This window comes from Paenibacillus gyeongsangnamensis (genome assembly GCF_027533625.1).
Classification (GTDB): Bacteria; Bacillota; Bacilli; order Paenibacillales; family NBRC-103111; genus Paenibacillus_G; species Paenibacillus_G gyeongsangnamensis.
In genome coordinates, this window is record NZ_JAQAGZ010000001.1 from 574,554 (window position 1) to 632,224 (window position 57,671).

The 57,671-nt window shown below is 54.7% G+C and carries 50 protein-coding genes (2 of these 50 cut by a window edge); 38 read left to right on the forward strand and 12 right to left on the reverse strand.

Going from position 1 to position 57,671, the window contains the following annotated elements; all coding sequences use genetic code 11:
- From O9H85_RS02640 to O9H85_RS02665, 6 genes are all read left to right on the forward strand, one after another.
- Nucleotides 1-1,464: the 3' portion of an extracellular solute-binding protein gene (locus tag O9H85_RS02640; RefSeq protein WP_269879708.1), read on the forward strand. 111 nt of this gene lie to the left of the window's left edge; 1,464 of the gene's 1,575 nt are visible here — the last part of the coding sequence; its start codon lies beyond the left edge, outside the window; it ends in the stop codon at nucleotides 1,462-1,464.
- A gap of 458 nt (nucleotides 1,465-1,922) precedes the next feature.
- Complete coding sequence (locus O9H85_RS02645; RefSeq protein ID WP_269879709.1) at nucleotides 1,923-2,960, forward strand: response regulator transcription factor; 1,038 nt, start codon at nucleotides 1,923-1,925, stop codon at nucleotides 2,958-2,960.
- Complete coding sequence (locus O9H85_RS02650; RefSeq protein WP_269879710.1) at nucleotides 2,960-4,843, forward strand: cache domain-containing sensor histidine kinase; 1,884 nt, start codon at nucleotides 2,960-2,962, stop codon at nucleotides 4,841-4,843. Before O9H85_RS02645 ends, O9H85_RS02650 begins: the two co-directional genes overlap by 1 nt.
- 45 nt (nucleotides 4,844-4,888) lie before the next feature.
- Nucleotides 4,889-5,656: an SDR family NAD(P)-dependent oxidoreductase gene (locus O9H85_RS02655; RefSeq protein ID WP_269879711.1), complete on the forward strand. Its 768-nt coding sequence runs from the start codon at nucleotides 4,889-4,891 to the stop codon at nucleotides 5,654-5,656.
- Complete coding sequence (locus O9H85_RS02660) at nucleotides 5,653-7,695, forward strand: heparinase II/III domain-containing protein (protein ID WP_269879712.1); 2,043 nt, start codon at nucleotides 5,653-5,655, stop codon at nucleotides 7,693-7,695. The genes O9H85_RS02655 and O9H85_RS02660 overlap by 4 nt, the downstream gene beginning before the upstream one ends.
- Complete coding sequence (locus tag O9H85_RS02665) at nucleotides 7,688-9,991, forward strand: DUF4962 domain-containing protein (protein ID WP_269879713.1); 2,304 nt, start codon at nucleotides 7,688-7,690, stop codon at nucleotides 9,989-9,991. Before O9H85_RS02660 ends, O9H85_RS02665 begins: the two co-directional genes overlap by 8 nt.
- Nucleotides 9,992-10,058: 67 nt before the next feature.
- Here the strand turns inward: O9H85_RS02665 and O9H85_RS02670 are convergent, their stop codons facing one another.
- The 3 genes from O9H85_RS02670 to O9H85_RS02680 all read right to left on the reverse strand — a co-directional run bounded on the left by O9H85_RS02670 (nucleotide 10,059) and on the right by O9H85_RS02680 (nucleotide 12,834).
- Nucleotides 10,059-11,114, reverse strand: a complete 1,056-nt coding sequence (locus tag O9H85_RS02670; RefSeq protein WP_269879714.1) for an ABC transporter substrate-binding protein — start codon at nucleotides 11,112-11,114, stop codon at nucleotides 10,059-10,061.
- Between the two features lie 183 nt (nucleotides 11,115-11,297).
- On the reverse strand, nucleotides 11,298-12,062 hold the full coding sequence (locus O9H85_RS02675) for an ABC transporter permease (RefSeq protein WP_269879715.1): 765 nt from the start codon (nucleotides 12,060-12,062) through the stop codon (nucleotides 11,298-11,300).
- Nucleotides 11,995-12,834, reverse strand: coding sequence for an ABC transporter ATP-binding protein (locus O9H85_RS02680; RefSeq protein ID WP_269879716.1), 840 nt, complete (start codon nucleotides 12,832-12,834; stop codon nucleotides 11,995-11,997). Before O9H85_RS02680 ends, O9H85_RS02675 begins: the two co-directional genes overlap by 68 nt.
- A 169-nt stretch (nucleotides 12,835-13,003) precedes the next feature.
- Between O9H85_RS02680 and O9H85_RS02685 the strand changes: the two genes are divergently transcribed.
- From O9H85_RS02685 to gndA, 7 genes are all read left to right on the forward strand, one after another.
- Nucleotides 13,004-13,909: a stalk domain-containing protein gene (locus O9H85_RS02685; RefSeq protein WP_269879717.1), complete on the forward strand. Its 906-nt coding sequence runs from the start codon at nucleotides 13,004-13,006 to the stop codon at nucleotides 13,907-13,909.
- A gap of 521 nt (nucleotides 13,910-14,430) precedes the next feature.
- Complete coding sequence (locus tag O9H85_RS02690) at nucleotides 14,431-15,027, forward strand: hypothetical protein (RefSeq protein WP_269879718.1); 597 nt, start codon at nucleotides 14,431-14,433, stop codon at nucleotides 15,025-15,027.
- A gap of 263 nt (nucleotides 15,028-15,290) precedes the next feature.
- Nucleotides 15,291-16,301, forward strand: a complete 1,011-nt coding sequence (locus O9H85_RS02695) for a LacI family DNA-binding transcriptional regulator (RefSeq protein ID WP_269879719.1) — start codon at nucleotides 15,291-15,293, stop codon at nucleotides 16,299-16,301.
- A gap of 3 nt (nucleotides 16,302-16,304) precedes the next feature.
- On the forward strand, nucleotides 16,305-17,573 hold the full coding sequence (locus O9H85_RS02700; RefSeq protein ID WP_269879720.1) for a nickel pincer cofactor-dependent isomerase, group 22: 1,269 nt from the start codon (nucleotides 16,305-16,307) through the stop codon (nucleotides 17,571-17,573).
- A gap of 1 nt (nucleotide 17,574) precedes the next feature.
- Nucleotides 17,575-19,125 (forward strand): gluconokinase, encoded by a 1,551-nt coding sequence (gene gntK, locus O9H85_RS02705; protein ID WP_269879721.1) that lies wholly within the window; start codon nucleotides 17,575-17,577, stop codon nucleotides 19,123-19,125.
- A 24-nt stretch (nucleotides 19,126-19,149) separates the two neighbouring features.
- Nucleotides 19,150-19,917, forward strand: a complete 768-nt coding sequence (locus tag O9H85_RS02710) for an SDR family oxidoreductase (RefSeq protein WP_269879827.1) — start codon at nucleotides 19,150-19,152, stop codon at nucleotides 19,915-19,917.
- 237 nt (nucleotides 19,918-20,154) lie between these two features.
- A complete protein-coding gene (gene gndA / locus O9H85_RS02715; protein ID WP_269879722.1) occupies nucleotides 20,155-21,567 on the forward strand; it encodes an NADP-dependent phosphogluconate dehydrogenase in 1,413 nt (470 codons plus the stop codon).
- Here gndA and O9H85_RS02720 read toward each other — a convergent pair.
- A complete protein-coding gene (locus O9H85_RS02720; protein WP_269879723.1) occupies nucleotides 21,564-21,902 on the reverse strand; it encodes a hypothetical protein in 339 nt (112 codons plus the stop codon). The two genes, gndA and O9H85_RS02720, sit on opposite strands and share 4 nt — an antisense overlap.
- Nucleotides 21,903-22,071: 169 nt before the next feature.
- Here O9H85_RS02720 and O9H85_RS02725 point away from each other — a divergent pair, with 169 nt between their 5' ends.
- Complete coding sequence (locus O9H85_RS02725; protein WP_269879724.1) at nucleotides 22,072-22,581, forward strand: shikimate kinase; 510 nt, start codon at nucleotides 22,072-22,074, stop codon at nucleotides 22,579-22,581.
- On the opposite strand, the gene O9H85_RS02730 is transcribed toward O9H85_RS02725, so the two are convergent.
- Entirely contained in the window at nucleotides 22,578-22,871 is a 294-nt protein-coding gene (locus tag O9H85_RS02730; RefSeq protein ID WP_269879725.1) for a rhodanese-like domain-containing protein, read from the reverse strand. The genes O9H85_RS02725 and O9H85_RS02730 overlap by 4 nt on opposite strands.
- Before the next feature lie 514 nt (nucleotides 22,872-23,385).
- Here O9H85_RS02730 and aroA point away from each other — a divergent pair.
- The 12 genes from aroA (at nucleotide 23,386) to O9H85_RS02790 (ending at nucleotide 36,377) form a co-directional block, all read left to right on the forward strand.
- Nucleotides 23,386-24,696, forward strand: coding sequence for a 3-phosphoshikimate 1-carboxyvinyltransferase (aroA, locus tag O9H85_RS02735; protein ID WP_269879726.1), 1,311 nt, complete (start codon nucleotides 23,386-23,388; stop codon nucleotides 24,694-24,696).
- A gap of 43 nt (nucleotides 24,697-24,739) precedes the next feature.
- The gene (locus O9H85_RS02740; protein WP_269879828.1) at nucleotides 24,740-25,591 is read left to right on the forward strand and encodes a C39 family peptidase; all 852 of its coding nucleotides are present in this window, start codon (nucleotides 24,740-24,742) and stop codon (nucleotides 25,589-25,591) included.
- A 32-nt stretch (nucleotides 25,592-25,623) separates the two neighbouring features.
- On the forward strand, nucleotides 25,624-26,052 hold the full coding sequence (locus O9H85_RS02745) for a CoA-binding protein (protein ID WP_269879727.1): 429 nt from the start codon (nucleotides 25,624-25,626) through the stop codon (nucleotides 26,050-26,052).
- Nucleotides 26,053-26,054: 2 nt separating this feature from the next.
- Nucleotides 26,055-26,705, forward strand: a complete 651-nt coding sequence (thiE, locus tag O9H85_RS02750) for a thiamine phosphate synthase (protein ID WP_269879728.1) — start codon at nucleotides 26,055-26,057, stop codon at nucleotides 26,703-26,705.
- Nucleotides 26,706-26,864: 159 nt separating this feature from the next.
- Complete coding sequence (locus tag O9H85_RS02755) at nucleotides 26,865-27,707, forward strand: hypothetical protein (RefSeq protein ID WP_269879729.1); 843 nt, start codon at nucleotides 26,865-26,867, stop codon at nucleotides 27,705-27,707.
- A gap of 306 nt (nucleotides 27,708-28,013) precedes the next feature.
- The gene (locus O9H85_RS02760; protein ID WP_269879730.1) at nucleotides 28,014-29,903 is read left to right on the forward strand and encodes a glucose PTS transporter subunit IIA; all 1,890 of its coding nucleotides are present in this window, start codon (nucleotides 28,014-28,016) and stop codon (nucleotides 29,901-29,903) included.
- The gene (gene ptsP, locus O9H85_RS02765; protein WP_269879731.1) at nucleotides 29,896-31,677 is read left to right on the forward strand and encodes a phosphoenolpyruvate--protein phosphotransferase; all 1,782 of its coding nucleotides are present in this window, start codon (nucleotides 29,896-29,898) and stop codon (nucleotides 31,675-31,677) included. Before O9H85_RS02760 ends, ptsP begins: the two co-directional genes overlap by 8 nt.
- Nucleotides 31,678-31,698: 21 nt before the next feature.
- Nucleotides 31,699-32,238, forward strand: a complete 540-nt coding sequence (locus tag O9H85_RS02770; protein WP_269879732.1) for a type 1 glutamine amidotransferase domain-containing protein — start codon at nucleotides 31,699-31,701, stop codon at nucleotides 32,236-32,238.
- 329 nt (nucleotides 32,239-32,567) lie between these two features.
- Entirely contained in the window at nucleotides 32,568-32,984 is a 417-nt protein-coding gene (locus tag O9H85_RS02775) for a hypothetical protein (RefSeq protein ID WP_269879733.1), read from the forward strand.
- 153 nt (nucleotides 32,985-33,137) lie between these two features.
- A complete protein-coding gene (gene ccpA, locus O9H85_RS02780) occupies nucleotides 33,138-34,157 on the forward strand; it encodes a catabolite control protein A (RefSeq protein WP_269879734.1) in 1,020 nt (339 codons plus the stop codon).
- A 97-nt stretch (nucleotides 34,158-34,254) separates the two neighbouring features.
- Complete coding sequence (locus O9H85_RS02785) at nucleotides 34,255-34,959, forward strand: 5'-methylthioadenosine/adenosylhomocysteine nucleosidase (RefSeq protein WP_269879829.1); 705 nt, start codon at nucleotides 34,255-34,257, stop codon at nucleotides 34,957-34,959.
- A 32-nt stretch (nucleotides 34,960-34,991) separates the two neighbouring features.
- On the forward strand, nucleotides 34,992-36,377 hold the full coding sequence (locus O9H85_RS02790) for a glycine--tRNA ligase (protein ID WP_269879735.1): 1,386 nt from the start codon (nucleotides 34,992-34,994) through the stop codon (nucleotides 36,375-36,377).
- Between the two features lie 185 nt (nucleotides 36,378-36,562).
- On the opposite strand, the gene O9H85_RS02795 is transcribed toward O9H85_RS02790, so the two are convergent.
- On the reverse strand, nucleotides 36,563-37,741 hold the full coding sequence (locus tag O9H85_RS02795; protein ID WP_269879736.1) for an acetoin utilization protein AcuC: 1,179 nt from the start codon (nucleotides 37,739-37,741) through the stop codon (nucleotides 36,563-36,565).
- 15 nt (nucleotides 37,742-37,756) lie between these two features.
- The gene (locus O9H85_RS02800; RefSeq protein ID WP_269879737.1) at nucleotides 37,757-38,389 is read right to left on the reverse strand and encodes a GNAT family N-acetyltransferase; all 633 of its coding nucleotides are present in this window, start codon (nucleotides 38,387-38,389) and stop codon (nucleotides 37,757-37,759) included.
- 165 nt (nucleotides 38,390-38,554) lie between these two features.
- Between O9H85_RS02800 and acsA the strand changes: the two genes are divergently transcribed.
- A complete protein-coding gene (gene acsA, locus O9H85_RS02805) occupies nucleotides 38,555-40,282 on the forward strand; it encodes an acetate--CoA ligase (RefSeq protein WP_269879738.1) in 1,728 nt (575 codons plus the stop codon).
- Between the two features lie 81 nt (nucleotides 40,283-40,363).
- Here the strand turns inward: acsA and O9H85_RS02810 are convergent, their stop codons facing one another.
- Nucleotides 40,364-43,525, reverse strand: coding sequence for a transglycosylase domain-containing protein (locus O9H85_RS02810; protein WP_269879739.1), 3,162 nt, complete (start codon nucleotides 43,523-43,525; stop codon nucleotides 40,364-40,366).
- Nucleotides 43,526-44,215: 690 nt separating this feature from the next.
- Between O9H85_RS02810 and tyrS the strand changes: the two genes are divergently transcribed.
- Nucleotides 44,216-45,475: a tyrosine--tRNA ligase gene (tyrS, locus tag O9H85_RS02815; RefSeq protein ID WP_269879740.1), complete on the forward strand. Its 1,260-nt coding sequence runs from the start codon at nucleotides 44,216-44,218 to the stop codon at nucleotides 45,473-45,475.
- Nucleotides 45,476-45,583: 108 nt separating this feature from the next.
- Here the strand turns inward: tyrS and rpsD are convergent, their stop codons facing one another.
- Nucleotides 45,584-46,183 (reverse strand): 30S ribosomal protein S4, encoded by a 600-nt coding sequence (rpsD, locus tag O9H85_RS02820; protein ID WP_269879741.1) that lies wholly within the window; start codon nucleotides 46,181-46,183, stop codon nucleotides 45,584-45,586.
- A 357-nt stretch (nucleotides 46,184-46,540) separates the two neighbouring features.
- Here rpsD and O9H85_RS02825 point away from each other — a divergent pair, with 357 nt between their 5' ends.
- The 4 genes from O9H85_RS02825 to O9H85_RS02840 all read left to right on the forward strand — a co-directional run bounded on the left by O9H85_RS02825 (nucleotide 46,541) and on the right by O9H85_RS02840 (nucleotide 49,176).
- Nucleotides 46,541-47,137 carry a TVP38/TMEM64 family protein gene (locus O9H85_RS02825; protein ID WP_269879742.1) on the forward strand — a complete coding sequence of 199 codons (597 nt, stop codon included), beginning with the start codon at nucleotides 46,541-46,543 and terminating at the stop codon, nucleotides 47,135-47,137.
- A gap of 40 nt (nucleotides 47,138-47,177) precedes the next feature.
- Nucleotides 47,178-48,293 (forward strand): aminopeptidase, encoded by a 1,116-nt coding sequence (locus O9H85_RS02830; RefSeq protein WP_269879743.1) that lies wholly within the window; start codon nucleotides 47,178-47,180, stop codon nucleotides 48,291-48,293.
- Between the two features lie 119 nt (nucleotides 48,294-48,412).
- Nucleotides 48,413-48,661: an HPr family phosphocarrier protein gene (locus tag O9H85_RS02835; protein ID WP_269879744.1), complete on the forward strand. Its 249-nt coding sequence runs from the start codon at nucleotides 48,413-48,415 to the stop codon at nucleotides 48,659-48,661.
- A 224-nt stretch (nucleotides 48,662-48,885) separates the two neighbouring features.
- Nucleotides 48,886-49,176, forward strand: coding sequence for a YlaN family protein (locus tag O9H85_RS02840; protein ID WP_269879745.1), 291 nt, complete (start codon nucleotides 48,886-48,888; stop codon nucleotides 49,174-49,176).
- Between the two features lie 111 nt (nucleotides 49,177-49,287).
- Here O9H85_RS02840 and cax read toward each other — a convergent pair whose 3' ends face one another.
- On the reverse strand, nucleotides 49,288-50,340 hold the full coding sequence (gene cax, locus O9H85_RS02845; protein WP_269879830.1) for a calcium/proton exchanger: 1,053 nt from the start codon (nucleotides 50,338-50,340) through the stop codon (nucleotides 49,288-49,290).
- A gap of 654 nt (nucleotides 50,341-50,994) precedes the next feature.
- Here cax and O9H85_RS02850 point away from each other — a divergent pair.
- From O9H85_RS02850 to O9H85_RS02860, 3 genes are all read left to right on the forward strand, one after another.
- Entirely contained in the window at nucleotides 50,995-52,212 is a 1,218-nt protein-coding gene (locus O9H85_RS02850; protein ID WP_269879746.1) for a phosphodiester glycosidase family protein, read from the forward strand.
- 27 nt (nucleotides 52,213-52,239) lie between these two features.
- Nucleotides 52,240-53,025, forward strand: a complete 786-nt coding sequence (locus O9H85_RS02855) for an SDR family oxidoreductase (protein ID WP_269879747.1) — start codon at nucleotides 52,240-52,242, stop codon at nucleotides 53,023-53,025.
- Nucleotides 53,026-53,123: 98 nt separating this feature from the next.
- Nucleotides 53,124-53,516: an Asp23/Gls24 family envelope stress response protein gene (locus O9H85_RS02860; RefSeq protein WP_269879748.1), complete on the forward strand. Its 393-nt coding sequence runs from the start codon at nucleotides 53,124-53,126 to the stop codon at nucleotides 53,514-53,516.
- A 24-nt stretch (nucleotides 53,517-53,540) separates the two neighbouring features.
- On the opposite strand, the gene ftsW is transcribed toward O9H85_RS02860, so the two are convergent.
- A complete protein-coding gene (gene ftsW / locus O9H85_RS02865; protein WP_269879749.1) occupies nucleotides 53,541-54,683 on the reverse strand; it encodes a putative lipid II flippase FtsW in 1,143 nt (380 codons plus the stop codon).
- 11 nt (nucleotides 54,684-54,694) lie between these two features.
- Entirely contained in the window at nucleotides 54,695-55,042 is a 348-nt protein-coding gene (locus O9H85_RS02870; protein ID WP_269879750.1) for a YugN family protein, read from the reverse strand.
- A 299-nt stretch (nucleotides 55,043-55,341) separates the two neighbouring features.
- Between O9H85_RS02870 and O9H85_RS02875 the strand changes: the two genes are divergently transcribed.
- From O9H85_RS02875 to O9H85_RS02885, 3 genes are all read left to right on the forward strand, one after another.
- Nucleotides 55,342-56,532, forward strand: coding sequence for an amidohydrolase (locus O9H85_RS02875; protein ID WP_269879751.1), 1,191 nt, complete (start codon nucleotides 55,342-55,344; stop codon nucleotides 56,530-56,532).
- 116 nt (nucleotides 56,533-56,648) lie between these two features.
- Nucleotides 56,649-57,071: a CBS domain-containing protein gene (locus O9H85_RS02880; protein WP_269879831.1), complete on the forward strand. Its 423-nt coding sequence runs from the start codon at nucleotides 56,649-56,651 to the stop codon at nucleotides 57,069-57,071.
- Between the two features lie 176 nt (nucleotides 57,072-57,247).
- Nucleotides 57,248-57,671, forward strand: the start of a protein-coding gene (locus O9H85_RS02885) for a Gfo/Idh/MocA family protein (RefSeq protein WP_269879752.1). Its footprint extends 743 nt past the window's final position; 424 of the gene's 1,167 nt are visible here — the first part of the coding sequence; the start codon lies at nucleotides 57,248-57,250; its stop codon lies beyond the right edge, outside the window.

A 57,671-nucleotide genomic window follows, 5' to 3' on the forward strand; every position in this document is an offset into this window, starting at 1 on the left:
AAGCCGGCAGAGAAAGCCAAATTCTCGATTTCCATGCGGACGCTCGCATTCAATTATGTCGAGAAATCGCCTAATATCAACGACGATAAATGGGTCAAGAAGCTCGAAGAGCTGACCAATACCGATTTGGACATCGTCCTCGTGCCGCACAAGGAATATGAGCAGAAGATGATCCAAATGTTCGCAACTAACGACATCCCGGATGTCGTACAGGGCAGCGGCGGGGTCGCGGGCAAAGAAATGGCGGGCTCCGTGCAGGCGGGCGTGTTCATGCCGCTGGACGACCTGCTTCAGAAATACGGCCAGAACCTGCTGAAGAAGGTGCCGAAGGAAGCTTGGCAGAAGGAAACGTACAACGGCAAAATTTATGCCATTCCGGAGTTCCTCTCCAATCCTTCCCGCCGTGCAACGGTCATTCGTAGAGACCTGCTGGACAAGGCCGGCCTGCCGGTGCCGAAGACGGTGGACGATTATTTGAACGTGCTTCGCAAATTTAAAGAAATGGGCGTAGAGCAGCCGTACCAAGGCCGCGAGAACTTCAAGTACGCCGATACATTCTTTGGAGCTTACGACGCTTTCCCATATTTGTCCATGTTCACGAAGCAGGGCGACCAGATCGTGCCGAAGTTCTTCAACACCGAGAACATGACTAAAGCGCTGCAAACATACAAAACGATGTTCGACGAAGGCCTCATTTCGAAAGAATTCGCGACGATCAACCCGACGACCTACAAGAACAACATCCTTGCGGGCAAAGCCGGCATCTGGTCCATGAATGCGAACGAAGTGCTGCAGTGGGAACAGCAGATGAAGGCGAATGTGCCTACGGCGAAGCTGGAAGTAATCCCGTCCCCGACGGGCCCGGACGGCAAAGGCGGATACTACCTGTATAACTCCGTCACCCGCGCTTGGTTCATCAACAAGAAAGTCAAGAATCCGGAAGCCATCATCAAGTTCTTCGACTGGATGCTGTCCGACGAAGCGGAGAAATTCTTCACCTTCGGCATCAAAGGCCAAACGTACACAATGAAAGACGGCAAAATCGACTACAAAGCGCCTACCGATCCGCAAGGCGTCGACGAAGAGCGCTATCGCCAAGCCTTCCTGTGGATGGTTCAGGATACGACTTACAACAAAGGCACGCTTAGCTTGACCGATGACGGCAAGAAGCTGATGGGCATCTACGACACGCTTCTGGCCAAAGAAGGCCGCGATGGCATCCAGTTCGAGCCTCGTCTCGACGCCCTGATCAAGAACCCGGACATTTCGCCGGAATCCGACACAGCTTCTCCTCTGCTGCTTCAGCATATGGTGAAGATGGTGTACGGCAAAGAGCCGATCTCCGACTGGCCGAAGGTCATCGAAGAGTACAAAGCCAAGGGCGGCAACGACGTGATCAAAGAGGCGACGGACAAATTCAACAAAAAAGATCCTGGCGTGACGATCTCGATGCCTCGCCGCTAATCATATTCCTTCTCGACTCTCCTCACACCCCGACAGGGTGTGAGGAGAACTTTATTATATTCCACTTTTGGCTGTGATAAGATGGGGTTAGCTCTTGTTCATCGTGAGAATGAAGGTTGTGAGGTGTTTGTATCTCACTACCGCAGATTGACGAGAAACCCTAATATGCTGAAAAATGCCAAAGGTGTAGGTGGGGTATCCCCTGTAGGAGCGATAGCGTCCGCCTTTGTTATCGGAAAATTACTGCTGAATAGCGAATAAATTGAACATTTTCCGATAACAACAGCGGCCGGAAGGGGATACCCCACCGGGTACCAAGGCGGATTTCTCTATTTCATGGGTTTCTCTACAGCCTGAGGTAGTGAGGTTTTTGCACCTCACTACCAGTAACCTTCTCATGAGTAAGAGCTTTCCCGCTTTTCACACACAAAAAACTTTCACCTCAGGGGGCGTTCTCCATGTACCGAATCTTAATAGCAGACGATGAACCGATGATCCGCAAAGGACTGCAGAAGCTTGTCGAGCAGTCCGGCCAGTCGATGACCAGCATCCGGACCGCCGAGAACGGGTTTCATGCGCTGCAGCAGATTCAGGAAGAGCGTCCCGACTTTGTGTTTACGGATATTCGCATGCCCAAGATGGACGGGCTGGAGCTATGCCGGCAGCTCGCCGAGCTGGATTCGGATATTCAGATTGTCGTCATCTCCGGTTACGGGGATTTTGAATATGCGCAGAAATGCCTTTCGTATGGCGTGAAGGAATATCTTCTGAAGCCGGTCAGCAAGAAGGCGGTACACGATGTACTGGATAAATTGGTCCGCGTATCCGCACGGCAGCGTACGGATACGTTCGTCCCCGTTTCGAGGCTCGAGCAGTGGATTGCGGAAATGGACGACCTCGTTTGGTCGCTGAGGGAGCCGGAGCTCGAATTGCTTCTCGAGAAATTGCGTAAAGAGCTGCATCATTACTCGCTGAAGCTGGCGCGGTTCTGCGATGTGCTGGAGGAGCTTAATTTGCTTTTGGCCAAACGTCTAAGCACAAGGGACGTTTTTTCGCTGCAGACCCATCTGGATCTTGGTGGCGCCAGGGACGTGGAAGAAGCGTGGAGCCGGTTCGCTGAAGGCATTTGGAGCATCGTTCGCGATTTGAAGGCGAGGCGCAAGGGCCGTGCGAAGGATCCGGTTGAGGAAGCCAAGCATTATATCGAAGAGCATTTGGCCGAGGAAGTATCCCTCGAAGAGGTGGCCGAATATATCGGCTTGAACGCATCGTATTTCAGCCAGCTGTTCAAGCAATCGACGCAGGAGACGTTCGTACAATACCGTACGCGCAGACGGATGGAGAAGGCGAAGAAGCTTTTGCAGCAGCCGCATTACCGCATTACGGATATATCCGGAGAGGTGGGGTATGCGGACCATCCGCATTTTACGAAGACGTTTAAGAAATATACCGGCTTCCTGCCTTCGGAATACCGCCAGAACCTGGGGATCGAGTAATGAAAAAGAGAACGCTTTCCGGTCAGCTGTACCGTTATTTTCTGATCGTCATTATCATTTCGCTAGCTACGGTAGGGGTATTCACTTATATTCAATCGTCCCATGCGCTCGACAAGCAGGTAGAGCAGTATTTGGACCAAATGATCGACAGCGCCGCCTATCAAACGGACATTTATTTACAGTCGTACGAGCTGCTGAGCAACTCCATCTCTTTCAATTCCGACGTGCGCTCGTTTCTGGAAATTCGTCCGGAGGACACTTACGGCTACTACTATTATTCGGATTCCATCAAGAAGCTGGCCCATTATTCGGTAACTTCCATGCTGAACATTTATAAGCAGCTTAACCTGATCTACGTGATCGGGCCGCAGGGCCGGTCGGTCGTCTATGACTACCATAACATCACCGCTCTCGATCCGAGTTTGGTGAATAAGCATTTCAATTATTTGATGGGAGCGACGCCTCAGGAAACGGAATTGAAGCCTGTTATTCTGGATCTGAGCATCCAGCAGGAAAACCAGGGCCAGGTGCTGACCATGGCGCGGAAGGTGAAAGGCATTTCGTACGGGGATACGGTAGGAATCGTCGCCATCGAATTCAGGCTGCAGGAGCTGGCCAAGATTTGGGATCGGGTCAATTTGGGCAAGGGCGGTTTCTTCTTCATTATCGATGATGAAGGTAATCAAATTTATCTACCCCAGGGTCTGCCCACGGATGATACGGCTGAGAAGCAACTGACCGAGCGGGTGCTCAGCAACGACCCGAAAGCCTTTACACTGAAGTACAACGGCGAGGACCGGATGTTCGTGTCGCGCAAATCGGATTATTCCAAGTGGCATCTGGTGGCGTCCATGCCGCTAAGCGAGTTGCGCCAGCCGGTTTCGACGATCCGTACGACGACGATTATGGTAGGCTTGATTACGCTCCTGGCCGCCCTGTGGCTCGCTTCTCGCTTCGGCCGATCGATTCTGGCGCCGATCCGGGAACTGAAAGACAGCATGCGGGAGACGGAGAAAGGAAATTGGCAGCATATCGACGAGATCGGCCGCACGGATGAAATCGGCGGACTGATTCACAGCTATAATCTGATGGTCACGCGGCTGTCGCAAATGATTGAGAAGGTGTATGAAGCGGAGCTGCAGCAGCAGAGGAACGCCCTGGAGCTGGGACGCTCGGAGCTGGAGCGGCAGCAGGCGGAATTTCAATCGCTTCAGTTGCAGATCAATCCGCATTTCTTATATAACACGCTGGAAACGATCAATTGTTACGCGATCGTACAGGACTCGCATGAGATTACGGAGATGGTGGAAGCGATGGCATTTATGCTCCGCTATTCGATCCAAACGAATCTTGAAGAGATTACCGTAGCCAATGAACTGAACCATGTGCGCAATTACATGATCATCCTGCAGCACAGGATCGAAAGGGTATTCGAGATCGACGTCGTCATCCCGCCTTCGTTGCTGCTCGAGAAGATGGTTCGGCTGACGCTTCAGCCGATCATCGAGAACATCTTTCAGCATGCGTTCCCGGAAGGGATTGAAGCGCATCATTACATCCGGATCGACGCGAATAAGGGGAATGGCTTATTTCAGGTGACGGTGGAAGATAACGGCGCAGGCATCAAGCCCGAGCGGCTTATGGAGCTGCGGCGCAGGCTGGAGCTTAACCGTCTCGCGGACGACAGCGGAAGCGGCGGGCAACACCGGGGAGGCATCGGGCTCATGAACGTGCATCGCAGGATCCAGATGGTGTTCGGCGAACAGTACGGCTTGTCGCTGGAGAGCGAATGGGGTCAAGGGTGCCGTATTACGATGACGATGCCGGAGACGCAGCGGCCGCCTTTGAGGAAGCCGTCCAATGCTTTAGCTTTAGCGCAGTAATCATTCATTCATATATATATCGACGGAACATGGGAGGAATCGTGCATGAACATCAACTTAACGGGGAAAATCGCGCTAGTTACAGGCTCTAACGCAGGAATCGGCAGAGCGGCCGCCATGGCTTTGGCCGCTAATGGCGCCAAGGTCGGCGTGAACTGCCTTCGCAATGTAGAACAGGTGGAAGAAACCGTTGCCGCCATTCGTAAGGCCGGCGGAGAAGCCGTTCTTGTGCAGGCGGACGTAACGGAGCTCACCCAGATTGACCGTCTCGTTACCGAGGTCGAGCAGGCGCTCGGAGGGACCGTCGATATTCTCGTGAACAATGCGGGACATTTGGTGCAGCGGCTTGCGAACGCCGAGATGACCGAAGAGCTGTATAGCCGGATTATGGATGTGAACCTGAAGAGTACGGTGTTTATGTGCAAAAGGGTGCTCGCAGGGATGAAGGCGAAGGGCGGCGGCCGCATCATCAACATGACGTCAGTTGCCGCGCATAACGGCGGCGGACCGGGCTCGAGCATTTATGCGGCGAGCAAAGCGGCCGTGCTGACCTACTCCAAGGGTCTGGCCAAGGAAGTGGCCGGAGACGGGATCACCGTCAATCTGGTATCCCCCGGCTTTATCGGCAACACAATGTTCCACGCCACTTTTACGACGGATGAAGCCCGAAAAGCAACGGTAAACGGCATTCCGCTGAAGCGTGAAGGGACTCCGGAAGACGTCGCCGGCGCCGTACTGTATTTGGCCTCCGATCTGGCCTCCTATTTAACTGGAGAAACGATCGAAATCAATGGAGGTATGTTGATGAGATGAGTACAGAGCTGAAGAACAAACTTCAATCGACCGATTGGGCAGTTCCCGTATTGCAGCAGCTGAAGAAGGAGCTGGACGATGCATCAGCCGCCGGCAGTCTGCAAATACCTGTCGAGCCCGGAGGCTGGTGGCATCAATACGTGTGCCCTCATCATCATACGGAGCTGCTGTTCGATCCGCTGGAGAAGGACAGAGACGTATTTCAATGCCCTCACGGGTGTTCCATCGAAGGCGAGGCTTACCGCGGAGCGTGGCTGGTGTTCAAGCACCAGTCGCTGGCACGCTATGCGCTTCAGGCGGCTGTCGTGTACGCTTGCACGAAGGAAAAAGTATATGCCGGTTTGGCGAAAAGATTGCTGATCGATTACGCGCGTCAATTCCCGCTATATCCCGTTCATCCGGAAGCTCAGCCATGGATGCTGAAGGGGCGGGCTTTCCATCAAGCCCTAACGGAGGCCATCTGGTCTACGACGCTTTTGCGCGCTTATTTGCTGCTGAAGGATGAAGGATGTGCTCTAAGCGAGGAGGAAGAACAGGACTTTAAACGGTTCCTGACCCTTCTGGAGCAAAGCATGACGGAGTATCGGCATATCCTCATCCGTGAGCGCAACAATCCGGAAAACAATTATACCGCTTGGCTGAACGCATCGCTCTCTTGTATGTATGCGGTAAGGAATGACATGGAAGGTCTTGAGGCCTTGATTGAAGGCGAGGGAGGCTGGAAGCATCATTTAAGCATTGGCGTTAAGCCGGATCAGCTCGAATTCGAGGGCAGCGTCTATTACCATATTTTCGTCTTGCGCGCTTATTTGATATCGGCTGAGATGGCCGAGCGCTTCGGACTTGATCTGTATGAAAAAATCGCTCCGGACGGGCAGTGTCTGCGGGGCATGTTCGAGGTGCTGGGTCTGCTGGCGGACGAGCAAGGCGAGCTGCCGGCCCTCCATGACGGTCCGATGCAGCGGCTGCCGTATGCAAGGGAAATCGCAGAGACTTTGGAGGTCGGATTAAGCCGATACCGGATGGCGGAGCTGAGCCCTGTACTCCAGGCGGCCTACCGCAGTATGGGTTCAGCCGACGGCAGCCGATTCGGTCTGGAAGCGCTGCTGTACGGACAAGGGACTGCGGCTCCGGCAACATCCAAGGAAAGACAATCCTTGCTGCTGGAGCACTCGGGTTTTGTGGTGGTACGACGGAAGGGCAGCGCGCTGTCGTTCCTCTCGGACTTCGGTCCTCATGGCGGTTCCCACGGCCATTACGACAAGCTCCACGTATCGATTATGCATAAGCACGGAGCTTTTACTCCGGAATTCGGCATGGTGCCCTACGGCTCCGCCATGAGAAAGGCTTGGTTCGCGGAGACGGCAAGCCACAATACCGTATCCGTAGGCGGCGCATCGCAGGCTCCCCATCGCGGGAGCTGCGTTCGCTTTCATGACGGGCCGGAGGCTGCGGAGGTTTGGCTTCAATCGGAAGAAGCTTATCCAGGCTGCCGAATGGACAGACATCTGCTGCTGACGGACGAGTGGCTGCTGGATATCTTTGAGGTGACGCTGCAGGAGAGCGGGGAAATGAACTGGTGGATGCATCCGGTCATGCAGGGTGAGCTGATCCAGGGGCGCAGACAAAACGGCATCCCGACAGGCAAGCTTCGTCCTCCGGGCTCGCCGTTTATTCATCAGCAAGCGGCGCTGCTCGCGGAAGCGGATCATTCGGGCAGCTCTTCGCTGAAGTTCAAATACACCGGAACGAACGGTGCCGTCGTATACCATACCGCGCTGCTGATGGATGGCGACGAAGCGGTGGAAATCGTTACGCCGGGTACGAGCATCGATCCCAGCGCCAAGCTGCACGGATTTCTCCACCGCCAGCAAGGACGCAAGGGCAGGTTTATTCATGCCTATAGTGCGGAACGGCCTGTGAAGCTTCTTCTGCTGGCTGAAGACCGGCTTGAAATTTCGGACGCAAGGGGCAGCACGGAATTACAAATCACAGATGGGCAGGGCCTACACATGACCGGGAGGAATACCTATGTCTAATTCAGCGCCGTTATATCAACCCCAGAGCGGGGTGTTGACCGTACAATACCAGCCTGACGAACAGACGGTATTCGTAGAAAATCCGCCTCGCTTTACGTGGATTCCGGCACAGCTGGAGGACGACCGCTACGTGCTTCAAATCTCCAGGAGCGAGACGTTCGAGCCTGACGGGACGATAACCGTTCAGCCGATTCCTTATAACTTGTATACGCCAGGGGCCCCGCTTCCTCCCGGGGAGCATTACTGGCGCTATGCTCATCTTACGGATGACGGTCAGACGGAATGGAGCCGCACTCGGCATTTTCATATGCCGGAGGGTCTGCCCGAAACGCCGCTTCCGGCAGGAGAACGGCGCTATGCCCAAGCTTCGGACGCCCATCCGAGATTATGGCTGCAAGCGTCCGAGCTGCCGGAGTTCCGGCGCCGGGTGAAGGAGGATCCTGCCTTCTGCGGGTGGGATGCATTCTTCGAGCGATCGGTGAAGCCGTGGATCGACCGGCCGCTCATTGCTGAGCCTCAGCCTTATCCGAATAATAAAAAGGTAGCCGGCTTGTGGCGTCAAATGTATATCGATTGCCAGGAAGCGCTTTATGCGGTCCGGCATTCGGCGGTTGCCGGCGTCGTGCTGGAGGACGCGAGGCTGATTGCCAAAGCCAAGGCGTGGCTGCTGCATCTGTGCACGTGGGACGATGCAGGAACCACCTCGCGGGATTATAACGATGAGGCCGCATTTCGGATTGCCGGTGCGCTGGCCTGGGGCTACGACTGGCTGTACAATGAGTTAACGGGCGCGGAGAGGGATGAGGTCCGCAAGCACTTGCTCGCGAGAACGGGGCAGGTGGCGTTCCATGTCATCGAGCGCTCCAAAATTCATCATGTACCGTTCGACAGTCACGCTGTGCGCTCGCTCTCAAGCGTGCTTGTTCCTTGCTGCATCGCCATGCTCGGGCAAGAGGACAAGGCGCGCGAGTGGCTCGACTATACGCTCGATTATTATGCCGGACTATATACGCCTTGGGGCGGCGCGGACGGGGGCTGGGCCGAGGGGCCGATGTATTGGACGACCGGCATGGCGTTCGTCACGGAAGCGATCAATCTGCTTAAAAAATATACGGGCATCGATTTCTACCGCCGGCCGTTCTTCGCGAAGACCGGAGATTTCCCGCTCTATTGCTTCAGTCCGGATACGCTGCGCGCCAGCTTCGGAGACCAATCGACCTTGGGTGATCCGGTCAGCTTGAAAACCGGCTTCAACGTGCGGCATTTCGCGGGAGTACAACGTAACGGGCTGTACCAGTGGTATTTCGAGGAAGTGCGGAAGACGGATACCGACTCCGAAATGAAATTTTACAATTACGGCTGGTGGGACTTCCGCTTCGATGATATGGTGTACCGGCACGATTATCCGGCCGTCGAAGCTGATCTGCCTACGGCGGATGCGATCGAGCCGGTAAAATGGTTCCGCGACGTCGGCTGGGTAGCATTCCATGCCAACATGGCGGATCCCGAACGCCATATCATGCTGCTCACCAAGAGCAGTCCCTACGGGTCGATCAGCCACAGCCACGGGGATCAGAACGGCTTCGTTCTGCATGCTTACGGCGAGCCGCTTGCGATCGAGAGCGGGCACTACGTCGCCTTCGGCAGCACGATGCATTTGAATTGGCGCAAGCAGACGCGGTCCACGAACAACATTCTGATCGACGGACTCGGGCAGTATGCAGGGATGAATAAAGTACTCAACATGGCCGCATCCGGCAGGGTGGAGGCCGTAGAACGCCGCGGACGCTGCAGCTACTCCCGAAGCGACGCAACGGCGGCTTACAAGGAAAACGTGCCTTACCTTAAGAGATACGTGCGGGAGCTGTACTTCTTCAATGATTCCTATATCGTCGTTGTAGACCATGTGGACCTGGACCAGCCGGCCCGGATCGATTGGCTGTTTCAAACCCAATACGAAATGCAGCTTGGCGCACAGTCCTTTAAAGTGCAAGGGAAAAAGGCGGATATGGACGGCCGGTTCGTGTATAGCTCTTCCGGTGAGCTGATGCTGTCGCAGCATCACGAATTCACGGACGTCGATCCGGCGGAAATCGAAGGTCTGCCGGTGCACTGGCACCTGAAGGCGGCGAGCAAGCCGGCGCGCGGCCACCGGATCGCTACACTGCTCGTGCCGATCAAGAAAGGCGAGCCCCAATATGTCTCATTCTTCATGGATGATCAGGGACACGGGATCGATCTTTATTTTACGGAAGACGGCGATACCCAGAAGGTAGAAGTGCCTAAAGCTTATTAATGAGGAAAGCGGAAAGCCCCGCAGAGAAGCGCTAAGCTCATCTGCGGGGCTTTCGGTGTATTTAAGGTTATTTCCCTTGCTTCACTTCGTTCAAGAGCGAGAGGTCCAGGAATTTGCTGAGATCCAGATCTTCCTTCTTCACGTCCTTGATGTAGCCGGCGTCAATGGATACTTTGGCCATTTCCTCAATGGCCGCTTTGTCCACATCGGTAGTCAAATTCAAGTGGGAAAGTGCGGCTTTGATCAGGCTCGTATCCATGCCTTTGCCGCTTAACGCTTTCAGCTGGTTGTTGACTTGCTCATAGGCTTTCTCCGGATTTTTCTTGATGAAATCGATCGCGTCGGCATTCGCCTTGATGGCGCCCTTCGCCAGCTCCCGGTTATCCTTCAGGAACTTGTCGCTGGCTACGAGAATCGTAAGCGGGTAGTTCCCGTTGTTCGGCGGGATTTGGTCCCATGGCGTAATAATTTTGCCGATGCCTTCCTGTTCCATTTGGGTACCCCAAGGCTCAGGAATCAGCGTAGCGTCGATTTCCTTCTGGCGCATGGCGATAAGCGTATCGGCCGGCGCGCGAGCAATGATTTGAACGCCCGTTTTGTCCGTCGTCACCTTCAAGTTGTTCTGCTGCAGTAGCAGTCGGAGTGAGATTTCGTTCGTGCTGCCCTTGGTTGGAATGGCGACGGTCTTGCCCGCCAGTTCCTTGACACTGTTAATACCGGAATCTTTGCCTGCTACAAGTACGGCACCGCCGTTGTTGGAGCCGGAGATGATGCGGAAGTTTTTGCTTTTCAGAAACTGGTTCGTGGAAGGTCCCGGGCCGACGAAGCCAAGATCGATCTGATCCGTGGCCAAAGCCGTAGAGAAGTCGGAGCCGTTATCGAAAGCCGTGACGTCCACTTTCACGTTCTCGCCCCAATATTTCTTGAACAAGCCTTGCTCGAGAGCGACATAGCCGGGGGCATGGGTGACGTTCTTGAATATGCCGAGGCGTACGGTTTTGGCCGCCGCCTTACTGCCGCTGTTATTTCCGGCGCCCGCTGCCGGTTCTTTTTTGCCGCCGCACGCCGCCAGCACTAGAGTAAGCACTAGCAGGACGGACAGCATAACAGACCATTTTTTCATGATGGACCTCTCCCTTTTGTTGTGTTATCAAAAAGTTTACCGCTGCATAGAAGGCATTTGCCTCCGGTCGCTTTAGAAATCGTGAAGCTGAATGATTTATTATGTAATTTCACGATTTCAAATGCGAACGCTCCTGCGACAAATCCCTTCTCTTCCGCTTTCCCTTTTCGATAACACATGTTTCTATTTATAATTGCCCGCCAAACCGTAGCGTACAAGGAGCTTGTCCTCCAGACGCTTGAAGCAGAAATGGTCGGACAAGGTGCCCAGTACGGCGATGATGATGACGATGCTCAGCATGAGCGCGGTATCCGCAAGATTGCGGCCGTCCTGAAGGAGCTGGCCGAGGCCGACGCCTTTGGCGATCAGCTCGCCCGCTACGAGCGCCCGCCAGGCGAAAGCCCAAGCTACGCGCACGCCCGTCATCATATGAGGGAAAGCGGCAGGCACCATGACCTGCACGAACATCCGCATCCCGTCCCCCGTGCCCATGGTTTGAGCGGCTTTAATATAGAGGGGAGGGATATTTTTAATCCCGGTCCGGCTTGACATGGCCATCGTCCAGGTGGCTCCGAGCGTCGTGATGAAGATGACGGAAAAGTCGTTCATCCCGAACCAGATAATGGCGAACGGCAGCCAGGCAATGCTCGGTATCGTCTGCAGGGCGACGACGAGAAATCCGATCGTATCGTCCAGCAGGCGGTAGCGGGCGAACAGGAAGCCAAGGGTCGTCCCGATGACGATGGACAGAAGGAACGAAAGCAGCAGACGGCGCAGGCTTTCCAGCGTCGCTTCCAGCAGCTGGCCGTGCACGAAGCCGTCGTAGAACGCTTGAAGCGTCTGCGTGAACGAAGGGAACTTCCAGCCCCAATCGAAGATTCTAAATCCCGCCTCCCACGCTATTAGCAGCAGGATCAGAAAGAGGCCCCTTCTTAATGCTGTATTCATCGCCCATCTCCTCCTTTACGACTTTCTCCAGTTCGTCGGCGAGCGCATCCATAATGCTGTGCTCTACATGATGAAGCACCGAATCCGCATAATCCCTCGGCCGCGCCGCTTGGACGACGAATTCCTTCTTGATCGTACCCGGCCTGGTTGACATCACCAGCACGCGGTCGGACAAAATGACGGCTTCCCTGATGTTGTGCGTGATGAAGAGAATCGTCTTGCGGGCGCGCATCCAGATTTCTTCCAGTTCCTTGTGCAAAATAAGTCTCGTTTGCTCGTCCAGCGCTGCGAACGGTTCGTCCATCAGCAGAATTTCCGGGTCCATGGCGAGCGCTCTTGCGATAGCGGCCCGCTGCTTCATGCCGCCGGACAGCTCGTGCGGATACCGGTCCGCGAACTTGCTCAGATGAACGGCCTTGATCTGCTCCATCGCCATCGCTTCGCGTTCCTTCTTGGGCACGCCTTTCTGTTTCAGGCCGAAGGCGACGTTCTCCAGGACGGTGAGCCAGGGAAAAAGCGCATGCTCCTGGAACACGACGACCCGGTCCGGGCCCGGCTTCGAGCAGCTCTTGCCGTTCACCGTAATCTCGCCCTGCTCCGCCTGCTCCAGTCCGGCGACCAGATTCAGCAGCGTAGATTTGCCGCAGCCGGAAGGACCGAGCAAGGAGACGAATTCCCCTTGCTTAATCGTCAAGGAGACATTGTCGATCGCGGTAAACGTACCGCCTGTACGCTGACGGAACGTTTTGCTGACATGTTTGATTTCAATCATGGGAGTCTCTCCTCCATTGCCAAAGCGGGGTGGAAAATTCTATTACCAACTTATTTTATAGGAATTGTTATAATTGTCAACTGCAAATTTTGCAGGATTTTGGGATCGGATGTCGAATGAAATTAAGCATCGCCACTTTTTTCCTATTATGACGAAAGGTATGTGTTCCATGAAACGTACGAAACGCGTCCTGATCTTGACGGCGGCTATCAGCGGGGCTTTCGCCGCAGGGGTTTACGCCCAAGATGTGCTCGAACGGGTAGACGCTTATTTGCGTCCGGATTTCAATCTTGTGCTGGACGGGAAGCCCGTACAGCTGAGCGGACCGACGCTCGTCTATAATGACAAGAGCTATCTTCCGCTAAAGGAGCTCGGCAACCTGCTCGGGGCGAGCATCCTCTGGAGGAACGATACGAAGACGATTTACATTAACAGCCGGATCAATCCGGAGCAAGCCGCGGACAACCCGGAGCAAACGTATGACACGATTGAGCTCAGCAATCCTTATTCCATCAAGGTCAGCTACTTGGGGGCCGAGTATCCGCTTCTTCTTACATATGACAGCAAGGGCAAATCCAGCTCTGATCTGTATTACCGGTTGTCCGACGTCAAGCGGATGGGCATTGATACCGACGGGCTCAAGAAAGCCAAGGAGCGCCTGACCGGCCAGCTGTTCGTTAATGAGAAGGAGCTGCGCAAGCGCTGGAAACAAACGCCGACCCCGACGTCTTCCGGCTCGTACGACAGCTACGTGATCGCCGGCGAGATCAATCCGAAGAAGCTGGAGGCTCTGAAGGGGCATGTCAAGACGCTTGCGAGCTTCAAGGTAGGCGAGCAGCAGTTCTCCGATAAACCGATCATCATTGACAAGACGGATGAAGAAGATACCTACGAGCTTCTAATGTACGAAACGGTCCGGTTTACTTCGGGACCTGTATCGATGACGAACCGCTACCATTTGGTTAAGCTGCAGCTCTACAAGAAGAATGACTCCTCACCCGACGTCGGCTATTCGGTCAATATGACGTCGAAGATGGATTTGGCCGCGGAGGCGGACAAGAGGGAAGACAAGTAGGATAGAAGGAACCATGCGGGGCACTGCTCCAGGCATGGTTTTTTTTCGGTTGATAAGAATTTATAAGTTTTCGTAACTTATAGCTTCGCATCAACCTTGGTAAACGCGCTGGTCCTTGTAAGACAAGGACGGCATAGCCGTTTATCCTGGCGTCCCGGGGAGAGATGTCCGGATTCGGCGGGACGCCATGTTCCCGAACCGCGGACTCCTGTCATCGCCTCCGTGACACACTGCCCAATTCCCGCCGAACGGCAAAGCGTCCGTTAAAAAAATAGGTTTGGAATGCGTTAAAAAAGTCAATAATCCAAGTTGCTAAATCATATGATTCATAATAAGATAGAATTAAGAAACTGAATTATCAGAAAATTCTATCAAAATGATAAGTGCTGCAACATGATAACTTTTAACGCAGCGCCGAAACCGATGAATTGCAGCGGGAACTAGAGGATGCGCAGACGAAGCAAACCAATGGAGCAGCAGCCTAAGCAACGAGTATGGACTACGTTCAGGAGGGGATTGCCGTGAGTAAAAGTCATGAAGTGGAATATTGCAACCTTGAGTTACGATTTGACCGTCGGCTAATCCGGAACTTCATCAAAACCCTCATACAAGAAGGCTATTCGTTGTATTGGAATGAAAATGAGCAGCAATTCATCGTATCGATCCGTACAGGGCGCAAGCTGGTGAAGCTGAAATTCCAGCGCATCGGAGAACGGTATAAAATTGTCGGCAACTACTCGTTCAAGGACGAGAAGCTGGCGGAGCTCATGGAAAAGATGATCGGCGATACCCGGGGGCATGCCGTCGTCAAGCGGTTTAAGGACCGGCAAATTTTGATCGAGAATATTATGTTCGGGGAAATTATCCGGATGGTTGAGATTTCAGGCGTTGAACACAAAGTACTGTTTCAGAAGGAACCGGTGGTGACAGTGGACGAAATGATGCAAGCCTTCCGCTCCAGGCGCCCCGACGATCGGATCCCTATACTGCGAATGGAGCTCGACTACGAGCTGGCTACCTTGCATGATGCTCTTCGGGACGGGGACCTGGGGACCATTCAAAAAAGCAAAGAAAGGTTGAAGGAACTGAGGCATGAAATGCTGCTGTTGGAAATGTAAGCGGCTATGGTAAAATGGTCTGTGTATTCGTACACGGGCCATTTTGCATGTTCGGGAAACTTGACGAGACCATCCTGCATACAGCCCGCGCCAAAAGGTGTTGATTCCGTACGGTTAATTGCTTGCAGAGCCCGTGGCGAAACCTGTGAAGCGGCGCCGCGGCGGGTTGTGGCAAAAATAGTTCATTTTCGAAGGATAAGGGAGCAAAAAAGAGCATTGTTAACGTGTGCAGGCATATGTTATGATAAAACAGAGGTGGTAGGATGAGCGTGACGATTAAAGATATCGCGAAGCTGGCGGGAGTCTCGCATACGACGGTATCCCGGGCGCTGAACGATAGCCCGCTCATAAACCCGGAGACGAAGGAGCGCATCAAAGCGATTGCGGGCAGCATGAATTATACGCCTAATTACAGCGCCAGAAGCTTGGTGCTTGACCGTTCGTATAATTTAGGCCTGTTCTTCTCGACGCTGCACTCCGGTACTTCGGCCGGCTTCTTGTACGAGGCGATCAAGGGCGTGAACGATGTCATCAAGGATCAGTACAATTTGATCGTACGCGGAATCGACGACTACAAGAGCTATCACAACGTGAACCGCAAGAGCTTCGACGGACTGATTGTGATGAGCCAGAGCCGGAGCGATCAATCTTTTATCGAATATGCGACCGACAAGGAAATTCCGTTGATCGTATTAAACCGTCAGGTGGACGGCAATCGCGTCATGAATCTTGTGCCGGACGACCAGAGCGGGGCTTTCAAGGTTGTGGAGCATTTAATCGTCCACGGGCATCGAAGGATCGCCATTATCGAAGGGAAAACCGGCTTCAAATCGACTCAAGCCCGTCGGGACGGCTATCTTCAGGCACTAAGCCGTTACGGCGTGGCGATTCAGGACGGTTTCGCCGAGCGGGGCGACTATGATTTTGAAAGCGGCTATGCGGCCATGAGCCGGCTGCTGAAGCTGGAGGATGGGCCTACAGCCGTCTTTTGCAGCAATGACGATATGGCTGTGGGGGCCATTAAGGCGATTACGAATCACGGCCTGCGCGTCCCGGAGGATATATCGGTGGTCGGCTTCGACGATGATTTGTTCTCCGGCTTTATGACACCGGCTCTAACGACCGTAAGAAGGCCCATCGAGGAGATGAGCCGCGCAGGAGCGGTCAAGCTGCTGTCTTTTATCGAGAAAAAGGAAGTGGAACGTTCGACCGTTTTTTTCAATACGGAGCTGGTCGTGCGGGATTCCGTTCAAACCATTTCGGGAGGGCAATGAGCCATGAGTGTACTGAACAAAGTGCTGCAGGATATTCCGATTCCGCAAGTCGTGCGGATTCGGCAAAAATTTGACGGAACGAAGCTGGAGCGTCCGGAAGAGGTGCTCGCGCAAGAGCTTCAAAAGCCGGGAGCGATCGATCAGATCAAGCCGGGACAGCAGGTTGCCGTAGCGGTAGGAAGCCGCGGCGTGGCGAACATCGCACTGTTCACCAAGGTGACGATCGACGCGATCAAAGCGGCGGGCGCGCATCCTTTCATTGTTCCGAGCATGGGAAGCCACGGCGGCGCAACGGCCGAGGGCCAGAAGGAAGTGCTGCACCATCTCGGCGTCAGCGAAGAAGCGATGGGCGCCCCGATCCGCTCCTCCATGGAAGTGATTCAGATCGACCAGCTTCCTAACGGACTGCCGGTTTACATCGATAAATACGCTTCCGAAGCGGACGCCATCGTCGTCATCAACCGCGTCAAGCCGCATACGGCGTTCCGCGGACGGATCGAGAGCGGCATCATGAAGATGATCTCCATCGGTCTCGGCAAGCAAAAGGGCGCGGAAGCGTGCCATCAGCTCGGCTTCAAATATATGGCGGAGAACGTGCCGGCCATGGCGAACATCATGCTGCAGAAGCTCCCGATTCTCTTCGGCGTCGCGTTGGTGGAGAATGCCTTCGACGAAACATGCATCGTCGAGGTGCTGCCTGCGACGCAAATCGAGGAGCGCGAGATGGTGCTGCTCGAAATCGCCAAAGCGCGTCTGCCGAAGATTTTGTTCGATCAGATCGACGTCCTTGTTATCGATTACATCGGCAAAAACATCAGCGGCGACGGAATGGACCCGAACATTACCGGCCGCTATCCGACGCCTTACGCTCACGGCGGTCCGGACGTATCCAAGATGATCGTGCTCGATCTGACGGAAGAGTCGCAAGGGAATGCGAACGGTGTCGGTACGGCGGATTTCACGACGCAGCGTCTGATCGACAAGATGGATAAGCCGGCGACCTTCGTGAACGGACTCACTTCCACGGTATGCGCGCCTACGAAAGTATCGACTTACCTGGACAATGACTATTTCGCCATCAAGGCCGGGGTCAAGACGTGCAACATTCTCGACTACACGAAATGCCGTCTGGTTCGTATCAAGGACACGCTTCACTTGGGCGAGATCGAAATTTCTGTCAATCTGCTGGAGGAAGCGAAGAACCATCCGGATATCGAGATCCTGAGCGAGCCGTACGACCTGCCATTCAACAGCGAAGGGAATTTAAGATAAGATGAGTCAAGCAGTAAAGCCTTACATTATTGCGGCGGATATCGGCACCACCAGCTCCAAGACGCTGGTGATCGACCGGGACGGGAGGGTGCTCGCCTCCCATTCCGTGGAATATCCGCTGCACACGCCAAGGCCGGATATGGCGGAGCAGGATCCGGACGAAATTTTCCAGGCGGTCATCACAGCCATTCGTACGGTCATCAGCAAGGCGCATGTACTGCCTTCACAGGTGCTCTGCGTGTCCTTCAGTTCGGCTATGCACAGCCTGATTGCAATCGACCGCGATCTGTACCCGCTCACCCGCTGCATCACGTGGGCGGATAACCGAAGCGTCGGCTACGTCAAGACGCTGAAGGAAGAGCTGGACGGGCTCGGCATTTACCGCCGGACGGGGACGCCGATTCACCCGATGTCGCCTCTGCTCAAGCTGATGTGGTTCCGGGACAACCGTCCCGAGCTGTTCGAGCAGGCCTACAAATTTATCGGCATCAAGGAATACGTCTTCGGCAAGCTGTTCGGCCGTCTTGTGGTCGACCATTCCATCGCCAGCGCAACCGGCCTTTTCAATTTGGCTGAGCTCGACTGGGATGCGAAGGCGCTTGAAACGTGCGGCGTTCGCCGGGAGCAGCTGTCCGAACCGGTGCCGACCACGTTCACGCTGCAAGGGCTTGCGGACGAATATGCATCGGCTCTCGGACTCGCTTCCGATACCCCGTTCGTGGTCGGCGCTTCCGACGGCGTGCTGGCGAACCTGGGCGTCGGCGCTTACGAGCCCGGCGTATACGCGGTCACGATCGGGACGAGCGGAGCGGTCCGCGGCGTGGTGAACGCGCCGGTTACCGACCCGCAGGGGCGGCTCTTCTGCTACAACCTGATGGATAACTTCTGGGTCGTCGGCGGAGCGATTAACAACGGAGGCATCATGCTCCGCTGGGTAAGGGACGAGCTCGCGACGCTGGAGGCCGATGAAGGCCGCCGCCGGGGCCTGGATCCGTACGATTATTTGACGGAGCTGGCTCAACAGGTTTCTCCCGGGTCGGACGGGCTTATCTTCCTGCCGCTGCTTGCCGGCGAGCGCGCTCCTTATTGGAATGCCAACGCCCGCGGCGTATTCTTCGGTCTCTCGCTCTATCACCAAAAGAAGCATATGATTCGAGCGGTGATGGAAGGCGTCATGTACCGGATCCATTCCGTCGTCTCCGCCCTGGAGGAGATGAACGGGGCGACCAAGGAGGTTCGCGCTTCCGGCGGTTTTGCCCGTTCCTCGTTCTGGTTGCAGATGATGGCGGATGTGCTCGGGTCGCCGGTTTCGGTGCCGAACACGATCGAGAGCTCGGGCCTCGGAGCCGCACAGCTCGGCATGCTCGCTCTCGGGGAGATCAAGGATTTCTCCAGCGTGCACGATTGGATGAAAGTTCAGCAGTCACTCACGGCGAATGAAGAGAATCACAAAACGTATTCGGAGTTGACAACAATTTATAATCGTGTGTACCATCAGTTGAAGAACGAGTTCGATCTGATCTCCGCTTTTCAACAGGCACATACGAAATAGAGGAGGCACTTATTCATTATGGCGATGAACTTATTCGATCTTACCGGAAAAACAGCGATTATTATCGGCGGGAACAGCACGCTTGGGGGTACCATGGCGGTAGGCTTGGCTGAACATGGCGCGGATGTAGCCATTGTCGGCCGGAATCAGGAGAAATCCGAAGCGGTTGCGAAGCGCATTGAAGAAGTAGGGGGCCGCGCCAAATGCTTCTCGGCGGACGCGACCAGCGCGGAAGACCTTCAGCGCGTGCTTGCGGAAGTGCTGGAATGGACCGGCCGCGCCGACGTGCTGATGAACTGCCCAGGCATGAACAGCACGACGCCGTTCTTCGAGCTCTCCATGGAAGAATGGGACAACATCATGAACGTCAACCTGAAGAGCGTTGTGTTGGCTTGTCAAATTTTTGGGAAGCATATGGTCGAGAAAGGCGAAGGCGGAAGCATCATCAACATTTCTTCCGTATCCTCCGAGCCGCCGCTTTCCAAAGTGTTCACCTACTCCGCTTCCAAGGCTGCCGTGAACAACGTAACAAAGTATCTTGCCCGTGAATTCGCGCCGGCCCGCGTACGCGTGAATGCCATTATCCCAGGGTTCTTCCCTGCCGAGCAGAACCGCAAGATTCTTTCTCCGGAGCGGACGGAGTCGATTATGCGCCATACGCCGATGAACCGTTTCGGCGATGCCGAAGAGCTTCAAGGCGCTGCGGTATACCTGGCTTCGGACAAGGCCTCCAGTTTTGTCACGGGTACGCTTCTTCGGGTAGACGGCGGCTTCGGAGCGATCACGATTTAATTTTGTTGGAACAGGGCTCGAAAAAGTCTTGACTGCGGGTCAGAAACAGGTGCCTACGGTCCCTTTAGAAATCGAATTCCCGTGAACAATTGGGATAGGGTGGAATTCGATTTCAAATGGGACTCGCCTACGGCTCTCCGACACCCGTTCTGCCCTCCGTCATTCTTTTTCTCGGGCCGTTTCAAAAAATGAAATCGTGGGTAATTAAAAATAATGGATCAGGAAGGAAGAAACCAAATGTCCAAACAGCAAGTTGGCGTGATCGGCCTGGCCGTCATGGGTAAAAACCTGGCTTTAAATATCGAGAGCAGAGGCTTCACCGTCTCCGTATTCAACCGTTCCCGGGAGAAAACGGATGCGCTGCTGGCTGAATCCCAAGGCAAAAACCTGGTGGGTACATACACCATCGAGGAGTTCGTAGCATCCCTCGAACAGCCTCGCAAAATCCTGATCATGGTGCAGGCGGGCCATGCGACAGACGATACGATCAATCAGCTGGTACCGCATCTGGATAAGGGCGACATCGTCATCGACGGCGGCAACGCGTTCTTCCCGGACACCCAGCGCCGCAACCAGGAGCTGGAGGCGCACGGCATTCGTTTCATCGGCACCGGGGTATCCGGAGGCGAAGAGGGTGCGCTTAAAGGACCGGCGATCATGCCGGGCGGCCAGAAGGACGCTTACGAGCTTGTCGCTCCGATTCTAACGGCGATCTCCGCCAAGGTGAACGGCGATCCTTGCTGCACGTACATCGGACCGGGCGGCGCAGGCCACTACGTGAAGATGGTCCATAACGGCATCGAGTACGGCGATATGCAGCTGATCTGCGAAGCGTACCAGCTGCTGAAGGATGTGCTTGGCGTCAGCACCGACGAGCTTCATGAAATTTTCTCCGAATGGAACAAAGGCGAGCTCGATAGCTACCTGATCGAGATCACTACCGATATCTTTACGAAGAAAGACCCTGAAACAGGCAAGCCGATGGTGGACGTCATTCTGGACTCCGCAGGGCAGAAGGGTACAGGCAAATGGACCAGCCAAAGCTCCCTCGACCTCGGAGTGCCGCTGTCCATCATCACGGAATCCGTCTTCTCCCGCTTCCTGTCGGCGATGAAGGAAGAGCGCGTGCAGGCAAGCCGCGTATTAAGCGGGCCTTCCGTTCCGGCCTTCGAAGGCGACCGTAAAGCGTTCATCGAAGCTGTCCGCAAGGCGCTTTATGCAAGCAAAATTTGCTCTTACGCTCAAGGCTTCGCCCAAATGAGAGCGGCCAGTGACGAGTACAACTGGGGACTCGATTACGGCAGCATCGCGATGATTTTCCGCGGCGGCTGCATTATCCGCGCCCGCTTCCTGCAGAACATCAAGGATGCCTACGACCGCAACGGCGAGCTGAAGAACCTGCTGCTGGACGAGTATTTCAAAGGCATCGTGGAAAACTATCAGGATGCTTGGAGAACCGTTATCTCCATCGCCGTTTCCCGGGGTATTCCGGTACCTGCGTTCGCATCGGCTCTGTCTTACTACGACAGCTACCGTTCCGAGCGTCTGCCTGCGAACCTGCTTCAAGCGCAGCGCGACTACTTCGGCGCCCACACGTTCAAACGTCTGGACAAAGAAGGAACGTTCCATTTCAACTGGCTCGAAAACTAATCGCTGCTGCGGGATCGGACGGCCCTTGGGGAATGAAGGCCGTACGAGGCTTCGCTTAGCCAGCTCTTAAGCCGGTCCGCTTCCTGATCGAAGCCGTTCCGGCGCTGGATCAGCATCAAAGCGATTTCGGCAAAGTAACGAAAATTTTGCAAAAGGCGTGGCTGGGCAAGATCCATTAATTTGGGATCTTCCTCAGTCACCTTTTTTTTAATGAATTCGAGCATCCAGACGACTTCTTCTTTGCACAGCGGATGGGCGGGGTCCATAATTTTATCCAGCTTCAGATCGGTCAAGCTGAGTTGGGGAGCGGGACTTCCCGGCAGCACATCGGACATGGCGACACGTCTCCTTTAAGGGATGGAATTAATTGTTATCAGGATAACTGTTCCGGTTGGAATTTATTCACATCCATCTTATGTTTTCAACAAACTTTCTATTCACACCTGTCAAGCTATGATATGATAGGGAGAAGTTTACCATAGACAAATTAGGGGTGTACTGTCAGTGGATTTTCGGAATATTGTGCTAATCGGCTTGATGGGGACGGGCAAATCGACCGTCGGCTCGAAGCTGGCCGAGCGGCTGGGATGGAGCTATGTCGATACCGATGAACGGATCGAAGCCGAAGCGGGCATGAGGATCAGCGAAATTTTTGCGGAACGTGGGGAAGCGGGCTTCCGGCAGGCGGAGAGCGCCATGATCGAGAAGACGCTGAAAGGAATGTCGCAGGTCGTTTCGACCGGAGGCGGGGCCGTGCTGGACCATCGGAATTGTGAAGCGATGCTGCGCGGCGGATTGGTTGTCGCCTTGACGGCTACCGAGGAAACGATCATCGAACGGGTTCGATACGACCAGAACCGTCCGCTCGTGAATGGCAACGTGGAAGAGCGGGTACGCAGTTTGATGGAGGCCCGCAGAAACGCCTATGATTTTGCCCATGTCCGCATCGATACAACGGACGTACCTGTAGACGCGATCGTAGTCGGCATCTTGAGCCGAATGGGAAAGGCTTAGAGCTTTTCCCATTCGAGCATGCCGCCCGTCATATTTTTAAAATTCGACAAGCCTTGCGCCGTTAAATAATCGTAAGCCCGGCTGCTCCGGTTGCCGCTGCGGCAAACCAAGATCGTCTCGCCCGCTTGCGGGATTTCGGACAAGCGCTCCGGCAGCTGCATAAGCGGAATATGAATCGCGCCGGGGATCATGCCCATGGCGACTTCCTCGTCTTCGCGCACATCTACGATGTGAAGCTGTTCACCTTGCCGGAGCCGCTGCTTGATTTCTGCAGGGGTGATCGTTTGCATGACGCTAGCCTCCTCGTATGGCGGCCCATGGTAGGCCGAATGCCTCCATCATAATCAAGATGTAAGCGGAATGTCAAACCTTGGAGCTAGAAAAAGGGGATTCGGCAAAATCTGTCGAATACTAAAAAAAACTATTGAAAACATTGGACCCTGGATAAACGGCTACGCCGTCCTTGTCATACAAGGACCAGCGCGTTTACCAAGGTTGATGCGAAGCTATAAGTTACGAAAACTTATAAATTCTTATCAACCCAAGATAACGGCTACGCCGTCCTTGTCATACAAGGACCAGTGCGTTTATCAAGGTTGATGCGAAGCTATAAGTTGTGAAAAACTTATAAATTCTTATCAACCCAAGATAAACGGCTACGCCGTCCTTGTCATACAAGGACCAGTGCGTTTATCAAGGTTGATGCGAAGCTATAAGTTGTGAAAAACTTATAAATTCTTATCAACTAAGAAAACCGTGCTTTCCTACCCGTAGGACACTAAACAAGAGGAGAGATCGCCTTACATGAAAGCTTACGTTAAACCGACGCCGCGACTCGAAGGAACCATCAACGCGCTGTCCTCGAAAAACTATACGACCCGATATTTGCTGATCGGCGCATTGGCCGACGGAACTAGTACGGTTTACTATCCCGCACACAGCGAGGACAGCGACGCGATGCGCCGATGCATCCGCGATCTAGGTGCCGTGGTTGAAGAAGATGAAGAGAAGATGACCATCCGGGGCTTCGGACGGCATCCGCGCGATGTCAAGGAGTTGAATGTAGGCAATGCCGGCGCCGTGCTGCGCTTTCTGATGTCAACGGCAGCTCTATGCCCGGAAGTGACTTTCGTTAATGCTTACCCGAACTCTCTGGGGAAGCGGCCGCATGACGATCTGATCGATTCCCTGCAGCAAATGGGCGTAGAGGTAGAGCACAACAACGGCCGTCTGCCGATCACGATCAAGGGCGGAAAGCCGCGCGGCGGGAAGATTACGGTATCGGGCAACATCAGTTCGCAATTTCTGAGCTCCCTGCTGTTCTTGACCCCCCTCCTTGAGGAAGACAGCGAAATTACGATATTGCATGACCTGAAATCCAAAATTATCGTCGGACAAACCCTTGAGGTGCTTGCTCAGGCCGGCATTCAAATTGAAGCATCCGATGATCTCATGCATTATAAAATCCCGGGCCGTCAGCAATATGAGCCGCAGCAATATATCGTTCAAGGCGACTACCCCGGTTCGGCAGCCATTCTGGCAGCCGCGGCAGTGACGCACTCGGATGTGAAGGTACTTCGTCTGGCCGAGAAAAGCAGGCAAGGCGAACGGGCCGTCGTCGACGTCCTGCGCGCCATGAACGTCAACCTGACGCACGAGAACGATATCGTTCACGTCAGGGGCAATCAACAGCTTAAGGCCGGGGAGTTCGACGGGGATCATTTCACCGACGGCGTCCTTGCAATGGTAGCGGCGGCTGTGTTCGCGGAAGGAACCTCCCGCTTCTATAATGTTGAAAATCTGCGCTATAAAGAGTGCGACCGGATTACCGATTTCGTGAACGAGCTGCGCAAAGCGGGCGCCGATGTGGAAGAACGCCAGAGCGAGATCATCGTGCACGGACGTCCGCAAGGCGTTGCTGGCGGAGTGGAAATCAATGCGCATTATGATCATCGCGTCATCATGGCTTTAACGATCGTAGGTCTTCGTTCCGAGAAAGGTCTGGTCATTAACGATGCCCATCACGTTGCCAAATCGTACCCTCAATACTTCGATCATCTGCTTTCCTTGGGGGCGCAGATCGAGCTGGTGAAGGAAGAAGAAACCGCGCATTAAGCGGACAGCATAGAATCGCAAGGGCAGAAAGTAGGTTTTGGCGTTGACCGTGTTGTGGAAAGGGATCCAGGTATCGCTGGCCATGTTCCTGATCGCAGGGCTCTTATTTGCCAGCGCCGTATTCGGCATCCTCCTTTATGCCAGAATAACAGGACAGGCATGGTTTGATGGCTCACCCCTGAAAGGCACGGTTGCCTTTGCGGAAGAGAAGGCCGGCAAGAAGCCCGAAACCACGGCGGACGGGAAAACCGGGACGCCGCCGGCGGCTACGGCTCCAGCCGCGCCGAGCCGTGTGCTCCTGGATGCGCCGGCCATACGGCAGCATCCGGAGCTTCGTTCCGGCTGCGAGGTCACGAGCCTGGCGATGCTGCTGCAATTTTACAATGTGGATAAATCCAAGATGGAGCTTGCTTCGGAGTTGAAGCGGGACACTACTCCGATCCGGTGGAACGGCGACGGCTCCATCGCATCTTGGGGCAATCCGAACCTCGGATTTGTAGGCGATATTTACGGAAATTCCAAAGGCTTCGGCATTTACCACACCGCATTATTCGAACTTCTCCACAGGTATGCGCCCAGTGCGGTGGACCTTACGGATAAACCCTTCGATGTGCTGGAGAAGCAGCTGAAGAAGGGCATCCCTTCGGTCGTATGGACTACGATCAATTTTCAGGTGCCGGAAGAGTGGGTCGTGTGGGATACATCCGTCGGACCGATCCGGACGACCTTTATGGAGCATGCGGTGCTGCTTGTCGGCTATGACGAGGAGAACGTCTACGTGAACGATCCGAATACGGGCAGAAGCAAGGTGAAGATTCCGAAGAATCAGTTTATCCCGACCTGGGAAGCTATGGGGCGCCAAGCGCTCAGCCTGTCGTTAGCTCCGAATAATTAAAACCCAATTCGTGAACAAAGGAGTCGGTTAGCATGGCATTTGAGAATCTATCGCGCGAGCGGATCAAGGAGATTTTATCGGCATCGAATCAGGTAGCGGTCGTAGGCTTGTCCGACAAGCCCGATCGCGTATCTTATATGGTGGCGGAAGCGATGCAGAAGAAAGGATACCGGATCATTCCGGTCAATCCGATGGTAGAGGGCACGATTCTCGGAGAAACGTGCTACGCTTCCTTATCCGACATTCCGGGACCGGTCGACATCGTGAACGTCTTCCGGCGGAGCGAGCAGACGGTCCCCGTAGCCGAAGAAGCCGTCAAGATTAAAGCGAAGGTGCTGTGGCTGCAGCTCGGCATCCACAATGGAGAAGCGGCTTCGATCGCCGAAGCGGGGGGCTTGGAAGTCATTATGGACCGCTGCATCAAAGTCGAGGATTCGATCCTGCTGCCCGGAGGGAAATAATCGTGTTCCGCAATAACTTACGGCCGCATCTGGCTGTCTATTTTGTTATGGATTTGCAGGAAATCCAAGGCCGCAGCGCCCTTGAAACCGCCCGAGCGGCCCTTGAAGGCGGCATCACGATGCTCCAGCTGCGGGAAAAGAAGGCTCCGATTCCACAGGTGCTGGAGCAGGGACGGGCGATCCGCGGGCTGTGCCGCGAATACGGCGTGCCCTTCGTCGTCAACGACCGGGTCGACCTCGCCCTGCTGCTGGACGCCGACGGCATTCATGTCGGCCAGGACGACATTCCGGGACGCCTGGTTCGAAAGCTTGTCGGTGAACAAATGTTCATCGGCATATCCGCAAGCTCTCCTGAGGAAGCCCGCGTGGCGATGACTGAGGGGGCCGATTACCTGGGGGTAGGCGCCATATATGCAACCCGGACCAAGGGCGACGCCGGCGCCCCGATTGGCACCTCGCTCATTGAAAGCATCCGCAGCGAGCGGCCCGATATGCCGATGGTCGGCATCGGCGGGATTGACCGAACGAACCTCGAACCGGTGATTCGCAGCGGAGCGGACGGCGTAGCCGTAGTATCGGCGATTGCCGCCCAAGCCGACCCTAAGCAAGCCGCAGCGGAGCTGCGGGAAGCGGTTCGCCGTGCCGCCGGGTAACGCTGATTTTTCCCTAAAGGCGGTTCCATAATCTTACTCGATGTCATAAATAAAATAAAACCTCCTTGAAGACAATAAGAAAGGCTTCTGGATCGAAACGGACGACATGCCGCTTTACCCGGAAGACTTTCTATTTACATTCAGGGAGGAACAAGAACGATGTACAACCAACAAGGCTTCCAAAGCAACATTGCGAACCAAGGGTTCCAAGGCTCTCAGTACCGTGGAATGCAAACGAAATATCAACCGATCGGATCCGTTCAATCCCAGTACAACCAATCCTTGAACCCGCAATACAGCTCGGGTATGGGCCAGCAGCAATTCGCTTCCAACCAAAACCAATATTCGAGCTTCCAAAGCCCGCAATCCTTTCACACGGCAAACTATCGCGGCAACCAGCAAGGCCATGACAATTACTTGAGAGCGGACTCCGTGCAGCCTGCACAACAAAGCCATTTCGGTATCGGCTCTTCGAGCTATACGGCTTCGAGCTTTGGCGCATCGCAGCAGCAGTACGGTCAAGGCCAATATGCAACCCAGCAATCTTTCCATACGGCGAACTACCGTGGGGATCAGCCAGGCCACGACACTTACCAGCGTGCGGATTCGGTTCAGCCTTCTCAAAGCCAATACGGCATCGGCGCATCTTCTTTCGGCACTCAGCAATACGGCACGAGCTTCCAGCAACCTTCCATCAGCGCATCTCAGCAGCAGTATGGCACAAGCATCCAGCAACCATCCATCAGCGCATCGCAGCAGCAGTACGGCACAAGTATCCAGCAACCATCCATCAGCGCATCTCAGCAGCAGTACGGCCAAAGCCAAAACCAAAGTCAAAGCCAAAGCCAGTACACGAACCCGCAGTCTTTTCATATGGCCAGCTACCGCGGCAACCAGCAAGGCCATGATATTGCTCTTCGCGCCGATTCCCAGCAGCCTTCGCAAAGCCAATTCGGTATGGGCGCAAGCAGCTACGGGATGAGCAACAGGGCTCAATTCTAATTTGGACCAACGCTGAATCCAAGGAGCGGACCGGTTTCCGGCCCGCTCTTTATTTAGTTATAAGTTTTTCGCAACTTATAGCCTCGCATCAACCTTGGTAAACGCGCTGGTCCTTGTAAGACAAGGACGGCGTAGCCGGTTATCCTGGTTAAGCTCAAACCGGGGTATTTTCAAGAAAAGCTGCCTCAGGAACACGAAAGTATCTCTTCAAACAGATTTCGGCTAAGAAGTTTTATTACGTCTCCGCCGTTTGACAAAAAAGCAGGGAGGCCTTACGATTCTTAGTAGAAAGGAGGGAGCGAACGTTTGAACTGGATGGGGAATCTGCAGCAGTTAGGAAGGTCGTTAATGCTGCCGACCATCACGCTGCCGGTGGCGGCCATATTGCTTCGGCTCGGGGATTTGCCCTGGGGAGCGATAGGGGTCCCGCAGGTAGGGGACGTGCTGTTGTTATCGGGCACAACGATTTTTACATATTTACCGATGATCTTTGCCGTCGGCGTAGCGCTTGGACTTACGGAGAACGCCGGGATCGCGGGCATGTCGGCACTCATCGGACATTATATGTTCTATACCGCACTTAAGCATCTGCTCGGACAATCATTTCAGCTTGGGGTTCCCGGAGGCATTCTGATCGGACTCCTCGCGGCCATATTATATCATAGAGTTAAGCATGTCCAGCTACCCGAGTCGATCCAGTTTTTCGGCGGACCGCGGATGGTGCCGCTGCTCATGGGAATATCGGTTTCGCTGCTTATTCTGCTGATGACATGGATCGGACCTTGGCTCGTATCGGGAATGCAAGCGCTAACGAACCTCATTCTGGGGCTCGGCGGCTTCGGCACGTTTTTGTACGGCGTGATTCACCGGCTCTTGGTTCCTTCCGGGCTGCACCATGTCTTCAATAATTTCTTCTGGTTTCAGCTCGGTGCCTATGATGCCAACGGACAACCGGTATTCGGCGATCTGCCGCGTTATTTCGCTGGCGATCCGACCGCGGGGATCTATATGGCGGGCTTGTATCCGATCATGATGTTTGCGCTGCCGGCGATTGCGCTGGCGATTATTCAAGAGGCGCGCGAAGACCTGAAGCCCAAGATTCGGGCTACGTTCCTGACGGCCGCATTCGCTTGCTTCTTGACGGGCGTAACCGAGCCGATCGAATTCGCGTTTTTGTTCGTGGCGCCAACGCTGTTTTTTGTTCATGCCATTCTTTCCGGCTTGTCCATGTGGCTTGCCTATGCACTGGACATTCATCATGGCTTTTCTTATTCCGCCGGGGCCATCGATTTCATCATTAACCTGCACCTGTCGAAGAACGGGCTTCTACTTATTCCGATCGGACTGGTGTACGGCGTACTGTACTATGTGCTGTTCCGCTGGGCGATCCGCCGCTTCCGCATTCCTACGCCCGGCCGGGAGGAAGGGTCGCCGCTGGAAGAGTGGGCGGGCGATATCCCTTACCGGTCCCCGCTCATTCTTGAGGCGCTCGGGGGCAAGGAGAACATCAAGAACATCGAAGCCTGCATCACCCGGCTGCGTCTCACGCTCAATAACGACCGGCAGATGGATATTACGGCGCTTAAGCATCTGGGGGCCGCGGGCGTCATTCGTCTCGGGGGAGGCAACGTGCAAGTCGTCTTCGGAACCTATTCCGAGCTGATTCGCGAGGAAATCATCAAGACGCTGCGGAAGGATATTCAGCAGGTGCTCTTCAGCTCGCCGGTGCAGGGCCGAATGATCCCGCTCGAGGAGGTTCCGGACAAAATATTTGCCGGGAAGCTAGTCGGCGAAGGCGTTGCGTTCCTTCCGGATAAAGGGGAGCTTGTTGCGCCGGTAGGCGGAAAGGTGATTCATATTTATCCGACGCTGCATGCGATCGGAATCGAGACCAAGCAGGGACTACAGGTGCTGCTGCATATCGGGATCGATACGGCCCAGCTGCAAGGGAAATATTTTACCGCGTTCGTAAAAGAGGGGGATACCGTCGAAACGGGGCAGCTGCTCGTGAAGTTCAATTTGCAGAAGGTCAAGAAAAACTGCAAATCCCTCGCGACGCCGATGCTGATCACGAACAAGGATTTGGTCAAATCCTGGAGCTTCGCTCCATTCAAAGCCGTTAAAAAAGGCCAGGCATCCGTTATGTCGGTTGTACTGAAAAATGCCGTCACAGGGGGAGGGAACGCACTTGGTTGAGGGAATCGGAGCTTCATCGGGCATAGCGATGGGCAAAGCTTTCGTCATTCCAACCTGGGAATGGGACTTTCCCGAGAAGCTGATCGATGTTACGGATCTAGCCTATGAATTCGAGCGTTTATATGACGGAATCCGTCATTCCAAGAGCGAGATCGAGCAGATCAAGCAGGATTTCGTCAGCGTGCTGGGGGAAGAGCAGACGCAAATTTTCGACGCGCATCTGGCTATTCTCGAGGATCCGGTTTTCATGAACGAAGTCCAAGGCATCATGCAGCGGCAGTATAAGGCTGCCGAGGTGGCGGTCAAGGAAGCGATCGACAAGTTCGTCAATATGTTCGATCTGCTCGACGATTCTTATATGAAGGAACGGGCGCTGGACATCAAGGACGTAGGCAACCGTCTGCTGAAGCACCTGCTCGGGGCGCTGGAAGAGACGCTTCCTCCGAAGGACGAGCCTTATGTCCTCGTAGCGAAGGAGCTATCGCCGTCTCAAATGGTCCATCTGGACGCCAATCAAGCTCTTGGACTGGTTACGATGCTCGGCGGCAAAACGTCCCACGTGGCCATTATGGCGCGGGCGATGGGCGTTCCTTATGTGCTGGGGCTCGAGGGCAAGCTGCAGACGCCGATTCAGAACGGCGATTACCTGATTATCGACGGCGACGAGGGCGTGCTGTATGTTGACCCTTCCGACAAGATGATCGAGCATTACAAGGGGATCAAGGAAAAATGGTACGCCATGCGGGAACGGCTGCAGCTGCTGGCTCACTTGCCTTCGCAAACCGCGGACGGCCGAACCGTTCAGCTGGCGGCGAATATCAGCTCCGTGAAGGAGCTGGATCTGGTATTTAAGAACAATGCTTCCGGAGTAGGTTTGTTCCGCACGGAATTCCTCTATATGGACCGAAGCACGTTTCCGGAGGAGGAAGAGCAGTTCGCCGTTTACCGGGAGGTGGCGGAGCAGCTGCAGGGGAAACGGGCGGTCATCCGTACGCTGGATATCGGCGGGGACAAGCCGCTGGATTATTTGGAGCTTCCCGAGGAGGATAACCCTTCGCTGGGGTACCGCGCGATCCGGGTCATGCTGGACCGGAAGGATTTGTTCAAAACCCAGCTCAGGGCTATCTTGAGAGCGAGCCATTACGGCAACGTTCGGATCATGTATCCGATGATCGCTTCGCTCGACGAGCTGCGCAAAGCGAACGAGATGCTCGAAGAAGCCAAGTCGGAGCTGCGAACGGAGGGGATCCCGTTTCGCGAGGAGATCGAAGTCGGGATTATGATCGAGCTTCCCGCTGCGGTCATGATCTCCGATTCGCTAGCCAGAGAAGTCGATTTCTTCAGTATCGGCACGAACGATCTCGTGCAATATGTGCTCGCGGTCGATCGGATGAACGAAACGGTGGCGCATTTGTATGACCCGTTCCATCCGGCGATTCTGCAGATGCTGAGGATTACGGTCGACAGCGCGAGACGCCATGGCACCCACGTCAGCGTTTGCGGAGAGATGGCGGGCGACATCCGGGCGCTGCCGCTGTGGATTGCGCTGGATGTGAGCGAGCTGAGCATGTCGGTGCAGTCGATTCTGCGGGTGAAGAACAGCTTGCTTCAAACGCGTCACAGCGACGGACCGAAGATTCTGGGCGATCTGGTCCGCTGTACGACGAGCAAGGAAATGATGGACGCTCTGAATCCATATGTTCATACCGATTTGGCGGAAGTGACGGAGCCTTCCCAGCCGGCGAGTCCGGCCAGCAGGGGCTGCTGTTTATGAAACAAAAGGAGGAACAGGGAAATGGAACTTACGGGTTATAAAGTATTGGCATTCGTCGATGAGGAGTTCGAGGATTTGGAGATGTGGTATCCGGTGCTTCGCCTGCGGGAGGCGGGGGCCGAGGTGCACTTGGCCGCTCCTCAGGCGGGCCGCGTGTATCACGGCAAATACGGGGTTCCGCTCACGGCGGATCACGCTCTGGATGAGGTGAAATCGGAGGATTACATCGGTTTGTATGTGCCTGGAGGCTGGGCTCCGGACAAGCTGAGAAGATATGCCTCCGTGCTTCGTCTTACGCGCGAATTTCATGAGGCGCAGAAGCCGATCGCCCATATTTGTCATGCGGGCTGGGTACTGGCTTCGGCCAAAATATGCCAAGGCTATACGATGACCTCGACGCCGGGAATCAAGGACGATCTGGAGAATGCCGGCGCGACTTGGGTGGACGAGGAAGTCGTTGTCGACCGGAATATCGTATCCGGCCGGAGACCGCCGGACCTCCCAGCGTTCACCAAAGAATTCGTTCGAGTGCTTGCCGACTATTCGGCGAAATCCCGTTAAACATGCGTTAGGATCTTGTGCCAAGAGCGATAGATCCGATGGCTGCCGTCCGGTCCGGGCGGCGGTTATTTTTTATTCTCCCGAACGGGAGACGATCCCGGTACGGGTGCCGGATGCGCTTCTGCCATCCTGCCTTCCCGGACGTGCTTATGATCTTTCGATGGCGGAGCCGCGGGTGAGCGTCGGATGGCAGCCTTCCGCAGCCGTTCGCTTCGGGCGCAGGACGCGTGCTAAATATTGCTAGGGTACAAGCGGCAGGAGTTTTTGAACCGGGGTAGAATATGTCTACTATAGCAAGGTTCGGTTGTCGCCAAAAGGAGTGGTTTTTGTTGCAGAAGCATTGCAAATGCGGCAGCGAGATGAGCATCCGCCTACGTACCGTGATTTATCAGAACAAAGTGGAGATTGAGAATGTACCTGTTTTTTCTTGCAGCGCCTGCAGCCGCAGCGAAGTATTCTCCGACGTTAAGCCGGAGCTTACGGCTCTCATCGGCATGTTGGGCAGCAAGCCCGGAAAGCAGCTGCTCCAATTCGAAGAGGTCAGTGAGATTGCCCATTTGATGGTGAAAGCGACAGAGAAGAACCGGGCTTCCGACCCGGTCGAAACCATCATTCAAGACCGCATCAACGAACTGTTGGATTTACTGCTGCTCGCCCAATCGCTACGCGACGAAGATTGGATGGAGGATATCCGGAGCCGCTTGTCGCAGATCGCCAAGCATTCGTCCGTCGTACCGGGAACCTGAAAGCCGCTGCCCCGCAGTTGGCTTTTTTGGCATGATTTGATACTATATTTCCTATATAGGGGCAAATTCGTTGCGAATTGAGGCATTTTGTCGTATGATTAGTCTAAATATCTTGAACGCAACTGCTTCATACCATTTTAAACATTGGAGAGAATGAACGTGACTGTGACAATTTATGATGTAGCCAGAGAAGCAGGCGTTTCCATGGCAACCGTATCACGCGTTGTCAACAACAATCCGAACGTGAAGCCGCAGACGCGGAAGAAAGTATTCGAAGCCATCGAACGCCTCGGCTATCGCCCGAATGCCGTTGCGAGGGGGCTCGCCAGCAAGAAAACAACCACCGTCGGCGTGGTGATTCCGGATATCTCGAACTCGATCTTCTCTGAAGTGGCCCGCGGCATCGAGGATATTGCCAACATGTATCACTACAATATTATTCTTTGCAATGCCGACAAGAAGAAGGAAAAGGAAATTCGCGTCGTCAATACGCTACTGGAGAAGCAAGTCGACGGATTGCTCTTCATGGGCGGCGTCATTACGGAAGATCATTTGCAGGCCTTCAAAACCTCTTCGGTTCCCGTCGTACTGTGCGCCACGACCGATGAGCACCACGCGATTCCTTCGGTGGACATCAATCACGAGAAGGCGGCGTTCGACGCCGTGAACGTGCTGATCGAGAACGGGCATCGGAGCATCGCGATGATCTCTGGGACGCTGCAGGATCCGGCCAACGGCTTCGCCCGCTACCAGGGCTATAAGAAGGCGCTGGAGGCGGCAGGCATTCCGCTTCGCGAAGACTATGTCCGCATAGGCAATTACAGGTATGAGTCGGGTCTTGAGCTGACGAAGTATTTCCTTGAGCTGGACGAGCGTCCAACCGCTATTTTTGCCGCTACGGACGAAATGGCGATCGGCGCGATTCATACTTTGCAGGATGAGGGTCTTAAGGTGCCGGAAGATATTTCGGTCATCAGCGTGGACAACATCCGGATGGCTTCCATGGTTCGGCCGCAGCTGACCACGGTAGCGCAGCCGATGTATGATATCGGAGCCGTAGCGATGCGTCTCTTGACGAAGCTGATGAACAAGGAAACGAAGGATGCTTCGGAGCTGCAGCAGGTCATACTGCCGCATGAAGTCATTCATAGAAATTCGGTGGCTCATCGTTAATATGAGCCTCTTTCTTTTGTAGGGGGCGGCAGCGGTTTCGATGAACGAAAACCGGCCTCATGCATTTAAGTTTCAGGATCAGGGAGGAACGAACGATTTGGCATATGGAGTCATCGGCGTAATAGGTGCCATGAAAGAAGAAATCGAATTGTTTCACGGGCATATGGAGCAGGTGGAGGAGCAGGTGAAAGCAGGCGTCCGTTTCTACAAAGGGATATTCCGCGGACAAGCCATCGTGCTCTGCAAGTCGGGCGTAGGCAAGGTGAATGCCGCCGTAACGACGCAAATCCTGGCGGATACCTTCGGCGTGGATGCCGTTATTTTCACCGGGGTGGCCGGAGCCGTCGATCCGGAGCTGGAGGTTGGCGATATCGTCGTATCGACGGATTGCCTGCAGCACGATATGGACGTTACGGCGCTTGGCTTCCCGCGGGGAACGATCCCTTACGAGGAGGTGTCCTGCTTCGCTGCGGACGATCGTTTGCGGGAGCTGGCGGTCAGCGTCAGCGGAGACATCTTCGGCGGCAAGGTGAAGCAGGGACGAGTGCTTTCGGGCGATCAATTCATCGCCAGCCGTGAGACGGTCGGCCAGCTCCGCCGCGAGCTGAACGGGGCGTGTACGGAGATGGAAGGCGCCGCCGTAGCGCAGGTATGCTCCATGAACGGCATTCCGTTCGTTATCATCCGGTCGATGTCGGATAAGGCGGATGGATCGGCGCATGTGAATTTCGCCGAATTTACGGTTCAGGCTTCGGAGAACTCATACCGTATCGTGGAACAAATGCTGCAGCGGATTTCTTAGCACCTGCATAAAAGAAGGAGAGAACAGTACAAATGGCATCTGTAACGATGGAACAAATCGTCGCTTTGGCGAAGCACCGGGGCTTTATTTTTCCAGGGTCCGAAATTTACGGGGGTTTGGCGAATACTTGGGATTACGGTCCGCTCGGCGTCGAGCTTAAAAATAACATCAAGCGCGCCTGGTGGAAGAAATTTATCCAGCAGTCGCCCTTTAACGTAGGTCTGGACGCCGCGATTCTGATGAACCCGCAGGCGTGGGTCGCTTCCGGCCATGTCGGCAACTTCAACGATCCGATGATCGATTGCAAGCAGTGTAAATCCCGCCACCGTGCGGATAAAATCATTGAGAATGCGCTGGCCGAGAAGGGCATCGAGGTCGTAGTGGACGGCATGACGTTCGATCAAATGATGGATCTGATCCGCGAGCATCATATCGTGTGCCCGGACTGCGGAGCTTTCGATTATACGGACATCCGTCAGTTCAACCTGATGTTCAAGACGTTCCAGGGCGTAACGGAATCGAGCGCAAACGTAGTATACATGCGTCCGGAAACGGCGCAGGGGATCTTCGTGAACTTCAAAAACGTGCAGCGTACGATGCGCAAAAAGCTGCCGTTCGGCATCGGCCAGATCGGCAAGAGCTTCCGCAACGAAATTACGCCGGGCAACTTCACGTTCCGTACCCGCGAGTTCGAGCAAATGGAGCTTGAATTTTTCTGCAAGCCAGGCGAGGATCTGAAATGGTTCGAATTCTGGCGCGGCTTCTGCCGTGACTGGCTGCTGTCGGTAGGCGTGAAGGTAGAAAGCATCCGTTTGCGGGATCATTCCGAAGACGAGCTGTCGCATTACAGCAATGCGACAACGGATATCGAGTACAAATTCCCGTTCGGCTGGGGCGAGCTGTGGGGCATTGCGGACCGTACGGATTATGACCTGAAGCAGCATATGCAGCATTCCGGCGAGGACTTTAATTATATCGATCCGGAAACGAACGAGCGCTATGTGCCATACTGTATCGAGCCGTCTCTCGGCGCCGACCGCGTGACGCTGGCGATTCTGATCGACTCGTACGAGGAGCAGCAGCTCGAAGGCGATGACAGCCGTACGGTGCTTCATTTGCATCCGGCGCTGGCGCCTTTCAAAGCGGCGATCTTCCCGTTGTCCAAGAAGCTCTCCGAGGGCGCTGGCAAAGTATTCGAGGAGCTGTCGAAGCACTTCCTCGTCGACTATGACGAGACAGGTTCTATCGGCAAGCGTTACCGCCGCCATGACGAGATCGGTACGCCGTTCTGCATCACCTACGATTTCGAGTCGGAGCAGGACGGGCAAGTGACCGTTCGCGACCGCGATACGATGGAGCAGACACGGATGCCGATCAGCGAGCTGAAGGCGTTTATCGAGGCCAAATTGGAGTTCTAATCAGGTAAAAAGACAAACCCGCATCCTGCTCAAGGATGCGGGTTTTTTGAGTTAATAAGAATTTATAAGTTTTCGTAGCTTATCGCTTCGCATCAACCTTGATAAACGCACTGGTCCTTGTAAGACAAGGACGGCGTAGCCGTTTAACCTGGACTCTACGGAACATTGAAGTCCGCTTGCCTGGTTTAGGGAAGATAAAGCGTCGCCAGCTCTTTGGTATGCCGGTTTTTCTCGGTAATCTCGCGGCGGCGGGGCATCGGCTCCCAGGCGTCCACCGGGTCAAGCCAAGTTTCCGGGAGCGGTCCGGGGCTTCGCGGCTGCCATCGGGCAAGCCAAGCCTCGGGCAGCCGCAAGCCCGGCTGCAGCTCCAGCTCGCGGATGATCGGATGGTCGCTCATTTCCAGCCAAAGCAGGCCCCATGCGCGGGGGACGACACGCCATATGTCATAGCCGCCGCCGCCCAAGGCAACCCAGCGTCCCTTGCAATATTGATGGGCCAGTCGGTGAATGAACCGCGGCATCTCGCGGTAGATTTCCATGCTGCAGTGAATATGCGCCAGCGGATCGAACGCATGGGCATCGCAGCCGTGCTGGGAAACGATAAGATCGGGCTTGAACTGAGCCGCTGTACGGCTCAGCACATCCTTAAAGCACTCGAGCCACGACTCGTCCTCCGTATAAGGCTCAAGCGGCACGTTGACCGTCGTTCCGAAGCCTTCGCCCGCTCCGCGCTCCGCAACGCCGCCCGTGCCCGGGAACAAATATTTTCCCGTCTCGTGAATCGAGAACGTACAGACGTCGGGATCCGTGTAGAAGCTCCACTGAACGCCGTCCCCATGATGGACATCCGTGTCGATATAGAGGATGCGTACACCGTACGTTCGCTTGGCATGCTCGATTGCGACGGCCGCATCATTGTAAACGCAAAAGCCCGCACCCTTGCTCGGCATCGCATGATGTAGTCCTCCGCCCAAATGAAGGGCGTGCAAGGCTTTGCCGGTCATGACCTCATCCACGGCAAGCAGCGAGCCTCCGACGATCGCTGCGGTCGCTTCATGCATACCCGGGAAGCACGGCGTGTCCTCGGTATCGAGCCCGTACTGCTCCGCCCGCCGAAGCCAATCCTCCGCAGGAGAGGCCTCGCTAAGCGCTTTCACGGCGGCGACGTACTCGGCGCTGTGAACGGCAAGCAGTTTGGCTTCATCAGCGGATACCGGGTCGCTGATAGCCTCCTCCGGCAGCGCGCCGGCGGCCCTGAGAAGGTCGGCCGTCAGCACCAGCCGCTGCTGATTGAAAGGATGGGTGTCGTTGAAGCGGTACGCGGTTTGCTTCTCGTTATAAATAAACGTTGCCTTGGCATTCATAGCTATTCGCTCCCATCAATACATGAACCGCTGCCGGAACCGGACACGGTCGAATTGCTCCACGGAAGAAAGGGGGACATTCTTGCCGATGCGAACCATCAAGCAGTTGGCGGGATGTGAGCAGATCTCCGGGTCGTCGGTGGCAAACCAAACCATGTCGACGCTTTTCATCAGCTTCTCCATCATGTCGCGGTACTGCCAGACGGTTAATCCGCTTTTCTCCAGGTCCCAGTGCCAATAATATTCGGTTGTAAACGTAATGACATTCTCAAGCTGACCGCCTTCGAAGGCAAGCTTGATCAATTGTTTGCCGAGACCGAGTCCGCGGAATTCGTCCGCCACCTCGATTGCTCCCAGTTCTATGAGATCGTCCATCCCGCCCTCAGACCAACGTTCCAGCTCGTCCGGGTAATGAAAGGTGACGTAGCCGACCAGCTGGTCCTTCAGGCGCGCGGCAATAATGCGTCCCTCTGGCAGCCCGGCGATTTCAACCAGCGCTTCAAATTGCTCCTTCGGACGGCGGAAAGCATCGAGGTCCGGGTGCATGGTATACGTTCGCAGCGTCTCTGGGGGAACCGGACCTTCAACGACAATGTTTCCGCCCGGGCAGGGGATGCCTAAAGCATGATACTTTTTAATGTGCTGCATGGGTGTGTGCCGCCCCTTCCAGAGATTTTCTTCCTTAGCATAACAAAAAAATAGCCCAAGAGAAAGCCGTGTGATATAATGAAAAACGTGATTATAGCATTCAAAGCAGTGATGTAAGCGTTTCATCTGTAACGTAAAAAGAGATGGGATTGGGAGGGTAATGACATGGACCACATCAACGTAGAAAGCATTGCACCCGCAGCTAAGACATCGAATATGAAAAATTACGAGCAGGAGCGGGCGGATTTTTCCTGGGAAGCCATTGAGAAGACCTTCAGCTGGTCGCAAACCGGCAAGGTCAACATGGCTCACGAGGCGATCGACCGTCACGCGGATTCGGCTCTCCGGGACAAAATCGCGCTGTATTACAGCGACGATAAACGGGACGAGAAATATACGTATTACGAAATGAAGCAGCAATCGAACCGGTTCGGGAACGTGCTGCGCAAGCTTGGAATCGCAAAAGGCGACCGCGTATTCATCTTCATGCCGCGGACGCCGGAATTGTACTTTTCGCTGCTCGGCACGCTCAAGATCGGCGCCGTCGTCGGACCGCTCTTCGAGGCGTTCATGGAAACGGCGGTGAAGGACCGTCTTCTGGACAGCGAAGCGGTGGCCATTATTACGACGCCTTCGCAGCTGCCCCGCGTTCCGGTGAGCGAATTGCCGAATTTGAAGCATGTGATTCTCGTAGGACACGATCTGCCTCCGTTGTCCGACGGGCAGGTGGATTTCTATAAAGAAATGGAAGCCGCTTCTGACGAACTCGAGCTCGAGTGGGTGGACCGCGAGGACGGCCTGCTCATTCACTATACGTCCGGATCTACCGGCAAGCCAAAGGGCGTATTTCATGTTCATAACGCCATGCTGCAGCATTATTACACGGGCCGGGTCGTGCTCGATCTGCAGCCTGACGATGTGTACTGGTGCACGGCCGACCCGGGTTGGGTTACAGGAACCTCGTACGGCATTTTCGCTCCATGGCTTAACGGGGCGACCAACGTCATTCGCGGCGGCCGTTTCAGTCCGCAGGACTGGTACCGTACGATCGAGCGCTACCAGGTAACGGTATGGTATAGCGCGCCGACAGCCTTCCGCATGCTGATGGGGGCCGGAGACGATACGGTGAAGCAGTTCGATCTGTCCTCGCTGCGCCACGTGCTGAGTGTAGGAGAGCCTCTGAATCCGGAGGTGGTACGCTGGGGGCTCAAGGTATACGGTCAGCGTATTCACGATACGTGGTGGATGACGGAAACCGGCGGACAGCTGATTTGCAACTATCCGTGCATGGCGATTCGTCCGGGCTCGATGGGCAAGCCGCTGCCTGGCGTAGAAGCGGCCATTATCGATGATGCCGGGAACGTTCTTCCGCCGTATCGGATGGGCAATTTGGCCATCAAGACGCCGTGGCCGTCCATGATGCGCAAGATTTGGAACAACCCGGCTAAATATGATGAATATTTCCGTATTTCCGGTTGGTATATTTCGGGGGATTCGGCTTACATGGATGAAGACGGCTACTTCTGGTTCCAAGGCCGGATCGACGACGTCATCAATACGGCAGGCGAACGTGTAGGACCGTTTGAAGTCGAGAGCAAGCTGGTGGAGCATCCTGCCGTTGCTGAAGCGGGCGTGATCGGGAAGCCGGATCCGATGCGCGGCGAGATCATCAAAGCGTTCATCGCGCTGCGTGAAGGCTTCGAACCGTCGGAGGAGCTGAAGGCCGACATCTCCAAGTTCGTCAAGGAAGGATTGTCCGCCCATGCGGCCCCGCGCGAGATCGAGTTCAAGGATAAGCTTCCCAAAACCCGTAGCGGTAAAATCATGCGCCGCGTCCTGAAGGCGTGGGAGCTGAATTTGCCGACTGGCGACTTATCTACGATCGAAGATTAATGTCATAACAAAAAGCCTGATCCCGGTGTTCTCGCGGGATCAGGCTTTTTTCGTACGTCTGGAAGGAAAGCCGGAGCTTGTTTATTTCTTGTACCGGACGGAAGCGGAAGGCTTCGATTCACCGATATCGTTCGTTGCGGTGATGCGATAGTAGCCGTCGAAGGATACCGCATAATACTTAAACGCCGTCGCTCCGGCTACCGTCCCCAGCTTGGAATAGGTGCCGTTTTCTTTATCGCTGTAGTAGATCGTGTAATGTTTAATTATATCCTTATCCGCATTCGCCTTCCACTTCAGATCAATGCCCCCTCCGCTGGGGGTGATGGACAGGCCGGCCGGGGAAGCCGGCGCTTCCTTCGCGGGCGGTCCGCCTGCTCTGTCCGTGCCGCTGCCGGACCCTGTGCCGCCCGCTGCGCTTCCCCCCATGCCGGTTTTGATCGGCGCAGAGCCGTCGTCACTCGGGGTCAGGAACAGAAGGTCCATGATCGTGCCGTCCGTATAGGCCGCCTTGCTGGGTGCAGATTCTTTGCCTGCCACATCTACCGCGGTGACGTAATAACCGTAGATGGCTCCCCCCGGGGTATTATCCGTAAATTTCGTCTCGTTCCCGGCCATGACGACTTTGCCTCCAACTCGTTTAAAGCTGCCGCGGTTTACGGATTTGTATAAACGATAGCCTACCACATCGGTGCTCGGGCTTGCCTGGAACGTGATTACGCTGGCGTCACCGGAATGGGTGGCTACGACTGTCGTCGGCTCGACAGGCGGTTTGCCGTCGTCCTTCCGGGGATCGGTCTCCGACGGCGCATCCTCTTCGTAGTCCTGAGGCCGGTAGAAATCCAGCGGGCGCTTGCGATCGTCCGGCACCTTATCCAGAATGGAAGCGAGCTCGCGGAACAGCGGCCCCAGAGGCTTCTCCCGCTTGATTACGGTCTTCTCTTCCACAAAGTCGGAAGGCGTCTCCGGCTGAGCGATATAATTGATTCCATTGTAAGAAACAATCGGCAGACGAACCATGACGTTATCTTCTTCCGTCGGCACGAACTTCTTGTTGAATAAATCGGTTACGAGCTTCCCTGCTTGGGTAACGGCTTCGCTCGGGAGCTTGCCGGAGAGGCTGGATACCGTCATCTCCACGATATCGTCCGGCCGCTTGAATTCCTTGGTCGGGAATAACGCCGGCTTCTTGTCGATGGCCATGTCCATAGCCATGGCCCAAATGTTCTTGGCGCGGTTCGTACCCCCGGTTTTCTTGCTGAGCTTGTTGACTGGCAGCTCGTATCCCGCCCAAACGCCAAGGGTAATATCGGGCGTATAGCCCATAAACCAGGCGTCCGCGTCGTCCTGGGTAGAACCGGTTTTGCCGACGATCGGCACCTTGCCGTAATGCTTGAATTTGCTCATTAAATCCGTAGCCGTTCCTGCGGTGATGACGGTACGCATCATATCGCTCATGAGGTAGGCGGTTTGCGCCGAGAACACGGTGCTGGGCTTCTGCTCATGCTCATAGATCGTCTTGCCGCTCGAATCCGTAATTTTGCGGATGATGAACGCTTCGTTGAATACGCCTTTATTGTCGATCGTCGCATAGGCGTTCGTCAATTCCTTAACCGAGGTTCCGTACTTCAGTCCCCCGATGACGCCGGTTTGCGAGAAATAATCGTCCTTCGTGATCGAATGGATCCCCATTTTCTGGGCATAGTCCCATGCGGTATTGATGCCGACCACGTCGAGAAACAGCTTGATGGCCGGAATGTTGTAGGATTGGTTCAGCGCCCGCCGCGCCGTGATGAGGCCATGGTAGCCATCGTCCCAGTTCTCGGGAATATGGTATCCGTATTTGGTGCCGTCCTTTAAAATAACCGGAGCGTCGTCGATGACCGAAGCCGGTCCGATGGCGCCTTTCTCGATGGCCGGGATGTAAGCGGCAATCGGCTTCATCGTCGATCCGGGCTGCCGGAAGGCTTGGGTCGCATGGTTAAGCTGCTCCTTGAAGAAGTCGCGGCCTTCGATCATACCGAGGATCGCTCCGGTCTTGCTGTCCATCATGACGGCGCCGATCTGCTCGTCTCCTTTTACCGGATCGGTGGGGGAGAAATTGTCCTTGTTCTCGGCGATGGCGTGCATCCCTTCGTAAATATCTTTATCGATGGTCGTATAGACATGATAGCCGCCCCGGTTCAGCTGCGCCTGCATATTTTTCAGCGCTTCGTTATAGGCTTCCGGGCTTTTCTGAGGATCCAGCTTCGGCTGCTCTACCTTCACCAGCGTTTTAACCGCTTCCTTCTCCACCTCAATCATCAGATACGGGTATGTAGAATACGCTTTCTTCTGCTTCTCGGCCAAAGATCCCTTCAAATCGAAGGCGAGCGCCTCCTGGTATTGCTGGTCGCTGATCTTGCCCTCCTCCAGCATGCGCCGCAGGACAAGCTGCTCGCGCTGGACGGCACGCTTGAAGGCGGAGCTGTCGAACTCCCCTTTGCTGTTAAAAGCGGAATAATTGCTCGGCAATTGGGGCAGCCCGGCCAAATAAGCGGCCTGCGCGGTGCTGAGCTTCGACAAATCGTCGATATTGAAGATGCCCTTGGCCGCGGCCTTGATGCCGTACAAGTTATAACCGGCGGAGCCGTTGCCGTACGGGATTTTGTTCAAATAAGCGAGCAGAATCTCATCCTTGGACATCAGCCGTTCCATCCGCAGCGCGAGAAAAATTTCCTTCGCCTTCCGGCTGTCGGCCTTGTCTAATGTAAGGAACACCCGGCGCGCGAGCTGCTGGGTAATCGTGCTGCCGCCGGTTTGAACGTCTTGCCGCAGAAACTTCTGTACAATCGCGCGCAGCGTACTTTTCAGATCGATGCCGTGATGCTGATAGAAATTGTTGTCCTCGATGGCCAGTACGGCGTCCTGAACGACCTTGGGAATTTCCGCCAGCTCCGCCAGCCGCCGGTCTTCTTCGGATCGAAGCTGTCCCATCACGGAATCGTCACCGAAGTAGACGAAGCCGGTTAAAACGTTCTCCTGCACCTGGGCCGTCATCGCTTCCTTCGTGCGTACCGGGTCGTCCTTGACGAGGGCCGTTACGTAGCCGAACGCGGCACCTGCTGCGAGAAATCCGCCGATGATCCCGGCGATGAACAGCCATTTGAAAGTCCGCAGCGTATATATTCCGAATGTCCGAAGCATTCCTTTATGTTGTTTTTCTTTTTTCTTTTTCGAATCCTGCTGTTGTTTCTCCATCTCCATTGAACCCGAGTGCCTCCCGTTTGGAAAAGATTCCTTCAACATTATAGCATAATGCCGGCGGAGGAGACACTGATAACTCGGAAACACCCGTTCGCGGAAAGGCCATGGTTTGACACTTGTCGGAACTTTGTGATATAAATAAAGAAATTGAACATGGACCAAATGCAATGACGGACCTCCAGTAAGGCAAAGGATCCCAGCGAATCAGAGAACCGGTGGACGGTGCGAACCGGTGCGCTCCAAGCCCGAATTACAGTCCTGAGCAGGGAAGGGGAACGGCCGCCGCGAGGCTGGCTGAGTAGTCTTCTGTCCGGGCAGAGCTGCCCGTTATCCTTTGAGTGAAAGCGATAGTGCTTGCCGGCTTCCTTGCCGCGGGCACGCTTTAATTAGGGTGGTACCGCGAATTCAAGCCTTTTCGTCCCTTTACCGGGAGGAGAAGGCTTTTTTAGTTGATAAGAATTTATAAGTTTTTCGCAATTTATAGCTTCGCATCAACCTTGGTAAACGCGCTCGTCCTTGTAAGATAAGGACGGCGTAGCCGTTTATCCTGGGTTGATAAGAATTTATAAGTTTTTCGCAACTTATAGCTTCGCATCAACCTTGATAAACGCGCTGGTCCTTGTAAAACAAGGACGGCGTAGCCGTTTATCCTGAATTTTAGCTTAGGAACAAGAAGGGGAGTATACGCACATGAACATTTTAGAGGATTTGGAGTTTCGCGGATTGATCCATCAAGTGACCGACCGGGAAGGTCTGGAGAAAAAGCTGAGCAAGGAGCCTACGGCACTCTATGTCGGCTTTGACCCTACGGCGGACAGCCTTCATATCGGCAGCCTGCTGCCCATTCTATGCCTGAAAAGGTTCCAACAAGCCGGTCATCTGCCGATTGCGCTTGTAGGCGGCGGAACGGGCCTGATCGGGGATCCGAGCGGCAAAGCGAACGAGCGTACGCTGAATACGCAGGAAGTGGTTCAGGAGTGGACGGAAAAGCTGAGAAAGCAGCTGTCGCGCTTCCTGGACTTTGACGCCAAATCGAATCCGGCGCAAATGGTCAACAACTTCGATTGGCTCGGACCGCTGGACGTCATTGCATTTCTGCGCGACATCGGCAAGAACTTCTCGGTCAACTACATGCTGGCCAAAGATTCCGTCGATTCGCGGCTCGGCAGAGGGATTTCGTTCACCGAGTTCAGCTACATGATTCTGCAGGCGTACGATTTCTACAAGTTGAACAAAGACAACAACTGCGCGCTGCAGATCGGCGGAAGCGATCAGTGGGGCAACATTACCGCGGGTCTCGAGCTGATCGGCAAGACGACGGGCCGCGACGCGTTCGGCCTGACCATGCCGCTCGTCACGAAAAGCGACGGCACCAAATTCGGGAAAACCGAAGGCGGTACGATATGGCTGGATGCGGCCAAGACGTCGCCATACCAATTCTATCAATTCTGGATCAATACGGATGACAACGACATCGTGAAATTCCTGAAATACTTCACCTTCCTGTCTCCGGAACGGATTGCCGAGCTGGAGGAGCAGGTAAAGCAGCAGCCGGAGAAGCGGGAAGCCCAGCGCGTTCTCGCGCTCGAGGTGACAGAGCTGGTGCACGGCGCGGAAGCGGCGGCCAGCGCAATCCGGATCTCCGAGGTGCTGTTCAGCGGCAACGTTCAGGCGCTGTCCGGCGCCGAGATCGAGGAAGCGTTCAAGGACGTGCCGTCCACGGAGCTCAGCGGCAGCGAAGACATCGGACTGATCGATCTCCTGCTGGCCGTGAAGGCCGCGCCTTCCAAGCGTCAAGCGAGACAGGACATCGAGAGCGGCGCCGTATCGATCAACGGGCACAAGTCGACCGAGCTGGAGCGGATCCTTGGGGCAGCCGACCGGGTGGAAGGCAAGTACATTGTCGTTCGCCGCGGCAAGCGGAACTACTATCTTGTGAAATTTGTGTAAGGGGCGAAGAAAGGCTGCCGATCGGCAGCCTTTTTTCCTAGTGCGCAGCAAAAAAAGCCGCCCTTTTCCCTGTAAGGGAAGAGGACGGCTTCTGCGCTGCCGATTCGATTAGCGGCTGTAGAACTCGACGATTTGCTTCTCGTCAATTTCTTGTGCCAGCTCGGAACGCTCAGGCAGACGAATGTATTTACCTTCGATAGCCGCATCGTTGAATTCAACGTAAGCCGGCAGGTAGTTGCGGTTAGCCAAAGCTTCTTTCACGGCCGACAGGTTGCGGCTTCTTTCGCGAAGGCCGATCACGTCGCCAGGAGATACGAGGTAGGACGCGATATCGACTTTCTTGCCGTTCACGGTTACGTGGCCGTGAGCGACCAATTGGCGCGCGCCTGCACGGGAGTTGGACAGACCCAGACGGTAAACGAGGTTGTCCAGACGGCTCTCAAGCAGGAACATGAAGTTCTCGCCCGCGATCCCTTGCAGCTTGTTGGCTTTGTCGAACAGGTTGCGGAATTGCTTCTCGTTCAAGCCGTACATGTGGCGAAGCTTTTGTTTCTCTTGCAATTGAACGCCGTAGCCGCTCAGCTTCTTGCGTTGGCCCGGACCGTGTTGTCCAGGAGGGAAAGGGCGCTTCAGTTCTTTGCCGGTACCGCTCAGGGAAATACCTAGACGGCGGCTCAATTTAAATTTAGGACCTGTGTAGCGTGACATGTATGGTGAGCTCCTTTGTCATGTAAAATAGATGGGTACAGCATTCGGGTGAAGCTCATGCCCGACTTTGCTTGAAGCGTTAAACGCACCTGACAGAAAGAACCAGCCGCGGTCCTGTCAGCAACAAAATCAGTGAGGGTGACACAAGACTTCCACCATAAACAGCGGGAACCTTGAGGGCTCATACCGATGTTTATTCTCGACTTCTTATTTTATAAGATGAAGATAGCCGTGTCAAGCGTTTATGTCCGTCCGGCGGGAGCATTTTTCATCCTCTTCATTGTCCTGCCCGCAGCGGGCTTCCCATTCGTGAAAAGGATATCATTTGTGATACAATGGGATAATGTGGAGGGAGGAATGGCCAAGTTGAGCCACTGGAACGTCCATCACTTATCCGATGTCCTGAGCTCATTCGGTTGGTACGGCTATGCCGCAGGCATGCTGCTCGTTGTGCTGCAGACGATTTTCCCGTTCGTCCCGTTCGTGCTGGTGGCGGGAGCGAACGTGCTGCTGTTTGGCTTTTGGCTCGGATACGCCGTGAACTATGTCTTCTCCTGTCTGGGGGCCATACTCTCATTTTTGCTGGTCCGGCGGTACGGACAAGCCTGGGCGATAAAGAAGCTTGCCCAGTACGGCTATATCGGCAAATTGAACGACAAGCTGGAGCGGCATGGCCTGCTGTACATCATGCTCAGCCGAATCATTCCGATATTCCCTTCGTTCGCCATTAATTTGGCGGCTGCCGTCATGAAGGTGAGAGCAAGGGACTTTATTATCGGGAGCATGCTGGGCAAGATGCCCATGATTTTGCTGGAATCGATGATCGGACACGATCTTCTGTTTATCCGGCATCATAAGGGACGGCTGCTGCTCCTCCTGGCCATCTTCGTTCTCATGGTCGCCCTGGGCAATCATTATAAGAACAAATGGTTTAAAGGCGGCAACAAAACGTAACCCCGAATCGGATCAATGAAAGTAAAAGGAGAATGGTATTATGCGTGATCCCCGTTTACAAACCTTGGCCCGCAATCTTGTGGGCTACTCTCTGGACGTTAAGCCGGGCGAGAAGGTGCTGATCGAGATGATCGGCTCGGAGCGCGAAATCGTAAAATGCTTGGTGGAGGAAGTGCATGCTCGCGGCGGGTTTCCCTATGTGGAGCTGATCGATAATGCCGTACGTGCGGAGATGCTGCGCGGAATGACCCGCGAGCAGGCAGAGCACTGGACGTCGATGGATCTTCAGCGGATGAAGGACATGGACTGCTATGTGGCGATCCGCGCTGGCGAGAATGTGAATGAAATGTCCGACGTGCCGGAAGAGAAAATGAAGCTGTACAAGCAAATTTACAGCAAGCAGGTGCACCTCGAGCAGCGTGTCAAACGCACGCGCTGGGTCGTGCTTCGCTACCCTAACGCTTCGATGGCCCAGCTGGCCGGCATGAGCACGGACCGGTTCGAGGATTTCTACTTCAATGTCTGCAATCTGGATTACGCCAAGATGTCCGCGGCCATGGATCCTCTGCAGGAGCTTATGAACCGGACGGACCGCGTGCGCATCGTTTCCCCGGGAACGGATATTTCCTTCTCCATCAAAGGCATCGGCTCCGTAAAATGCTGCGGCCGGCGCAACATTCCCGACGGGGAAGTGTACACGGCACCGGTTCGGAATTCCGTGAACGGCACGATTTCCTATAATACGCCGTCCGTGAATTCCGGCGTGACGTTCGACAATATCGTCTTCCGGTTCGAGAACGGCAAAATCGTGGAGGCGACGGCGAACGATACGGACCGCATCAACGAAATTTTGGATACCGACGAGGGCGCGCGTTATATCGGCGAATTCAGCATCGGCTTCAACCCGCATATCCTGTATCCGATGAAGGATACGCTGTTCGACGAGAAGATCGACGGAAGCCTTCATTTTACGCCGGGTCAGGCTTACGAGCAGGCCGACAACGGGAACCGGTCCTCCGTTCATTGGGATCTCGTGCTCATCCAGCGGCCGGATTTCGGCGGCGGCGAGATTTACTTCGACGACCGTCTGATCCGGAAGGACGGGCGTTTCGTAGTGCCGGAGCTGGCGGGACTCAATCCGGAGTATTTGAAGTAAGGAAAAGCGGATCATTTTGATGAATAGTGGTTGCGTGTTATTCTTTTCCAAGGTATCATAGCGTTAGAAAGCGATTTATGTTTTCAAATATTTGTTTATAGACGCATGGAGGGATTCTTATGCCAAACGCCAACAATGCCGCAATTGTAGAGATCTCGCAAACCGCTAACAAGTTTCGTTCTTCGATTGTACTCCAGTACGATAACAAGTATATCGATGTAAAGAGCATTCTGGGCTTGTTCACGACTTTGCTCACGACCAGCAATTACGACCTTCATGTGCACGGACCGGATGCCGAAGAAGCGAAGGCCGCTATGGCGGAAGTGTTCGCAAAACACGGTCTGACGGTGAACAGCATCCAAGATTAGGAAACGAAATTGGCGAATCAAAGGCATTTCCGCCCCGGCGGAGGTGCCTTTTGTTTTTTGGGCGGCCAAGGCTTGTTTCTTGCGCGAATTTCGACTATATTAAAGTTAGGGAATGTGAGCGGGCAAGCTGATAGGCTCACGTCACTTTGGGGAAACTAGGAAGGCGATGCGGTCCTCTCCCGAGGAAGAAGCGGAGCCGAAGATGTATACAGGGGGGAAGCGCCGTGTCATCATCGGATTTGCTGCTTGGCTTGTCGCAGAAAGCGCTGCAATTGCTGCAGGAGGATGCCGACAAGATCGAGAAGCTCATCGAAGTGCAGATGGAGAACCTGACGACGAGACAGTGTCCTCTGTATGAAGAGGTCTTAGATACGCAGATGTACGGGTTATCCAGAGAGATTGATTTTGCGATTCGGGCGGAGCTGATTCAGGAATCGGCCGGCAAGCAGATCATGGTCAAGCTGGAGCGTAATCTTGCGCAGCTATACGAAGCGCTCAGTCAAAGCAAAGAGTAACCTTTTCGAGCAAAGGGTTGCTCTTTTTTGTTGGTCCGGCAGCAGGAGCAATGAGCAAAGGCATCCTCATCGCCTTAGGCGGCAAGGATGCCTTTGCTGTGGGAGGCAGACTTAAACAAGGAAGAACGCAATGCCCAGAATGATATAAACGACGAGCAGCAGCACGCCCTCGAACCAGTTGGTGGACCCGTCGCGCGAGATGGAGGAAGCGATAAAGGCGGCTACGCCGATCGCCACCAACTCGTAAGTCGTAAAAACGAGATTCATCGTTTGGCCGAACAGCATGGAGACAAGAACAAGCACCGGGCAGACGAACAAAGCGATCTGCAGGCTGCTGCCGATGGCAATCTCGACGGCGGCGCCGATCTTGTTCTTGCGGGCGAGCATGATGGCGGCGCTGTGCTCGGCGGCATTGCCGACGATGGCGATCAGGAAGGCACCGACGAACAGCTCCGACAGCCCGTACTGATGGCTGAACGTTTCGAGCGTTCCGACCAGCCATTCGCTTTGTACCGCGACCATGGCCGTAGCAATGAACAGGTACACAACCGACAGCCCCTTGGACCAGGCGGCTTCTCCATGCTCGACAACCTCGTCAGACAGCTCGTTCTTATGCGTGACCATGGAAAAAAGGAGCCATAGCAAGTACGCAATGATCAGAATGACGGATACGATGACGCTGAGATTCGTCGTCTCCGGCTTCGTGAAGGAGCTGGCGAAGCTGGCCGGAACGAAGATGGCGATGACGGCCAGCAGCATGAGCGAGGCGTTATGTCCGGCAAGCTTGACGTTGAAATGCTGCTCCTTGTATTTCAAGCCTCCAAGCAGGACGCTAAGCCCCAGTACAAGCAGCATGTTGCCAATAATGGAGCCGGTGATGCTCGCTTTGACGACGTCGAACAATCCGTCCTTCACAAGGAAAATCGCTATGATGAGCTCCGCCGCATTGCCGAAGGTGGCGTTCAGAAATCCGCCGAAGCGCTCGCCCGCATAATGGGCGACGCTCTCGGTCGCTTTGCCGAGGAAGCCGGCGACGAAGATGATGGCTAGGCAAGAAATGAAAAATTGCATCGTGGCGCTAAACAACGGAGCTCCGATGTAATGAGCTGCGCCGCTCAGAATGAAGCTGGCCAGCAGCCCGATCGTAAAGCCGTAACGTTTCAAAACCAAATCACCCATCACCCCATATGGTAAAAATATCCTAAGTCCATTCCCATAGTTTACATCAAAAAGTACCCCAAAAAAAGAAAATAAACTACTAGGCGGAAGGCAGTTTCGAATTCATCTTTTCTTACCGGACAATCCGTAAGATTTCGAGAAGCAGGATGCATAGCGTGAGCCAAACGCCGACGAATACATATAACCTGCTGCGACGTCGCTCGCATATTGAGCATAGACATATATATGGTTCAGGCCTACCAGCACCCAAGCGAATGTAATCGCCAGTATGATACCGAGCGTGTAGGGTGAGAACAGAACGGACAATCGGCCGAGAGGTGTGGATCAACTCTCATCGAAGGCCGCTCCGACCATAATTCGCTTAGTGCATCGAACTTGGAAAATTCCCGATTCCATAAATCTGGGATCGTGGACATCATGAAGGCAAACAGCGTCAGGAGTGTGTCAAAACTTTTTCCTCAAATTGGATTCAGTTATTGTGCGGCAGTTCCCGTCTTCTTATACGTGTCAGCCTTCCTTCGCGCTTTGAAGAGACGAACGCTAAACAAGCTCGGCCGAATTGCCGATAAAGGTAGAAGCTTTTTAATATGGATTTAATGTGGTTTATATACAATGATGGAATGAAAGAAGGAGGTCTATATGAATCCAACAACAGCAGCAACGATAAGAAAGCCGAAACGCAAAACGCGAAGATTCCGGAAAGCCGCCTTCTTCATGATGATATTGATTGGACTGGCGGCGATATTTCTTTATTTGACCCCCATGGGAACGGACTTCCGGGTGTTTCTGGCGGAGACGGTGATTACGACGCAGCACAGGGAGTGGGCCTGGTTGTTCGTCGGCAAGGCTAAGCAGGATGAGATGATCCGTGCCATGGAGAATGATAGCGATTTGAAAGCGAAGGATCCTTTGAATACGAAGCTGATCCATGTAACGAACCGCCCGATCGGAGATTTGGTTAAAGTGGAAGACATTTCGGGCACTCTGTTTAAAGGGAAGATGATGACCGTTTACGATCCCAAGAGCATCCGCGTCGTCGTGCCCTCCAAGCAGGGAGAGGGCGAGCGGATAACCGACATGGTCCGCCGCACCGGAGCGTTGGCGGGCCTCAATGCCGGCGGCTTCGACGATCCCGACGGGCTGGGCAACGGCTTCGCGCCGATCGGCATGGTCATGTCCGATGCCAGGGTGCTGTACACGGACGTGGACGGTTCAGAGGCGCAGCATATCGTAGGCTTTTCCGACAACGGGACGCTCATTGTCGGCAAGTATACGCTGGACGAATTGCGGAAGATGAAAGTAAAGGAAGCGGTATCCTTTTATCCGAGGGTCATCGTGAACGGCAAGCCGTTAATTACGAGCGGCGACGGGGGCTGGGGGCGCGCTCCGCGTACGGCTGTCGGGCAAAAGGCGGACGGAACGGTCATCTTTATCGTCATCGACGGCCGCCAGGCGAGCAGCGTAGGCGCCACGCTCAAGGAAGTGCAGGATATTTTCCTGGCGCACGGCGTGATGAATGCCGGTTTTCTGGACGGGGGCGCTTCCTCGGAGCTGGTGGTCAACAATGAGCTGATTACCCACCCGTCCAGCCGATACGGCGAACGCCGGTTGCCTTCCGCCTTTCTCGTGTTCGATCATCCGGAATCGGTGGCGGTTACGAGCCCGTGGCAAGGTTTAACGAAGATCGATCCCGGCGGCGCAAGCACGCATCCGGAATATCAGGCGGAGCTGAAGCGGAAGCAGGAAGCGAGGAAAGCCGCCTCACATCCGGTGCAGGCGGCCAAGAAGGCAACGGCTCCCACCCATAAGGACGAGACCGGGCATACCGGGAGCCAGACGCACGATCCGAAGCAATAACCTCATACCGAAGGAGAGAGATGAGCTATGGATTTGAAGCTGCAAGGAAAAACGGCGGTCGTCACCGCCTCGAGCAAAGGACTCGGACGGGCTATCGCCGAGCAGCTGGCCTCGGAAGGGGCCAGCCTCCTGCTGTGCAGCCGCGATGAGCAGGCTGTATGCGAGGTGGGTGCGGACCTGCAGAGCCGCTACGGCATTCCGGCCGCCGGGATGGCGGTCGATTTGAGCAGCGCGGAGCAGATCGGCTGGCTCGTGCAGCAGGCGGCCGACCGCTTCGGGTCCGTCGATGCGCTCGTATGCAATGCGGGCGGACCGCCGAGCGGAAGCTTCCTGTCGCTAGATGAGGAAGCGTGGCTGCATGCCGTCCAGCTCAACCTGATGAGCGTGGTGCGGCTGACCCGGGGATTTTACCCGCTGATGAAGGAGAAGGGGGGAAGAATCGTGACGATAGCATCCACTTCCGTCAAAATGCCGATTCCTGGCCTTGTGATCTCGAATACGCTTCGTACGGGCATCGTCGGGCTGATGAAGACGTTGTCCGTCGAATGGGGTCCCGAAGGGATTCTGCTCAATACCGTCTGTCCGGGAAGAATCGAAACCGATCGACTCGTGGAGCTGGATACGGCGCGGGCGGCTCGGGAGGAAACCAGTATCGAAACGGTTCGCGAATCGATGGTGAAGAATATTCCGCTCGGACGATACGGGCAACCGGAGGAGCTGGCGGCTATGGCCGCATTCCTGCTCTCGCCGGTCAACAGCTACATGACAGGGTCCGTCTTCTACATGGACGGCGGGGCCGTCAAAGCGATTTGACATCGACATGAATACCCGGCGGCCCGCGGATTTCGACAGGTTGCTTTCCGTATTGGAACTTATTACAATAGAGCTATATCCTTGAAGGAGTGATCCTCATGAGCGAAGAATTACATACGGGTCTTATCCGCATTTCTGATGATGTCGTAGCGACCATTGCCGGACTAGCCGCACTGGAAACTCCGGGGATCGCCGCCATGTCGGGAGGCATTTCGGAAGGATTGGCCAAGCGTCTTAGCGGTAAGAACGTACAGAGGGGCGTCACCGTAGAGGTCGGACAAGTGGAGGCCGCCATTGATCTCCGCGTTATCGTCAACTACGGCAGCAAAATTCAAGAAGTATGCCGCGACCTGCAGGAGAATGTGCGGGAAGCCGTCGAGAACATGACCGGCCTGTCGGTTGTGGAGGTTAACGTGAAGGTCGAAGGCGTTGCTTTCCGGGAGGAAGAAGCCGCCGCGGCGCCGTCTGAAGAATCCTACCGCGTAAAGTAGAGTAAACAACAAGAGAGCCTGCAGTCAGGCTCTCTTCTTCGTTTCTTTCTCTATCTTATTGTACTCCCTGGATATGCTCAGCAGAAATCCGATGCTGATCAGCGTGACAATGATCGAAGACCCTCCGTAGCTGATAAGAGGCAGCGTAACGCCTGTCATTGGAATGCTGGCGGTAACGCCTCCGATATTGATAAATGCCTGGATGGCGATGAGCGCGACGATCCCTACGCCGGTCAGCGTGCCGAACAGCTCCTTGCAGCGAAGTGCGACGATCAATCCCCGCCATATGAAGGCCAGATACACTAACAGGAATAAGGCCGATCCGACGAAGCCCAATTCTTCCCCGATAATGGAAAATATAAAGTCATTGTGCGCTTCCGGCAGGTAATGCAGCTTCTGAATGCTCTGTCCGAAGCCCGCTCCCGTGAAGCCGCCGTGTCCGAAAGCGTAAAGCGACTGCACGAGCTGAAATCCGCTCCCGTCCGGGTCGGCCCAAGGATTCAGGTAGCTGGTGATCCGGGCGATCTTATAGCTGCCTCCGGCGCCCTTGATGACTAGGTACAGCGCAATGAAGATGCTAAGAAGGGCGGCTCCGGCTGAGAAGAGATAAAAAATATGCTTGAGGTTGGCTCCGCCCACGATGATAACGACCGCAGCGGTGGCAGCAAGAATCATCGTGGAGCCGAGATCATTCTGCAGCATGATCAGCGCGCAAATGAATGCGACGACGGCCAGCGGCGGCAACAGCCCCCGCTTGAATTCCTTGAAACGGTCGCCTTTCTTGCTGATGATCGAAGCCAAGTAGATGATGACAGCGAGCTTGGCGAGTTCCGTAGGCTGAAGCGAGAAGCCGCCGGGCATCGCAATCCAGCTCTTCGCCCCGTTCACCCCTTTACCGATGACGGGGACGGCAAGGAGCAGCACAACGGTAACGGTCATGAAGGGGACGACCCACTTTTGAAACTTCCGGTAATCGATGTTCATACAAAAAAACATGGCTACCGTACCCACCGCGATGGCTATTCCTTGCCGAATGGCCAAGTAACCGGGGTCATTCGCTTTGTAAGCCATGCCTGCGCTGAAGACGAAAGCCAGTCCGAAGCATACCAGAAGAAAGGTTAGAAAAAGCAGCAGGAAATCGGGCGTTCCCCGTCGCGTTGGAGTCATCTTCGCTCCGATTAGTGCGACAGCTTAGACTTGAGCTCCGCCAGTTTGCCGTTTGCGACCTTCGTGATGGAATCCGGAATCGGGGATTGATAGTCCAGACCATGCGGGAACGTCGCCCGGCCGATATAAACATCTTCAATGTAAAGGATGGCGTAAGGCGATTCCAGCTTGCCGCTTTCCACCCGGGTATTCACGCGCAGAAAATAATCCTCGCGGTTCGCTTTATCTTCGATTTTCAAATCATAGGTCGCACGGTAGTACTCCCACTGCCAACGTACGAAACCGAGCTTCTCCATGGACTCGTCCAAATGGGCGAGATCGTTTTTTAACCCTTTGACGCCACTGTTTTCAATAATCACAAGCAAGACCTCCTAATCAATATCGCACGTCTGTGCTCATCCTTGTATGGAAATCACGGTGCTATCCGTTCTTTTCCCCATTGATCTATGTACTTCTCACCTATCCATGATAGTATGTTTCCCTTCGTTGTGCAAGCCTATTGCAAAGGGAGGCGAAGGCCCAAAGGCAAAATTTTGAAATTCTTGTGACACCGGGGATGAAACGGTTTTTTGATTTTGTTACAATAGAAATAATCTTTGATACAGGGATGCGAGGAGCAAGAAGCGGCTTTTATTCCGCATAGAAGGGGAGTGGAGCGATGAAATCAATCAATGAAGCGCTGGATCGGATTTATCCGGAGATGGTCGTTTGGAGAAGACATCTGCATCGTCATCCGGAGCTTTCCTTTCAAGAATCGGCGACGGCGGCATTCGTTGCGGAGAAGCTGAAGGCGATGGGTCTGAAGGTCCGCACCGGCGTAGGGGGCCACGGCGTCATAGGCGTGCTCGACGGGGGAAAGAGCGGTCCTGCCGTAGCATTAAGAGCGGATATGGACGCGCTTCCGATCCAGGACGAGAAGGAGTCCTGCGATTACGCTTCGACGGTGCCGGGGGTGATGCATGCCTGCGGACACGATGCGCATACGGCTGCGCTGCTTGGCGTCGCCAAGGTGCTATCGGAGCGGAGTGACGAATTGCCGGGACGGATCGTCTTCTTGTTTCAGCCTGCGGAGGAGGTTACGCCGGGGGGAGCGCTCGGCATGATCGAGGACGGGGCGCTGGACGGCGTGGATGTAATCTACGGCATCCATCTGTGGACGCCGTTCGAGACGGGCACAGCCTATTGCAAGTCCGGTCCGCTCATGGCGGCCGCGGATGAGTTCGTCATTGATTTGAAGGGACGCGGCGGGCACGGCGGCCTGCCGCACAATACGATCGACAGCGTCTTCGTGTCGTCTCAGCTGGTAGTTAATTTGCAATCGATCGTCAGCCGCAGTACGGACCCAACGGAGCCGTGCGTCGTTTCGGTCGGATCGATTCACAGCGGGAACGGCTTCAACGTCATTGCCGAAACGGCGCAGCTGAAAGGCACGGTGCGGACATTCCACCCTGAGCTGCGTCTTCAGGTGAAGGAGAGACTGGAGCATATCGCCGAATCGACAGCCCGCATGCACGGAGCGGATCTGGTCATCGACTATAAGATGGGGTATCCGCCCGTCGTGAATCACGCCTCGGAGGCGAACCGTTTCGCCCGCACGGCTGCACAGGTGTTCGGTGAGGATGGAGCCTGCACGTCGCCGCTGATTATGGCCGGTGAAGACTTTTCTTATTATTTGGAACGCGTTCCGGGGTGCTTCATGTTCGTCGGTGCGGGCAATCCCGGCAAGGGCATCGTTCATCCCCATCATCATCCGCGCTTCGATATCGAAGAAACCGCGATGCGCGGAGCGGCCGAGCTTTTCCTCCGCATGACGTTCGATTATTTGGAGGAGCGCGCAAATTCCCGATAAGTTCTAACTACCCGGAGGCATGGGAATAGGGGGACTAGGAAATTCTATATATGCAGCAGCCGGGCATGCACCCGGGTGCAAGTTCCTACCGGGAGGGATTCACCTTGAGTTCAAGAATGCTGCGCGAAATCATGACGACGGATTGCGCCACTGTCACGCTGAAGGATAATGTATATGAAGCTGCTGTCAAAATGAAGCAGGAGGACACCGGCTTTATTCCGGTCGTCGACGGGAAGAAGCTGATTGGCGTGCTGACGGACCGCGACCTTGTGATCCGCGGCTTCGCCGAAAAGAGGGAAGGCTCGGCCGCCATCAAGGAAGTGATGAGCGACAAGACCGTATCCGTTCCTCCGGAGACGACGGTTGACGAGGCAGCCAAGATTATGGCGAAGGAGCAGATCCGCCGGCTGCCGATAGTCGAGAACGGCGAATTGGTCGGGATCGTATCGATCGGAGACCTAGCCGTCCGGGATAAATTCGAGGACGAAGCGGGCGAAGCGCTGAGCCAAATTTCCGAGCAAGACAAGCAATTGGTTTAAAGTTAAGCAATTCCAACCGCCTTCCTGATTTTTCGCAGGGAAGGCTTTCTTTTGTATTGTCTTGTTCACGTGTGCATAGTATAATAGGTTTGTTGCATTTTAAAGTGCTTACATTTTTTAGTTTGGCACCAAATCTTCATATGACGTTTGAACCTTAGGAGAGGCAGGGGAACCACTTGAACAAAGTACGTATCGGGATAGTCGGTATCGGAAATATGGGCAAGGGGCATTTAAATTACCTGAGCAAGGATGAAGTAAAGGGCGGAGAGCTGACCGCCATCGTGGACATCGACCCGGCGCGTCTGGATTGGGTCCGTGAACATCACGGCGACCGCTACGTCTTGTTCGACAACTTGAACGATTTCTTCGCATCGAAAGCATTCGACGCGGTTCTTATTTGTACGCCGCACTACGATCACCCGACGGTTGCGATTCAGGCTTTCGAGCACGGCTACCATGTGCTTGTGGAGAAGCCGGCAGGCGTATACACGAAGCAAGTTCGCGAAATGAACGAAGCGGCTGCGCGTTCCGGCAAAGCCTTCGGTATCATGTATAACCAGCGGACAAACCCGCTGTACCAGAAGCTGCGTGATCTCATCA

Excerpts from the sequence above, each read along its gene's own strand:
- O9H85_RS02695 (WP_269879719.1), top strand. The coding sequence starts at position 15,291 with ATGAGCGTGACGATTAAAGATATCGCGAAGCTGGCGGGAGTCTCGCAT.
- O9H85_RS02660 (WP_269879712.1), top strand. The coding sequence starts at position 5,653 with ATGAGTACAGAGCTGAAGAACAAACTTCAATCGACCGATTGGGCAGTT.
- O9H85_RS02680 (WP_269879716.1), bottom strand. The coding sequence starts at position 12,834 with ATGATTGAAATCAAACATGTCAGCAAAACGTTCCGTCAGCGTACAGGC.
- O9H85_RS02755 (WP_269879729.1), top strand. The coding sequence starts at position 26,865 with ATGTACAACCAACAAGGCTTCCAAAGCAACATTGCGAACCAAGGGTTC.
- O9H85_RS02790 (WP_269879735.1), top strand. The coding sequence starts at position 34,992 with ATGGCATCTGTAACGATGGAACAAATCGTCGCTTTGGCGAAGCACCGG.
- O9H85_RS02745 (WP_269879727.1), top strand. The coding sequence starts at position 25,624 with ATGGCATTTGAGAATCTATCGCGCGAGCGGATCAAGGAGATTTTATCG.
- O9H85_RS02795 (WP_269879736.1), bottom strand. The coding sequence starts at position 37,741 with ATGAATGCCAAGGCAACGTTTATTTATAACGAGAAGCAAACCGCGTAC.
- O9H85_RS02645 (WP_269879709.1), top strand. The coding sequence starts at position 1,923 with ATGTACCGAATCTTAATAGCAGACGATGAACCGATGATCCGCAAAGGA.
- O9H85_RS02825 (WP_269879742.1), top strand. The coding sequence starts at position 46,541 with ATGGCCAAGTTGAGCCACTGGAACGTCCATCACTTATCCGATGTCCTG.
- gndA (WP_269879722.1), top strand. The coding sequence starts at position 20,155 with ATGTCCAAACAGCAAGTTGGCGTGATCGGCCTGGCCGTCATGGGTAAA.
- ccpA (WP_269879734.1), top strand. The coding sequence starts at position 33,138 with ATGAACGTGACTGTGACAATTTATGATGTAGCCAGAGAAGCAGGCGTT.
- O9H85_RS02685 (WP_269879717.1), top strand. The coding sequence starts at position 13,004 with ATGAAACGTACGAAACGCGTCCTGATCTTGACGGCGGCTATCAGCGGG.
- O9H85_RS02710 (WP_269879827.1), top strand. The coding sequence starts at position 19,150 with ATGAACTTATTCGATCTTACCGGAAAAACAGCGATTATTATCGGCGGG.
- aroA (WP_269879726.1), top strand. The coding sequence starts at position 23,386 with ATGAAAGCTTACGTTAAACCGACGCCGCGACTCGAAGGAACCATCAAC.
- O9H85_RS02655 (WP_269879711.1), top strand. The coding sequence starts at position 4,889 with ATGAACATCAACTTAACGGGGAAAATCGCGCTAGTTACAGGCTCTAAC.
- O9H85_RS02875 (WP_269879751.1), top strand. The coding sequence starts at position 55,342 with ATGAAATCAATCAATGAAGCGCTGGATCGGATTTATCCGGAGATGGTC.
- acsA (WP_269879738.1), top strand. The coding sequence starts at position 38,555 with ATGGACCACATCAACGTAGAAAGCATTGCACCCGCAGCTAAGACATCG.
- O9H85_RS02855 (WP_269879747.1), top strand. The coding sequence starts at position 52,240 with ATGGATTTGAAGCTGCAAGGAAAAACGGCGGTCGTCACCGCCTCGAGC.
- O9H85_RS02880 (WP_269879831.1), top strand. The coding sequence starts at position 56,649 with ATGCTGCGCGAAATCATGACGACGGATTGCGCCACTGTCACGCTGAAG.
- O9H85_RS02830 (WP_269879743.1), top strand. The coding sequence starts at position 47,178 with ATGCGTGATCCCCGTTTACAAACCTTGGCCCGCAATCTTGTGGGCTAC.
- O9H85_RS02810 (WP_269879739.1), bottom strand. The coding sequence starts at position 43,525 with ATGGAGATGGAGAAACAACAGCAGGATTCGAAAAAGAAAAAAGAAAAA.
- O9H85_RS02700 (WP_269879720.1), top strand. The coding sequence starts at position 16,305 with ATGAGTGTACTGAACAAAGTGCTGCAGGATATTCCGATTCCGCAAGTC.
- O9H85_RS02665 (WP_269879713.1), top strand. The coding sequence starts at position 7,688 with ATGTCTAATTCAGCGCCGTTATATCAACCCCAGAGCGGGGTGTTGACC.
- rpsD (WP_269879741.1), bottom strand. The coding sequence starts at position 46,183 with ATGTCACGCTACACAGGTCCTAAATTTAAATTGAGCCGCCGTCTAGGT.
- O9H85_RS02835 (WP_269879744.1), top strand. The coding sequence starts at position 48,413 with ATGCCAAACGCCAACAATGCCGCAATTGTAGAGATCTCGCAAACCGCT.
- O9H85_RS02850 (WP_269879746.1), top strand. The coding sequence starts at position 50,995 with ATGAATCCAACAACAGCAGCAACGATAAGAAAGCCGAAACGCAAAACG.
- O9H85_RS02800 (WP_269879737.1), bottom strand. The coding sequence starts at position 38,389 with ATGCAGCACATTAAAAAGTATCATGCTTTAGGCATCCCCTGCCCGGGC.
- O9H85_RS02770 (WP_269879732.1), top strand. The coding sequence starts at position 31,699 with ATGGAACTTACGGGTTATAAAGTATTGGCATTCGTCGATGAGGAGTTC.
- O9H85_RS02670 (WP_269879714.1), bottom strand. The coding sequence starts at position 11,114 with ATGAAAAAATGGTCTGTTATGCTGTCCGTCCTGCTAGTGCTTACTCTA.
- O9H85_RS02675 (WP_269879715.1), bottom strand. The coding sequence starts at position 12,062 with ATGAATACAGCATTAAGAAGGGGCCTCTTTCTGATCCTGCTGCTAATA.
- gntK (WP_269879721.1), top strand. The coding sequence starts at position 17,575 with ATGAGTCAAGCAGTAAAGCCTTACATTATTGCGGCGGATATCGGCACC.
- ftsW (WP_269879749.1), bottom strand. The coding sequence starts at position 54,683 with ATGACTCCAACGCGACGGGGAACGCCCGATTTCCTGCTGCTTTTTCTA.
- O9H85_RS02730 (WP_269879725.1), bottom strand. The coding sequence starts at position 22,871 with ATGCAAACGATCACCCCTGCAGAAATCAAGCAGCGGCTCCGGCAAGGT.
- tyrS (WP_269879740.1), top strand. The coding sequence starts at position 44,216 with ATGAACATTTTAGAGGATTTGGAGTTTCGCGGATTGATCCATCAAGTG.
- O9H85_RS02720 (WP_269879723.1), bottom strand. The coding sequence starts at position 21,902 with ATGTCCGATGTGCTGCCGGGAAGTCCCGCTCCCCAACTCAGCTTGACC.
- O9H85_RS02860 (WP_269879748.1), top strand. The coding sequence starts at position 53,124 with ATGAGCGAAGAATTACATACGGGTCTTATCCGCATTTCTGATGATGTC.
- O9H85_RS02650 (WP_269879710.1), top strand. The coding sequence starts at position 2,960 with ATGAAAAAGAGAACGCTTTCCGGTCAGCTGTACCGTTATTTTCTGATC.